The sequence below is a fragment of the Streptomyces sp. NPDC033136 genome (assembly GCF_055578235.1).
The window spans coordinates 509222-566892 of record NZ_JBVIPD010000002.1 but is presented as its reverse complement, the minus strand read 5'-3'; the positions used below and the strand labels follow the sequence as shown (position 1 = coordinate 566892).

Sequence of the window (57671 nt, the reverse complement as noted above, 5' to 3'; positions counted from 1 at the left end):
GGCGAGATCGCGGACGGGGCGGAAGGCTTCGGAGGCCAGCAGCAGCACCAGATACGTGCCGGTCGCCGTGGTGGATCCGGTGACGGCCGACCAGCACGCCAGGAGCGCGGCGGCGGCGGTGCCGCCCTGGATGGCGAGGTCGGTGATGCCGGTGTCGACCAGGGACACCCGCAGTTTCGCGACGGTCGCCCGGTGCAGCGCCGCGGACCGCTCCTCCAGGCGTGCGCGGGTGCGCCCGACCGCGCCGGCGGCGCGCAGGGCGGGCATGCCCTGGAGCGCCTCCAGGTAGTCGGCGCCCAGTCCTTCGTAGGTGTCCCAGTGCTCCTTGCCGCGGGCGGCGAGGAGCCGGTCCCAGGCGCGCGGCCCGGCCAGGGCGAGGAGCAGGGCGGGGACGAGGCCGAGCAGGGCCCACGGTTCGACCACGGCCAGGGCGGCCAGGACGAGGGGCGGCACGGTGAAGGTGATCAGGAGCTGTGGCAGGTAGCGGGAGACGTAGGCGTCGACGCCCTCCACCCCGTCGACGAGGGTGGTGCGGACGGCTCCGGCGCGTGCGGTGGTCAGGTGAGCGGGCCCCAGCCGGCCCAGGTGGGCCAGGAGTTCGTCCCGCAGGGCGACCCTGACCCGGGCTCCGGCACGAGTGGCGGTGCGTCGCTGCCACAGGGTGAGACCGGCGCGGGCGGCGACGACGGCGAGCACGGCGGCCAGCAGCCACGGGAGCCGGCCGGTGTCTCCGCGGGCCAGGCCGGCGAGGGCGAGTGCCAGCAGTGCGGCCTGCGCCAGGTGGGTGAGGGTGACGGCACCCTGCAGGAGGGTGGCCGTGAGCAGGGGGCGCCGGGCGCGCCGGGCGGCGCGGCGCAGCTCGGGGTGGACGATCACGTGGTGTTCTCCTCGTCGGCGTGACGGGTGCCGAGGGCCAGAGCGTGGACGACCCAGTCCCGGTCCGGCGCGGCTCCGAGGGCGGCGCCGAGGTCCGCCTGCTGCCAGGAGCCGACGGGCCGGGCCGCCAGCCCGTGGCGTCGGGCGGTGACCTGGGCCAGGTGGACGGCGAAGCCGGCCCGCAGATGGGCGCGGCGGATGTGCGCGGCGTCGGCGTCCGTGGGGCAGCCGTGGGCGAGCAGGACGGCGCCCGCGTCCGCGATCCACGCCTGGCCCGCGGCCCAGGCGGCGAGCGTCTGACGGGCCTCCCCTGCCGCGCACCGCCGCAGGGTCGTGCCGTCGGGTGCCAGTTCCATGAGGCCGGGTCGGGGCGGGCCGACCGCGGCGCACCAGCGCAACAGGTCGCCGTTGCCGGCCCGTTCGGCGGTGGCCAGGACTGCCCGCAGTGCGTCGTGGGAGGGGGTGCCCGGCAACGGCGGTGGGGTACTGCGGCGGGCCAGTAGTTCGGCCGGGGTGGGCGTACCCCCGGACGGTTCCGGGGCGTGGGGGCTGTCTGCCGGGTGCATCGGGCTCCGCCCGTCGGGCGGCGGGATGCGCACGACGACCAAAGGATTCTCGGTGAGTCCGTCCAGTCGTGCCTCGGGCTCGCCCGCGCCCAGTGCGCGGGCCGCCAGGAACAGCGCCGCGGCGGCGTGCCCGGTGTCCAGCAACAGAAGGGGCCAGGCTCGGTGGCCGTAGTGGGAGGCCGTGCGCCGTGCGGTGACGGAGAGTTCGGCCGTCACGCCTGGCGGCGTGTCGTCGGAAGGCAGACCAACGCGGTGGACGCGGTGGCGCAGCGGGTCGTAGCCGTAGCGGCCGGGCGGCAGGGAGCAGCCGGCGCCCACGACCAGTTCGGCGTCCACCGGGTGCAGCGCACCCGCGGAGGGCGCGGGCCTGAGGCGTCCGGAGGCGTCCGAGGCCGCCAGGGACAGACGCAGCAGGGTCTGCAGATCGAGGTCCGCCGGGCCTGCCTCCGGAATCGGAATCGGCGGCCCCGGCCAAGGCCGGACGGCTGTTCCGGCGGGCGTGTCGGGGCCGGGACGCTCCGGGGAGCGGGCGCGGGCGAGGGCGGCGACGAGTTCCACAGGGCGGCCCTCGCGGAGGTCTTCCACGGCGGCCCTCACATGTGCGGCGGAGGCGCCAGCGTGAAGTCCTCCGGCGCGCTCGGCGCGGTCGTGCGCCATCCGCGCGCGACGGCGGCCTCGGCGAGGCGCGGGCAGCCGAAGTAGCCGAAGGCGGCGGGGGCGTTGGGCAGGAGTCCGGAGACGAGGACCCGGGCGACGCGCAGCGATGTCTCGGCCACGTCCTCGGTGGTGAGGTCGAAGGTCATGACACGGTGACCGCCTGCGCGCAGCGTGCTCTCCAGCCGCTCCCGGCTGCCGGGCTCGACCGCGTCGACGGACACGGTCCCGAGCGCGGGCGCGGTGAAGCGCCGGGCCTCGGCCGACATTCGTTCGTCCAGCCACACCTGCACGTGCGCACCCAGGTCCCGCACGTACTCGAACTGCTCGCCGCACACATCGAGATAGCGGCCGTCGGCCCGGTGCTCCAGGTACAGCCCGCGCGCCAGCAGCCCGGCCTCGACGGCCTGGAACACCCAGCCGTCGGAGTCGGTCAGGCCCTGGGTGAAGACCCAGGTGTGGACGGCTTCCAGGACGGCCTTGCGGGCGGCCTCGGCCGGGTCGTACTTACAGGCGAACCCGGCGGCGTACAGGCCGAGGCGCGGGTCGTGCACGAGCGCGGCCATGCAGGGGGCGAACTCCGAGCGCATCTCCACGATGTGGACGTCGAGCGCGGAGCCGGCGATGTCGTCGGCGAGGCCGGGCACGCTCACCGGGTCGATGCCCCGGGTCGGGCCGTCCAGATGCCACCACAGCTCCAGTGCGTCGCGTTCGACGATCTCCAGCAGACCGCGTTCGACGGCGTCGTCGAGGCCCTGTCCGGTGGCGATGCCCGCGTAGTTGAGGTGATGGGTGCGGGGCAGCTCACGCAACTGGCCCTGGCGCCAGTTGAGGTGGGTGAGCGCGACGGGCGCCCAGACCTCCGCCGTCCGTCCGCCGGGCAGCTGCTCGGTTCCGCGCGTCCACAGGGCCGGGGTCTGGGAGGTGAGGGGTCGGTAGGGGAACTTCTCGCGGGCGTACTGCCAGTCGGCGTACGTGGGCAGGTCGCCGGGGCCGTAGAGCCGCAGGCCCTTCTCGGTCAGTTCGGCGGCGGTGGCGCGCACGGGGGCGTCGGGGTGGCCGGGGGGCGGCACGCGGTTGCCGCAGTACCGCTCTATCCCCTCGGCAATCGCGGCGACGCGCGCTTGCTCGGGGTCGCCGAAGGTGGTGCCGAGGGAGACGCGGTCGGCGGGCCACAACCCGTGTCTGCGGGCGTCGGATATCTCGGCCGTGAGCGCGGTGTAGCGGGGTGGGGCGCCCGTGGGGTGTTCGACGGGCTTGACCTTGCGGACGATGCCGCAGACGGGGTCGACGAGTGCTTCCAGCGGCAGCGTCGTCATCTCAGGATCTCCTCGGCGGGGTCGACGGGGCTGGGGCGGGACGGGAGCACGGGCAGTCTCAGCACCACGCTGTCCGCATCGACCTCCCGTCGGGAGGCGTGCAGCCGGCCGGCCGTCACGGGGTCTTCCCCGGTGTGGGGGTTGCGGGCGTGGGCCGGGAAATGGTGCCCGGCGATCTCCAGGCGCAGCCGGGTGCCGGCCCGCAACCGACGCGCGACCCGGCCGAGGCCGACGGTGAACTCGGCCTCACTACCGGCCGGTTCGGCATGCCGGACGACGCCGACGGCGAGCCGCTCGGCGTTCCCTTCCGGCGTGAGCGCGACGAGCCGGGCGGCCCAGTCGGCGGACGGGCTGTGGGCCGTGGCCCGCAGGTGCACGCTCACGGGGCCGACCACGTCGAGCGGACGCGGCAGCGGCGGCGTGAGCAGCAGGCAGCGGTCGGGCGGGCCGTCGGTGGGGACGGTCAGGTCGTCGGAACGGACCGGCCTGCCGGGGTCGGCGGTGAAGACGGAGCCGTGCAACAGTCGCGTGCGTGGTGTGCGCGGTTCGCCCTCGGTGCGGGCGGGCAGCCACAGGTCGCCGCCGCCCAGCCCCTGGGCGCCATGGTGGCCGGGGGCGAGTTCGCCGGTCAGGGCGCGGCGGGCCCAGCGCACGTACAGCTCGCCGAGGTTCAGCCGGTGGGCCGGGCCGGAGTCGGGACCGGGCGCGGTGACGAGACCGTGCCTCCAGGGGCCAAGCAGCATCCGGGCCGAGGGTCCGCCCCAGGAATGCCACAGCGCGACGGTGTCCGCCGTGAAGTGGTCATGGTGGCCGCCCACCGCGAGCAGGGGCACGGCGGCGTGCGCCGCCCGCGATACCAGACGGCCGCGGTCGCGGTGTCGCCACAGGCCCGCCCAGGAGGGCAGGCCGCGGCCCAGCCGCTCGGGGAGGGCGGTCAGCGGCAGGTGGGTGAGCATTCCCGGGTCAGTGGAGAGGGCCTTGTCCAGCGCGCTCTCGTCGGAGTCCCGCCGGTCACCGTGGGCGGCCCACCATCCGGCGCGGGACAGCAGCCGCTCCACTCCGGACGCCTCGCGCGCGGTCTCCGCGGGCCCGAGGGCGGGCACGGCCGCGATGACGGCGTCGGGCCGGGCGTCCTCGGGCACGTCGAGGGCGAGGACGAGGGCGCAGTGGGCGGCGTAGGAGGCGCCAGCGGCCGCCAGCCGTCCGTCGCTCCACGGCTGCCGCCGGATCCAGCGGACGGTCGCCGCTCCGTCGGCGGTCTCGTCCGCGTACGGGTGCCACTCCCCCGGCGACGCGAACCGGCCCCGCACGTCCTGGACGACGGCGGCGAACCCGCGGCGGGCCCAGCCGCGCGCCTCGGCCCTGTACCGGGTCCGGTCGTAAGGGGTGCGCACCAGGACGGCCGGAAAGGGGCCGTCGCCGGCCGGGAGTCGGACGTCCGTGGCGAGTTCCCCCACAACCGTACTGAACGCCGTCATCCGTCCTTCTTCGGCATCGGTGCGACGACGGGCACCGGGAGGACGGGGTGCTCGATGACGGTCAGCGTGCGCAGGTCCACCCGTCGGAGGCGGCGCCGCGCCGGGAGGCCGGCCGCGGCGGGGGCGTCGGCGGCCCACCGGCTGAGATCGTCCGCGAGCAGTGCCGTGAGCAGCGTTGCGGCGGGCACGGCGAGCCGGACCGGTGCACCGGAGGTACGCGGTCCGCTCCAGTACGCGGCCAGTTCGCGGTGAGCGGGCGTGGCGGCGAGCCGACGGGACCGGACGTGCGCCGAGGTGACGTCTCCAGGAGCGGCGGCCACCGGCTCGACATACGCCTGCCAGCCCTCGCGGTGGCAGCGCAGCCACGCGACGCCGTGCTCGGGCAAACGGTCGGCGGCGTCCCACAACCCGTCCGGCACGGGCCCGTCCAGGCACCACACGACCGCGGAGGGGTTTCCGTCGAGCAGGTCCTCGATACCCACCGGTGACCTGTCGGAGGCGGTCACGGCCGAAGTCGTGCGCGGCCGCGCGCCCAGGGCGGCCAGTTGCACGGCGAGCGGTTCGGTCAGCACCGGGTCGCCGAGGATCCGGATGTCACGGCGAGCGGCGGACCATGGCGAGTGCCGCGGCCCATCCGCCAGATAGCCGGCCGCCTCGAACGCCCGCACCACGCGCTCCAGTCCCCCGTCCACCGGGGCTGCGGCCCCGCCCGTGAGAAGGGAGAGCAGGGCGTCCTCGTCCGCGTCCGCTGTCCTGACGCTGAAGAACTCCCCTTCGGGGGTACGGACGGCGAGCCCTCGCCCGGGCACGGCGACGACCTCGGCACCGGGGACTAGTCGGCTGCGGGACACGGCGTTCCTCCTGTCGGGGGGACCTGGGACGGGCGTGGGCCCGCCCGGAAGGCATCGGGCGGGCCCACGGTCGAGGGCGGTGAGGCCCTTGCTTACTCCTCGGTGTCCTCGAAGGGGTTCTCGACGAGCGCGTTGGAGTGGGAGGCCGAGTCGTGAGCCAGCTGACCCGGGTCGGCGATCGGCGCGAAGACCTGCTCGTTGTCCATGAACTCTCCTTCATCAGCAGGGAGATACGGCGTTCGGGTGAGCGCCCGACCACAATCTAATGAATCTGATTTTCATATTCTAGAGCGAGGAGGGGGTGATCTGGGTAACACACCGGCCAGCCTCCCTCGGGGTCCCGGCCGACCCGGCCGGCCACCTTCAGCACGTCCGCCAGCAACCCCCGTGTCACGACCTCCTCCGGTGTTCCGTCGGCCACCACACGGCCGTCGCGCAGGGCTACGATGCGTTCGGCGAACCGGGCCGCGTGGGCCAGGTCGTGCAGCACCATCACCACGGTGAGCCCGCGTTCCTCGCGCAGGCGCACCACGGTCTGCAGCACGTCGAGCTGGTGGTGCAGATCCAGGTAGGTGGTCGGCTCGTCGAGGAGCAGGACGCGTGTGTCCTGGGCGAGCGCCATCGCGAGCCGCACTCGCTGCCGCTCGCCGCCGGACAGCGCGTCGACGTCGCGGTCGGCCCACTCCTCCACCCCCACGTCGCGCAGCGCCCGGTGCACGACGGGGTCGTCGCCCTCGCGCAGCATCCCCAGCGGGCCGCGTGCCGCGTACCGCCCCTGACGGACGAGGTGACTCACCGTCATGCCCGGGACGGCCGGAGCCGACTGGTGCAACAGCGCCACTCTCCGGGCCGTGGCGCGCCTCGAGAGCCGGGCGAGGTCGTCCCCACCGAGCCGAACGCTCCCCTCATCCGGTTGCAGCAGCCCGGCGGCCAGCCGCAGCAGGGTCGACTTGCCGCAGCCGTTCAGGCCGATGAGGGCGGTCAGTTCGCCCGGCCGGACGGTCAGGTCGACGCCCCGCAGCACGGGTCGTCCGGGGTAGCCGAAGTGGACCCCCTCGACGTGGATCCCCACGGACTCGGTCATGCTCTGTCCTCAATTCGACGTCAGAACGTACGGCTCGGCGTGCGGCGCACGACGACCAGCAGCAACGCGGCGCCGAGGCACGCGGTGAGCGCCCCGACCGGCAGCGTGAGCCGTCCCGAGTCGAGCACCGCCGCCACCAGCCGTGAGGACAGCTGCGCGGCCGCGTCCGCCCCGCACACCACGACCGCGCCCGTCAAGGCGGCGCCGGGAAGGCTCCGGCGCAGGTCCGCGCCGAAGACGGCCACGGCCAGATGCGGGACGAGCAACCCGATGAAGCCCAGCGCCCCGACGGCTGCCACCGCGCCCGCGGTCAGGGCCACCGCGCACAGCAGGGCCAGGGTCCGGGCCCGGCGGGCGGCCAAGCCGGCGGCCAGGGCGATGTCGTCACCACAGCGCAGCAGGGTCAACGGCCCGGCCAGCAGCCAGGCCGCGACCCCCCAGACGAGCGCCCAGGGCCACAGCAGGTGCCAGTGCTCCCACACCCGGCCCTCCGTGGTGCCCACCAGCCACTGCACCACGCTGCCGAGTTCACCCGGCTCCACCAGCAGCACCATGGCGGTGAGCCCGCCGAGCACCGCCGATACCAGCACCCCGTGCACGGCGGTCTGCGCGGGATCACCGCGCCCGCGGCCGGCGAGCAGCCACAGGAGCGCCGCTCCGGCGCATCCACCCGTGCACGCGGCGAGGACCACGGCCAGGGGCGAATCCCACCCGGCGAGTCCCAGGGCAGTCGCGGTGACGGCACCGAGCACCGCGCCCGGGGTCACGCCCGTCACCTCCGGCCCGGCCAGGGGATTACGCAGGGCGGACTGCAGGACCAGCCCTGCCACGGCCAGGCAGGCGCCCGCGCCGAGGGCCACCAGCAACCTCGGCAGGCGCAGTTGGAACAGGATGTGGCGTTCCGTCGCGTCACCGCCCCCGTTGAGGACGTCCCAGACCACACCGGGGGACATGCCGCGCCCGGCCACCACTTCCACTCCGGCGCAGACGACGGCCAGTGCCGCGAGCGCCGTGAAACGCCGGGTCACCGTACGTCCTCCGTACTGGTTGTCCTGAGAGGTGGCGAGGAGGTATCGCCGGGCCCGCCGCACCCGGGGTCGTCCCGGCGAAGGTGATGCGATGCCCTGGCGTGAAGGACTTCGTCCGCAGGACCGGAAGCCGTCTTCCGCGGTCCGGGCAGCGGTTCGCGCGCCGCGGCCGGAGCGGCCGGCCCCCGCCGGACTCCCCTACCGCGGCCACCCGACCGCATCAGCGCGACCCCGGCCGGCACCCCCAGCAGGGCCGTCCAGGCGCCGGCCGGTGTCTCCACGGGCGCCAGCGCCAGCCGGGCCGGGACATCGGCGACCACCACGACGACGGCACCCCAGGCGGCGGACCACGGAAGCCAGCGCACCGCCCCCGCCGCGGGGGCGAACCAGCGGGCCAGGTGTGGGGCGAGGAACCCCACCCACGCGACGGGCCCGCACACGGCCGTCACCGGGGCGATCAGCACCACGGCGATGGCCAGCGCGGCCAGCCGGGCGCGCTGAGCTCGCACACCGAGCGCCTCCGCGTCCTCGTCACCCAGCCGCAGCACCGACAGCACCGGTGCGCACAGCACCAGAGCGGGCACCGCGACGAGCAGCCACGGCCACAGGCCCGTCACGTCGTCCCACGTCCGGGCGGAGAGGGAGCCGAGCAGGTAGCGGTAGATCAGCTGGAGGTCGAGCTGGTCGGCCATGACCATCAGGACGAGCAGCGCGGCCTGCAGCGCGGCCGCCACCGCGGCGCCGGTCAGCAGCACCGCGGACGGACTGCGGCCGATCCCGGCGACCAGCAGCGTGAGCCCGCCGCCGAGCGCGGCCCCGCCGATGGCCAGCAGCGGCTGGACGGCGGCGGGCAGCGAGAGGGTCAGCACCAGCGGCGCGGCCACCCCCAGCGCGGCCCCGGACGACACGCCCAGCATCTCCGGCACCGCCAGGGGATTGCGCAGCGCCTCCTGGAGCACCAGCCCGGCCGCCCCCAGACAGGCTCCGGCGACCAACGCCAGCAGCAGGCGGGGCACGCGGAGTTCGGTCACGACGATCCCGGCGAGGGTGGTGTCCCCGTCCATCACCGCGGCGACCAGCCGGTGCGGGGGGACGTAGGGGGTGCCGAGACTGAGCGCGCAGACCGAGGAGACGGCCAGCAGCACGACCACCAGAAGCGGTTGCCACCTCCGCGCACCGCGCACCGGCCGCTCTCCGCCCGCCGCGGCGCGATCGGCCGCGGCGGGCACCGGGAGGGACTTCCTCACCGCAGTGCGGCCGTGGCCTCGTCGAGGACGATGCCCAGCGAGCGGGTGCCGCGCCCCTTGGCCCACACCTCTGAGTTCACCTCGTGGACCTCACCGTTCTTCACGGCCGGGATCTTGCCCCAGAGCGGGTTCTCGGCCAGCTTCTCCGACAGCTTGCCGTCTGCGTCGCCGAAGCTCAGCGTCTCGACGAACAGCACGTCGACGTCCTGGGCGAGGATCTCTTCGAGGCTGTAACTGCCTTCCACACCGCGGGACTTCCACGGGTAGTCGGCGATCTTGGGGAACAGGCTGGCGGCCACGTCACCTTCCGGCGTCGCGACGCCGAAGTTCTCATCGCTGCCATAGATGATGAGCGCGGTCTTCTCGCTCGGGGCCTTCTCGGCCTCGGCGAGCTTCGCCCGGAAGGTCTTCTCCGCCTTCTCCCCCTGGGCGGTACGGCCGGTGAGCGCGGCGACATCGCGCAGGTAGCCCACGCTGTCCTGCCACGTCTCGGGCTGCATGGCCCAGAACGTGGTGGCTCCCTTGAGCGCCGGGGCTAGCTTGCCGTGGGTGTCCCCGAGGCCGATCACGAGATCGGGCTTGTGGGAGAGGATCGCTTCCACCTCGGGGGCGATGAATCCGCCGGGGATGACGTCGACCTCCTTGGCCTTCTCCTCCCCCAGGAAGTCCGGGTGGGCGAGCAACGCGCTGTTGGTGGCCGTCGGCACGATGCCCAGTTCCGTCAGGATGTCGTCGCACAGGGCGAAGAGGCAGACGATCCGCTCGGGCTCCTTCTTCAAGGAGACCTTGACGCCGTTGGTGTCGATCAACTCCGTCGACGCCTTGATGGGTTCGACGGTCACCTCCGTCTTCGCCGCGGGCTTGGCCTTGTCGCTCACGGGTTCTTCGGAGGACGAGCCGCAGCCGACCAGGACGGAACCCACCGCCGCTGCGACGATCCAACTGCGACCAAATCTCGACGATGAGCGCAGCATCGATGCCCTCGCTTCTTTTCAGGTACCGGGAACGCACCGAAGATACATGATAATCGTTTTCACCAGACCGGTTTCTGGAGGACTCATGCCTGCTGCCACACCCGTCCTGCTCGTCTCCGACCATGTGGCCGGAGCCGTACACCTGCTGACCGTGCCGGACGGCGCCGCAGTAGGACGCCTCACCGGCCGTCATCTCTCCGAGCACGCCGGGTTCCTGGCACTCCCGGGAGGGCGGGTGGCCTGCGTCGACGACCGTCGCGGGGAACTGCTGGTGCTCGATCCCTTCGCCGAGAAGCTCGTGGAGCGTGCGATCTCGGTCGCAGTGCCGGCCGAGCACCTCGCCTGCGACCCGTCCGGCCACCGACTGGCCGTCACCACCGGCCTCGGCAAGAACAGCGAACCGTGGACGGACCTGCTGACGGTCCTCGACCTGGCCACCGGGGAAGCCGCGCGGGTACGCACGCGCGTCGGCGAACCGGGCGTGACGGTCCTGGGCGAAGGCGACCCGCTGGTCGTACTGCGGCACCGGGAGCCCGGTGCGCTGGCGGTTCACCGGTTCATGGATCTCCTCGCGGCTCCACCCGGCTGCCCTCCGGTCACACCTCACGCGCTCCTGCCGCTGCCGGACGACGGACACGGGGACGCACAAGCACCCGGCTCGGAGCGCGTGTTCGCAGCCACGAGCGAAGGAGTGCACCGGGCCCGGAGGAAGGGCGACGCGCTCGCCGCCGAGGCGATCATTCCCTGGGGATCGCCGGCCCGGGGCTGGTACCTCCGGCTCGACACCCGCCGACAGGCGCTGTGGACCACGCTGCGCGGCGGCGACCCGGACCCGCTGCGATGGCCGGACTGGACCAACCAGGCATGGCACCACGATCTGACAACCGGCCGCACAGTACTCACGGACCTCGGTCCCGGGCTCGTCTTCCGGCTGGCCCTCGCCCGGCGCCACACCGCCTTCACCCGTGTCCACCCCGACGGCGACGAACTGATCCTTGTCGGCGCCGACGACGTAGTGCGCCGCTGTCCCCTGCCGGCCATGGACGGCGCTCCGCGTCGCGGTGGCACCCCTTGGGAAGGCGTCCAACGCCGAGCGGTGGCCGCCTCACCGGGCTCCGACTGGATCGCCGTCACCCGGGGCGGCCACGGCGAGGTGCACATCATCGACGCGGAGACAGGCCACGAGGCGACCCGTCCGCGGCTGACCACACCTCTGCATCACGGCGGCCACATGACACTGCGCGTCCGGAACGACGGTGCCGACGGCGATCCCGTGGGGCGGTGACGGCCTGTGCGGGCCGGCACACTCCAGGCGGCGGGAAACGGCCGCCGCCCGCGGGGGCGTTGCCCGTTGCCCGGTACCGCGCCACACGTACGTCCGTACGCCGCTTCTCCTGTCGTGGCCGGCTGCCGAGTCCGGTCCCGCGGAGCGGGTGGTAGCGGTGTGCCCTCGCCGCCGCGGCGCGAAGGCCACGGCCGCGAAGGGACGTGGCGGAGTCAGTGTCCTGCGACGACGCCCGACAGCTCGTTGGTGCTCTCCGGCAGGGTGACAGAGGTGATCTTCTTCCCCTTCTCCAGGTCGATCGCGTAAAGCACCTTCTTACTGGGCTCGGAGACGTACGCGACGTGCCCGCGGACGAACAAGGTGGGCCGGGGCTGCTGCCAGTCCAGCGGCTCCTGCCACTTGCCCACGGCGGGGATCTTCTTCTCGATCTTGCCGGTGTTCTGGTCGATGACGTGGAGGGCGCCGTCGGTGCCGAGGACCAGGGCCTCGCCGTGCGGGCCGCGGGCCAGCGAACGGAAGGAGTAGCTGACACCCAGGTCGACCAGACGCAGCTTCTTCTCGTCGGTGTCGATGAGCGAGATGCGGGTGGGCCGCTCCAGCTCGGCCTCGGGGTCGGTCTTGTAGTCGCCCAGGAGGATCGGCGAGGCGTCGCTGCCGGCCTGGTTGCCGATGCGGCCGTAGTCGTCGGGGGCGTCGATCTTGGTGAACTTGCCGTCCTTGTAGATCAGGATGCCGTCCTCGCAGCCGATGCCGATGGCCTCGTTCTTGGCGGCGGCCTCGCCGTGGACACCGGGGCAGCCCTCGTTGCGCGCGACCTCCTTGTTGTTCCTGTCCAGCACCAGCGCGCCGGTTCGCTTCTCCTCGGTACCCAGGGTGCTCACGAGTGTGCCGTCGGCCAGTTCGATGGCGACACCGTGGTGCGGCTCGGCAGAGGTGTAGGTGCGCCCTTCCGGCTTCTTGCCACTGCTCAGGGCGGTGGGGTCGAAGACGTTGACCTCTCCGGTGCCGTCGGTGAAGAGCACGGTCCTTCCGGCGTGACGTACAACGTGACCGGGCTTGGCGCCCTTGTACTCGATGTCGGTGAGGGCCTGGTCGGTGGCGTCCAGGACACGGAATCCGCTGTCGGTGGAGACGACGACGTGGTCCTCGTCACCCGCGGGGTTGACCCGGTTGAAGCCGGGCAGGTCGATGGTCTTGGCGAGCTTCAGGCTCTCGCCGTCGAGGATGTACAGGCCGCCGTCGAAGGTGGCGACCAGCGGATCCTTGACGGCCACCGCGGGTTTGGCGCTCGCGGTTCCGTCGGACGTGGTATCGGTGGAGGAAGAGCCCTCTCCGCCGCAGGCGGTCAGAACCGAGGAGACCGCCAATGCCAGTGCAGTGCCCGTGAGGGCTCTGCCGCGTATCGACTTGTTCATCAGCATGTTCCTTTCTGCACCGCACGGTGGCGGTATGAGGGGTGTGGCGTGTGGCGCCCGATGACCGGTGTGCCGGGAGGCTCGAAGGGTCAGTCGCCTGTCAGGCCGGTGACCATGGCGGTGGTGTTGGCGTGCATCATCCGCAGGTAGGTGTCGGCGCCCTCGCCCTTCGCCGTCAGGGACTCCGAAGCCGACATCCGGCGATCTCCTCCGCACCGGCGATCGACCGCCCGCCTTCGTACCGCAGCGCGGAGCAGTCGGCGACACCCTCCCGCTCACCGTTCGGCAAACCGTGGAGATGGGGCGCTGGGGCGAGCGCGGGCCGTGGCGCAGGCTGACCGCACGAGACCACACGACCGTGGACGCGGCGCTCGACCGGCTCGGCATCGGCGACCTCGCCTCACGTCAACTGGGCGAACTGTCGGGCGGGCAGCGTCAACGTGCGCTCATCGCCCAGGGTCTGGCACAGGAGTCGGACCTGCTGCTCCTCGACGAGCCGACCACCGGCCTGGACCCGGAGGCGAGGGAGCGGATCGGGGCGCTGCTGACGGCGCTCGTCGCCGACGGCGTGACGGTCGTCCAGGCAACGCACGACCTGGAGGTCGCGCGCGCGGCGGACATCTGCCTCCTGCTCCAGGACGGCCGCCTCGTCGGGCAGGGACGTCCGGACCAGGTCCTGACCACGTCGGCGCTGGCCCAGGTCTGGCAAGCGCTCTGAGGAGCACAGCACAGCAACCGCGAAGGCCCTGCCAAGATGGCCACCCGGCGCCTGGGAGGGGCCGAGGTGTTCGCCTGGTGCAGCATGCCCGGCCCTGAGCGACCGCCTGCCCGGCAGGCGCCACGCAGCGCGAACCGATCTGCGTTCACAGGCAGTCGGATGGGCTGTCGAGGAGTTCCCCCAGAGCGCGAAGCAGGAGCGCGGCCTGCGACCGCCAGGTCCGCCGCGATCCGGGCGGCACCGCCACATGCCCTCGGTCATGGCCGTCCACGCCCGCCTGACCATGAACTGCCCGTGCACGGGAACCTCGTGCAGCCCTCTCCACCTTCCGGACCGGAACCAGGCATTGCTTCAGACCCCCACCACGGCGGTCGCCAGGTCATCAACCCGGGACGCCTCCGCGTCCGATGCTGACCGTTTGCTGACCCGCGGTGGAGGAAGAAGCGAGCACCTTCACAGCGCGGCCACCGGGCCGCGCTGTGAAGCGGACGGTCACGGCGCCCTCGGCTACGCGTCCCCCACCACGACGATGTCCAGGGTCCTGGGCCCGTGCACGCCCTCGACACGGTCCAGTTCGATGTCGCTGGTGGCCGAGGGGCCCGAGATCAGTGTCAGCGGGCGGCAGGGATCGAGCAGGCGCAGCGCGTCAGGCACGTCGGGAGCGATCTGGTCCGCCCGGACCACGCAGATGTGCTGGTCAGGAAGCAGGGTCAGGACCCGCCGCCCCTGACCCGGCCCGTGGTCGAGGGCCACGGTCCCGGTGACGGCGATGGCGGCGGCGACGGTGGTGACCACGGCGTCCGCCGCGTCGAGCCGTCCGACGGTCAGCGGCGGGACGTCCGTCAGCAGGGACCAGGGTCCCTCCGGGACCAGGTCCTCGGGAAACCCGGGCGGCATCACCAGGGACCGTGCTCCGGTGCGGGCCAGCGCGCGACCGACCGCCGCTGCGGCGTCGGCCGGCTGCACCCGGACCACCGTGGCGCGGTACTCGGCGGCACGCTCGGCGAACAGCCCGAGGACGTCCGGTCCAGCGTGGCCGGCACGGCGACCCTGCGAAGGCGCGTCGTCGGGAGCCTCGGAATCCGGCACGCCGGACAGCGCTCCCTTGACCGCGCTCAGGACGGTCTCGCGGCCGTTCATCGTCATCCCTTCCTCTCCGCCGTCGTACGGCTGTCTGCGCTCGCGGGTGGTCGCGTACGGCGCCACCAGGCGCGCAGCGACTCACGGGCCGGCGCCGGCGTGTCCCGGGTGCCGGACCAGCGGGCGAACGGACCGGGCAGGGCGCCGAGCCGGCCGTCACGGGCCACCAGCCGGGCTCCCACGGCGGCCAGCCGCTGTACGGCGGCCAGCCTCCGCGGTGAGCCCAGGACGGCGCCCGCGGCCTTCATGGCGAGTGCCTCGGTTGTGGGGAGCAGCCGGTCCCGGCGTTTGGCCTCCACGGCCTCGGCGCGCAGATGGACCAGCACCTCGGGAATGTTGATCTTCACGGGGCAGGCGTCGTAACAGGCGCCGCACAGCGTCGAGGCGAAGGGCAGCGAGGCCGCGTTCTCGACGCCGACGAACTGCGGGGTCAGGACGGCGCCGATCGGCCCGGGATAGACCGAACCGTAGGCATGGCCCCCCGTGCGCTCGTACACCGGGCAGACGTTGAGGCACGCCGAGCAGCGGATGCAGGCGAGGGCCTGGCGGCCCACCTCGTCGGCGAGGGTGGCGGTGCGGCCGTTGTCGAGCAGCACCAGGTGGAAGTTCCGGGGACCGTCGCCTTCGGTGACGCCGGTCCACAGCGAGGTGTACGGGTTCATCCGCTCGCCGGTGGACGAGCGGGGCAGGAGCTGGAGGAACACGTCCAGGTCGGCGAAGGACGGCAGGACCTTCTCGATTCCCATGACGGTGATCAGGGTCTCGGGCAGGGTCAGGCACATCCGCCCGTTGCCCTCCGACTCCACGACCGCCACCGTTCCGGTGTCGGCGGCCGCGAAGTTGGCGCCGGAGACGGCGACCTTGGCCCGCAGGAACTTCTCCCGCAGGTGGAGCCGGGCCGCCTCGGCGAGGTGGCGGGGCTCGTCGGTGAGGTCCTCGGGGGCGGGCCTGCCCCACTCCCCCATCTCCCGGCGGAAGATCTCCCGGATCTCGGAGCGGCCCCGGTGGATGGCGGGCACGAGGATGTGCGACGGGCGGTCGCCGCCCAACTGCACGATGAGTTCCGCGAGATCGGTCTCGTAGGCACGGATGCCCGCGTCCGCGAGCGCCTCGTTGAGTCCGATCTCCTGAGTCGCCATCGACTTGACCTTGACGACCTCGTCCTCGCCGGTCGCCTTCACCAGACAGGTGACGATGCGGTTGGCCTCGGCGGCGTCCGCCGCCCAGTGAACCACTCCCCCCGCGGCGGTCACCGCCTTCTCCAGACGCAGGAGATGATGGTCGAGGTGGCGCAGGGTCTGCCGTTTGATCGTCGCGGCCGTCTCCCGCAGTTCCTCCCAGTCCTCCAGTTCGGCGGCGGCCTCCAGCCGTTTGTCCCGGATGGTGCCGGTCGCGCGGCGCAGGTTCGCCCGCAGCCGGGTGTCGGCGAGCGCGGTGCGCGCCGCTTCGGGGAAGGCCGGGGCACCCAGCCATACGACGTTGTCGGCGCCGCTCACCACACCTCTCCTTCCGTGGAGGCCAGGATCTCGGCCAGGTGCATCGTGCCGACGCCGGTACGGAGCCGGGACAGGCCGCCGCCGATGTGGGTGAGGCAGGAGTTGTCGCCCGCGCTCAGGATCTCGGCGCCGGTGTCCTGCACATGGCGCATCTTGTCGGCCAGCATCGCGTTGGAGACCTCCGCGTTCTTCAGCGCGAAGGTGCCGCCGAAGCCGCAGCAGGACTCGGCGGCGGGCAGTTCGACGAGATCGATGCCCTTCACTGCGCGCAGCAGTTTCAGCGGCCGGTCGCCGACCCGCAGCATGCGCAGCGAGTGGCAGGTCGGGTGGTAGGTGACGCGGTGCGGGAAGTACGCGCCGACATCGGTGACGCCGAGAACGTCGACGAGCAGTTCCGACAGCTCGTACACCGTCGGGACCACGTGCTCGACCGCCTCGGCGAGCGCGGCGTCGCCGTACTGTGCGGCCACCACACGGTGGTGGTCGCGCACCATGCCCGCGCAGGACCCGGAGGGGGCGACGACGGCGTCGTAGCCTGCGAAGACCTCGGCGAAGCGGCGCACCATGGGCAGCGTCTCGGGACGGTAGCCGGTGTTGAAGTGCATCTGACCGCAGCAAGTCTGGCCCTGCGGGAACTCCACCGTGTGGCCGAGGCGCTCCAGCAGTTCGGTCACAGCCCGACCGGTGCGGGGGAACATCATGTCGTTGAAGCAGGTGATGAAGAGGGCTATGCGCATGGGGTGTCCTGGGGCGAGGCCGGCCGTGCGGTGACGCGCAGGTCGTAGGTCCGCATGGCCGTTCCGGTGAAGACGTCGTGACGCTCGGTGGGGCCGAGCCCGGCCGTCAGCTCCCGTGCGACGGCGATCACCTCGGCGTACGTGGCGGCGAGCCGGCAGACGGGCCAGTCGGAGCCGAACATCAGCCGGGCGGGGCCGAAGGCGTCGAGCACGGTGTCGGCGTACGGCGTGAGGGCCGCGATGGTCCACGAGTTCCAGTCGGCTTCGGTGACCATGCCGGAGAGTTTGCAGACGGTGTTGGGGAGGGCGGCGAGGCGCCGGATCTGCTGCGCCCAGGGGGCGAGTTCGCCGGACGCCACGGGCGGCTTGCCGAGATGGTCGAGGACGAAGGTGAGGTCTGGCAGGCGCTCCACGGCCTCGACGGCCGCCGCGAGTTGGTGGGGCTTCACCACCAGGTCGTAGACGAGTCCCGCCTCGGCGACGGCGGACAGACCGCGCAGGACCTCGGGGCGTACGAGCCAGCGCGGATCCGGCTCGCCCTGCACCTGGTGGCGGATGCCCACCAGGTACTCCCCTCCCGGGCCCGCCCGCAGCCCCGCGAGGCTCTCCGCGATGTCGGGGGCGATCAGGTCGGTCCAGCCGACGACCCCGGCGACCAGGTCGCTGTCGGCGGCCAGGGCCAGGAACTCCGGGGTCTCCTCCGGCACGGTGATCGTCTGCACCAGCACGGTGGCCGTGACACCGGCCGCGCGGGCCTCCGGCGCCAGATCGGCGAGTGTGAAGTCGCGTCGCAAAGGGGCGAGTTCGTCTCCGCTGATCCAGTCCTGGTCACGGACGGACAGGTCCCACACATGGTGGTGGGCGTCCACGATGCCGGGCACGGTTTCCGCTGCGGTCACAGTTCCCACACCACCGGCAGTGAGGCATCCGCGCCCTGCGCGGAGTAGTCGTGGACGACGTCGAGAAGTTCGGCCATCCGGGCCTGCCAGGCGATGTTGACAGGCAACTTGTCCAGTTCGGCGATCATCGCCTGGTAGTCCTCGACCTCCAGCACATGGAACAGGTCCGTGCCACTGCGCCAGATCGTCCATTCCCGCACCCCCGCGGCGCGGATGGCGGCGGTGAGTTCCTCGGGCACCTCCCGGTGCGCGGCCTCGTACTCCTCGATCCGGTCGGCGCGGACCTTGGTGTGCAGGGCGACCCTCATGACGGCTCCTTCGACGGCATGGCTTCCCCGGTCGACGCGGCTCCCCCGGTCGGTGCGGGGACGGGGGTGTCCGGGTCCAGCAGGCCCTCGGCGCGCAGTTCCTCCCACAGGGCGTCCGGAATCGGGCGCCGCAGCTGCTCCACCGTGTCGCGTACCTCCTGAGGGGTGCGCGCGCCGGTCAGGACGCTGTTGACCGCGGAGTGGCCGAACGGGAAGCGCAGCGCGGCGGCCCGCAGCGGCACGCCATGGCGTTCGCAGGCCGCGAGCAGCCGCAGCGCACGATCGAGGACCAGCTGCGGAGCGGGTGCGTAGTCGTACGTGGCGCCGGGCCGGGGGGCCGTCAGCAGCCCGGAGTTGAACACCCCGCCGATGACCACGCTCCGCCCGCGGGCGGCCGCCTCCGGGAGCAGTTCGGTGAGCCCGTCCTGGTCCAGGAGGGTGTAGCGGCCGGCCAGCAGCACCACGTCGATGTCGGTCTCGCGCAGGAACCGGGCGGGCAGCGCGGGCTGGTTCATCCCGACGCCGATCGCCCCGACCACGCCTTCGGCGCGCAGCCGCTCCAGCGCCGGGTACGCCTCGCGAAGCGCCTGGTCGGCGTGGTCGTCGGGGTCGTGGAGCAGGGCGATGTCGATCCGGTCGAGGCCGAGGCGTTCCAGACTGGCCTCCAGGGAGCGCAGCACTCCGTCGGCGCTGAAGTCCCAGACCCGGCGGTGGGTGGCCGGGACGGCGAAGCCATGGGCGCGGTCGTCGCCGGCGCTGCCGTCCGGGTCCGGTACGAGAAGCCGGCCCACCTTGGTGGAGAGGGTGTAGGTGTCGCGGGGGCGGTCGCGCAGCGCGGCGCCGAGCCGCCGTTCCGACAGGCCGAGACCGTAGTGGGGCGCGGTGTCGAAGGTGCGGACGCCGGCGTCCCAGGCCGCGTCCACCGTGGCGTGGGCGGCCTCGCCGGTGACCGGGTGGAAGAGGTTTCCGAGGGCGGCACAGCCCAGTGCCAGTTCCGAGACCGGTACGGCGCCGCCGCCCAGCGTGGTGGTCCTCACGACCGGTCCACCGGGCGCAGTCGCAGTCCCTGCATGCCGCCGTCCACCGCGAGCGCGGTGCCGGTGACGGACGCCGCGGCCGGACTCGCCAGGTAGACGATGGCGGCGGCGACCTCGTCGGCGGTGACCAGGCGTCCGATGGGCTGGCGGGCGTTGAGGGCGGCGCGCTCCGCCTCGGGATCGTCGGCCGCGTCCAGCAGCCGGGCCACCCAGGGGGTGTCGGCGGTGCCGGGGTTGACGCAGTTGACGCGGATGCCCTCGCGGACGTGGTCGGCGGCCATGGCCAGGGTCAGCGACAGCACGGCGCCCTTGCTGGCGGAGTACAGGGCGCGCTGCGGCAGTCCGGCGGTGGCCGCGATGGAGCAGGTGTTGACGACGGACGCAGTGCCCGGACGGGCAGTGGCAGCGCGGCGCAGGTGGGGCAGGGCGGCACGGGTGGTGCGGACGATGCCGAGGACGTTGACGTCCAGGACCCGGTGCCACTGCTCGTCGGAGTTGTCCTCGACGGTGCCCGCCGCGCCGATGCCCGCGTTGTTGACCAGGATGTCGATGCCGCCGAGCCGATCGGCCGCCGTGCCCACGGCGGCGCGCACGGAGGCGTCGTCGCTGACGTCGGCCTGGAGGCCGAGCAGCGGTTCGCTGACGCCGCCCGGATCGAGGTCGAGCACGGCGACCGCCGCGCCCTGGGCCGCCAGTGCGCTGGCCGTGGCGAGCCCGATGCCGGACGCGCCCCCGGTGACGACGGCTTTGAGCCCTGACAGACCGCTCATGCCACGCCCTCCGGTCCAGCGAGGTCGGCGGCCCAGAAGGCGCCGTCCGGGTAACGGTATTCGGCAAGGGACTCGGGGTGCATGGTGGCGGAGAAGCCCGGGGTCAGCGGCGCCGTGTAGTGACCGTCGCGCATCACCACGGGCGCGGTGAAGTGCTCATGGAGGTGGTCGACGAACTCGATGACGCGATTCTCGGTCGTGCCGGACAGCGCCAGGTAGTCGAACATCGACAGGTGCTGCACCAGCTCGCACAGGCCCACTCCGCCGGCGTGCGGGCAGACCGGCACCCCGAACTTCGCGGCGAGCAGCAGAATCGCGAGGTTCTCGTTGACCCCTCCGACCCGGGCCGCGTCGATCTGGAGCACGTCGATGGCGTCGGCCTGGAGGAGTTGCTTGAAGATGATGCGGTTCTGCACGTGTTCGCCGGTGGCGACCTTCACGGGGGCGACGCCCCGGCGGACGGCGGCGTGGCCCAGGACGTCGTCGGGGCTGGTGGGCTCCTCGATCCAGTACGGGTCGAACTCGGCGAGCGCGTTGGTCCACTCGACCGCCTCCCCGACGTTCCAGCGCTGGTTGGCGTCGACGGCGATGCGGATCTCCTCGCCGACGGCGGCGCGGGCGGTGCGCATGCGGCGGATGTCGTCGGCGAGGTCGGCGCCTACCTTGAGCTTGATCTGGGTGAAGCCGTCGGCGACGGCCTGCTTGGCCAGCCGGGTCAGCTTCTCGTCGGAATAGCCGAGCCAGCCCGGAGAGGTGGTGTAGCCGGGGTAGCCGCGCTTCAGCAGGACGCTCTCCCGCTCCGCGAGCCCGGTGCGGCCCTCGCGCAGCAGTTGGAGGGCGTCCTCGGGAGTGAGTGCGTCGGCGATGTAGCGGAAGTCGACCTGGGAGACCAGCCACTCGGGGTCGGCGTGGGCGAGCAGTCGCCACAGGGGCTGCCCGGCGCGCTTGGCGGCCAGGTCCCACACGGCGTTGACGACCGCGCCGATGGCCATGTGCATCACGCCCTTCTCGGGGCCCAGCCAGCGCAGCTGGCTGTCTCCGATCAGGTCACGGCTGATCGAGCCCGGGTCGGCGCACAACTCCGCCACGGAGCGGCCCACGAGGTGGGGCCGCAGGGCGCCGATCGCGGCGACCTGGACGTCGTTGCCGCGTCCGATGGTAAAGGTGAAGCCGTGGCCCTCGTGCCCGTCGACCGCGTCCGTGCGCAGCACGACGTAGGCGGCGGAGTAGTCGGGGTCCGGGTTCATCGCGTCGGAGCCGTCCAGTTCCCGCGAGGTGGGGAAGCGGATGTCGTAGGTGTCGACGGCGGTGATCCGGGCGGAGGTCGTAGTCAAGGTGGTCCTGCCTTTCACGCTTGGGTGAAGGTCTGGCGCTGGCTGCCGAGGCCGTCGACGGAAAGCTCGACGGTGTCGCCGGGGCGCAGGAAGGGAGTGCCGGGAAGCCCTAGAGCCACGCCCGCGGGAGTACCGGTGTTGATCACGTCACCCGGTTCCAGGACCATGTACTGGCTCAGGTACGACACGATGTGGTCGACCGGGAAGATCATGTCTCCGGTGTGGCCGTCCTGCCGCTTCACCCCGTTGACGCTGAGGTGCAGGCCCAGGTCCTGCGGGTCGCCGACCTCGTCGGCGGTGACCAGCCACGGGCCGAGCGGGTTGAAGGTCTCGCAGGACTTGCCCAGGTCCCACTGCGGGGAGTACTCCAGCTGGAACTCGCGCTCCGAGACGTCATGGCTGATCGCATAGCCGGCGATCACGGCCCGTGCGGCCTCGGGTCCGCCGAGGTAGCGGGCCCGCCGTCCGATGACGACCGCCAGCTCGACCTCCCAGTCGGTCTTGACCGAGCCTCGGGGGATCAGCACCTCGTCGTACGGGCCGACGACCGTGCCCGGGTCCTTCATGAAGACCACCGGGCGGGGTGGGATCGCGGCGCCGGTCTCGGCGGCGTGGTCGCGGTAGTTCAGCCCGACGCAGATGATCTTGCCGGGACGGGCGAGGGGGGCGCCGATCCGCAGGCCGTCGGTGTCGAGCTCGGGCAGTCCGCCCGCCATCACGGCCGCTCCTGCCCGGTCCACTCCCCCGGAGGCGAGGAAGTCGCCGTCGATGTCCCGGGTCACCGAGGAGAGGTCCAGCAGCCGGCCGTCGTCGGTGCGGACCGCGGGTCGCTCCTCGCCGGGGGCGCCGACTCGTAGCAGTTTCACAGGGGCTCCCTTGCCGTGCGGGGTCTTGTCTGAGTGTGGGTCGCCGTAGGGCTGAGCCGCCTGCAGTGTGCCGGGCCGGGCCTGCCCTGACGGGCTCCGCTCATCCACCTCTGTAATCATCGGATGTATGGCGGCACAGTGACCCTAGATGCGGACATTGCGTCTGGCAACGGATTCCTCGGATGTATTTTCTCGACGTTGCCAGCCAGGCCCGCACAAAGGCAGATTCGCCATGGTCGTCCCAGGCCACGAGGTCGACACGCGAGCCGCCATCCGATGAATCCGAGGTGAGCCGCAAGGTCATCTCCACTGGTGAGAGCGACACCGACAGGCACACGACGGACCACTCAGGGGGATACGGGTTCTCCGGGCACCCACCCCGGCCCCGCTTCCGCCGGCCCAGGTGGCTCCGTTGTCGAATCGTGAGCTTCCGCAGCGCCCCGCCCGTCACTCACAAGATCGAAACTGTGCAGGTCGCGAAGGGTGTCGGTGGGAAGCGGCCCGGCCGGAACAGTGTCTTCGCCCCCTACGGCGTGATGTCCCGCACATCTGTGGCGGCGAACCCTTGTCAACGTCGGCAACGTCGTCGTACCGTCCTCGACGTCCGGTATACATCGGAGGAATGGTTGCACGGTCCTGTGCGCCCATTCGGCTCGCATCCGTGTGGTCGCTCCGCCTCCGCATCTCCCGGTCCCCGGCTGACCCTCACACCACCCCTCAGGGCATGATCCGCGCACCTCCACGCCGGATCGGCAACTGCCCGTCCGGCGGCCTCGCCCCTCCCCCGCAGGCAGGTACGCCCTCCCCACCGTCGCCCTGCGGCCCCCGTGCCCCTGGCTAAGGAGAGAACACGGTCATGAACCTCGCTCGCACCCGCTCCACCGCCGCAGCCGCCACCGCTGTTCTCGCGGTGCTGGCACTCGCCACCGCGTGCAACCGCGAAAGCACCGACTCGGCCGCCTCCGGCGGTGACAAGCCCGCCATCGGGATCGACCTGCCGCGCTCCGACTCCGACTTCTGGAACTCATACGCGCAGTACATCGAGAAGGGCGTCAAGTCCGACGGCATCAAAGCGCTGCCGATCAGCAACTCGCAGAACGACGTCACCAAGCTCGTCGCCAACATGCAGGTGTTCCAGAACACCGGGGCCAAGGCCGTGGTCATGGCTCCGCAGGACACCGGGGCCGTCGCCTCCACCCTCGACACCCTCGCGTCGAAGAAGATCCCGGTGGTCAGCGTCGACACCCGGCCCGACAAGGGCGACGTCTACATGGTCGTGCGCGCCGACAACCGGGCGTACGGCACCAAGGCCTGTGAGTTCCTCGGGCAGCAGCTCGGTGGCAAGGGCAAGGTCGCCGAGCTGCAGGGCGCCCTGGACTCCATCAACGGGCGCGACCGCTCCGAGGCGTTCGCGGAGTGCATGAAGGAGAAGTTCCCGAAGATCAAGGTGTTCGAGCTGCCCACCGACTGGAAGGGGGACGTGGCCTCGGCCAAGCTGCAGTCGCTGCTCGCCCAGCACCCGGATCTGAACGGCATCTACATGCAGGCGGGCGGCGTCTTCCTGCAGCCGACCCTGGCGCTGCTGGAGCAGAAGGGCCTGCTCAAACCGGCCGGCCAGAAGGGGCACATCTCGATCATCTCCAACGACGGCATCCCCCAGGAGTTCGAGGCCATCCGCAAGGGCCAGATCGACGCCACCGTCTCCCAGCCCGCCGACCTCTACGCCAAGTACGCGCTGTACTACGCCAAGGCCGCGGCCGAGGGCAAGACCTTCGAGGCCGGCAAGACCGACCACGACTCCACCATCATCAAGCTGCCCAACGGCCTCGAAGACCAGCTGCCCGCTCCTCTGGTCACCAAGGACAACGTCGACGACAAGACCCTGTGGGGCAACAACGTCGGCGGATGACCGGCGCTCCCTGCCCGCCGCGTCGGGGGACGCACAGCCTCCCGCCCCCCCGACGCGGGCAGTCTCCCGCACCCCTCGGCTCCAGCCTCCGCACACGAAGGACGGTATCCACCATGGCGGACACCGCGACCGCCCCGGCGACCGGCCCCGGCACTCCGGCCCCTGTGGCCGAGGCGACCGGTATCAGCAAACGATTCGGCGCGACCGTCGCACTGCGTGACGCCCGTATCACCGTCGCCCCCGGCGAGGCGCACGCCCTGGTCGGACGCAACGGCGCCGGCAAGTCGACGCTCGTGTCCACCCTCACCGGCCTCCAGCAACCCGACACCGGCACCCTGCGCTTCTCCGGCGAGCCGGCGCCCGCCTTCGGCGACATCGACGCCTGGCGCTCCCGCGTGGCCTGTGTCTATCAACACTCCACCGTCATCGGTGACCTCACCGTCGCCGAGAACCTCTTCCTGAACCGGCAGAGTGCCGGCGCGGTGCAGCCCATCCGCTGGAAGCAACTGCGTCGGCGTGCCGAGGAACTGCTCGGCGAGTACGGCGTGGCCGTCGACGCGACCGCGCGGGCCAAGGACCTCACCGTCGAGCAACGGCAGTTCGTCGAGATCGCGCGGGCTCTGTCGTTCGGCGCACGCTTCATCATCCTCGACGAGCCGACCGCGAAACTCGACGCCCGCGGCATCAACCGCCTCTTCGACAAGCTCCGCGACCTCCAACGGCAAGGCGTCGCCTTCCTCTTCATCTCGCACCACCTGCAAGAGGTGTACGACCTCTGCACCACCGTCACCGTCTACCGTGACGCGGCCCACATCCTGACCGCGCCCGTCGCCGAACTCGGTCACCAGGCACTGGTGGAGGCCATGACCGGCGAGGCGGCCTCCACGATCACCACTGCCGGGGGGTCTCCGGTCGTGCGGGAAGACGCCCCGGAACTGCTGGCGATCGACGGCCTGACCCTGCCCGGCGTCTGCGAGGACATTTCCCTCTCGGTCCGCTCCGGCGAGGTCGTCGGGCTCGCCGGCGCCACCGCCAGCGGCAATGTGCAGGTGGGTGAGACGATCGCCGGTCTGCACCGCGCCAAGGAAGGCCGTGTCACGGTGGGCGGCAGGACCGTGCGCACCGGCAGCGTGCCGTCCGCGCTCACCGTCGGAGTCGGTCTGGTCCCCGAGGACCGCCACCTCCAAGGGCTGGTGAACAACCGCAGCGTGGCGGAGAACGCGACGCTCACCGTCACCGATCAGCTCGGTCCGTTCGGCACGGTGCTGCCCGCCCGCACCAAGGCGTTCGCCGGACGCATGATCCGGGACCTCGACATCAAGACGCCGGGAGCCGCCACCCCGGTCTCCGCGCTCTCGGGCGGCAACCAGCAGAAGGTCGTCGTCGCCCGGGCCCTGGCCACCGATCCGCACGTCCTGGTGGCCATCCGCCCCACCAACGGAGTGGACGTCAAGTCCAAGGAGTTCCTCCTGGGCCGCATCCGGCAGGTCGCGGACGGCGGCAAGGCCGCCCTGATCGTCTCCGACGAACTGGACGACCTGAAGGTCTGTGACCGGGTCGTCGTCATGTTCCACGGGCGCGTGGTCGCCGAGTTCGACCGCGGCTGGAAGGACGAGGTCGTCGTCGCCGCCATCGAGGGCGTCAGCGGCGGCACGGCTCCCGCCACCGCGTCCCCCGCATCCGCCGTACCCGCCTCAACCGGCGCAGACGAGCACGGAAGGTAGTCATGTCCGTCACCACAGATCTCACCGACCCCGCAGTGAGCAAGGCCGAGCCGGCCACCGCGGACGCCACGCACCGCCGGGTCGACTTCGGGCGCTTCCGTGACCTCTCCCTGGTCCCGGCCATCCTCGTCCTCGGCCTGATCGGGTTCATCGTCTCGCCGGCCTTCCTGACCGCCGACAACCTCATCGGTGTGGCCCAGCAGTCCACCGAGCTCAGCCTGCTGGTCCTGGCCACCGCGCTGATCCTGATCTGCGGCCGGATGGACCTGTCCCTGGAGTCCACCATCGGCGTGGCGCCCGTCATCGCCGTGTGGCTGGTCCTGCCGACCAGCGGAGCCCGGTTCACGGGTCTCGGGCTGTTCCCCGAGTGGACGGCCGTGCCGCTCTGTCTGCTGGTGGGCGTGGTGATCGGGGCCCTCAACGGCTTCCTGATCCTGAAGCTGCGCCTCAACGGCTTCATCGTCACCCTCGGCATGCTGACCATGCTGCGTGGCCTCCAGGTCGCCCTCTCCGAGGGCCAGTCCATCGTGGAAATGCCGTCTTCCTTCACCTACCTGGGCAAGTCGTCGTGGCTGGGTGTCCCGGCCGCGATCTGGATCTGCGTGGTGCTCTTCGCCATCGGCGGCAGCGCGCTGGCCTGGCTGCGCCACGGCCGGGCGCTCTACGCGATCGGCGGCAACCCGGAGGCGGCCCGTACCGCCGGCATCCGCGTCGACCGCATCGTGTGGATCGTCCTCATCCTCGGCAGCGTCCTCGCCGCGTTCGCCGGCATCCTCTACAGCGGCCACTACGGCTCCATCTCCGCCACCCAGGGCAGCGGCTGGATCTTCCAGGTCTTCGCCGCGACCGTCATCGGCGGAGTCAGCCTCAACGGCGGCAAGGGCTCGATCTTCGGCGCGCTCACCGGTGTGCTGACGCTGCAACTCGTCGTGAACGTCATGACGTTGGCGGGTGTACCAGCGCTGTGGAACCAGTTCCTCAACGGAGCCATCATCATCGTCGCACTGATCATCTCCCGCTTCGCCTCCGGCGAGAAGCAGGAATAGCCACGTACCGCCGGGCCCCGAGCCGGGCCCGGCGGAGCCGCCGGCCGGCGCGTCCCCTACTCAGAGAGGCACCGTCGTGGCACTGACGGACGAGGCGATCGACAAGATCAAGGCGATGATCCTCGCCGGCGAACTCGCGCCCGGCTCCAAGCTCCCCAAGGAGGAGATCCTCGCCGGACAACTCGGCCTGTCCCGGAACTCCCTGCGCGAGGCGGTCCGGGCTCTGACGGCCATGCGCATCCTGATCACCCGGCAGGGCGACGGCACGTACGTCTCCAGTCTGGAGCCCCATCTCCTTTTGGAGAGCCTCTCCTTCGCCGCCGATGTCTCCCAGGGCCACACGGCTCTGCAGTTGCTCCAGGTACGACGACTGCTCGAACCGCAGGTGACGGGGCTGGCCGCCGCACTGCTGAAGCCGGAGGACCTCAAGGAACTGCGCACCATCCTCAAGCGGTCCCGGACCGCCGCCACTGTGGAGGAGTTCGTCGCCCACGACATCGCCTTCCACCTCAGGATCGTCGAAGCCGTCGGCAACCCCGTACTGTCGATGCTGCTGCAAGTGCTCTCCACCCGCACCCAACGTGTCCGCATCGTCCGCGGCAGCCAAACCCGTCGCGCCCTGGACAGTGCCCACCAGGACCACGAGCAGATCCTCAGCGCACTCCAGTCACGCGACGCCCTGCTCGCCGCCTCCGCGGCGACCGTCCACATCGCGACGGTGGAGCAGTGGCTGGCCACCAGTCTGACCGATGACCCGACCGGAGCGATCGACGACTGACTTCGCGCTCCCCTCCGCCTCCCGCCGCCGTCAGGCCGGTTGGCCGCACGCGCGGCTTCCAGATCGGACCGGGCCTCCTCCAACGCGGAGGTCACTTCGGCGTTTTGCTGCTCCAGCCTCGTGATCTTCCGCTGGAGCTCGTCGATGTCCGCTGGGGCTCCGAGCCCTGACTCCTGCCATGCCTGAGTTCCCAACGCTTGCGACGGCCGCTTTTCCAACTGCTGAATGCGGGCGGTCAGGCGGGTCTTGCGGGCCTGGGCGTTGGCGAGGTCGGTCTGGAGCGAGGCCCGGCTCACCGGCGATCCGCCGGCTGGGTCCTGTGCTGCCGGTTCGAGTTCGGCGGCACGGACGGTTTCGAGCAGGTCGCGGTGACGGTAGAGGAAGCTGCGGTCTGCTCCGGCTTGCCGGGCGATGACCGAGACGCTGATCGCGGTCCCGACCCGGGGCCGGGAGAGGCGGTGGTGCGCGTCCAGGCCTGCGGGGTGTGCCACACCGACCTCCCCTACACGCAGGGCGGGATCAGCGACGACTTCCCCTTCCTGCTCGGGCATGAGGCTGCCGGGGTGGTGGAGTCGGTCGGGGGGCCAGTGTGCGGACCGGTCACGGTGGCAGCGCCACCATCGGGGCCAAAGCGCCGCACCTCACCGCACTCCATGCCTGCTCTGCAGGTCAAGGGCGGTGCCCTCGGCGTACAACCAATCACATGTTCGATCAGCAGTCGTCAAGGTGTCTCCGGACTCACCCTCGTTGCGAAGGGCCGCAGACTTGCCCCGTCGGCAGCCCGCCCCCTTGCCCGGACGGAGAAGCGGCGACGCACTCACGGCAGCAGCGCTCCGTCGGCGAACCCGAGGACGGCCTGCCCGGCGAGGCCCAGGGCCAGGGAAAGAGTCGCTGCGGTGTAGGCGGTGGCGGCGGCCCAGCGGCCCAGGACGGTGTGTGTGGTGACGGGTGCGCGGTCGGTGGAAGTGAACAGAGGGGCGAGCCAGCGCAGGTAGTAGAAGAGGGAGGCGACCGTGTTGGCGACGGCGAGAGCCGCCAGCCAGGCGTATCCGCCGTCGATGGTGGCGCTGAAGATCTCCAGCTTGCCGAGGAAGACGCCGGTGGGCGGGGTGCCGACCAGACCGAGAAGGCAGACGAGGAGGACGGCGGCCAGGCCGGGGCGGCGGCGGGCGAGGCCTCGGTAGTCGTCGAGGGTGCGGGCGTGGGGCAGTTCGGTGACGACGGCGAAGGCGCCGAGGTTGGTGACGGTGTAGGCGGCCAGGTAGAACAGCAGGCTTCTCTGGGCCAGGTCGGTGCGGGTGGCGACGGCGAGGGCCATGAGGAGGTAGCCGACCTGGCTGATGGTGGAGTAGGCGAGCAGGCGTTTGACCGAGGTCTGGAAGAAGGCCGCGAGGTTCCCCAGGGTCATGGTGACGGCGGCGAGGATCGCCAGCAGCAGCGGCCAGTTGACGTCGCTGCCGGGCAGCGCCTGGTGGAGCAGGCGGTAGCCGGCGATGAGGCCGCCGATCTTCGGGATCGTGGTGACGTAGGCGGCGACCGGTGTGAGGGCGCCGTCGGTGACGTCGGGCACCCAGAAATGGGCGGGCGCAGCGCCGGACTTGAAGAGCAGGCCGGCGAGTACGCCGATGAGTCCGACGGCGACGAGGCTGTAAGGGGCGGTGGGCAGGACGGCGTTCAGTTCGCGGTAGAGGGTGGCGTGGCCGGCGGCGTAGAGGACGGCGGTGCCGGCGAGCATGGTGGTGCCGAGCAGGGCACCCATCAGGTAGTACTTCAGTGCGGCTTCCGTGCCTGGGGCGTCCTTGGCGAAGCCTGCGAGCGCGTAGGCGGGAATGCTCGCGAGCAGGTAGGCGGCGAACAGCATCAGCAGGTCGTTCGCGCCGATCAGGGTGAGGGTGCCGGCCCCGGTCATCAGCAGGAGCACCCAGTACTCGGTCTCGCGTTTGTGACCGCGCACGTGCTCCACGGACATGCCGATGACGAGAAGCAGGGCAGCGAGGACGACGAGCCGGCCGATATCGGTCGCGGTGTCGACGGCGAAAGCGTGCGAGAAGACGGTCTGTGCGCGGTCGGCGGCCATGGTGACCGCGGTGGCCACCAGACCGGCCACGCATGCGGCGGCCGCCAGAACGGCAATGGCCCACTGACGGCGGCGGGGCAGCCAGGAGCCCGCGAGCAGGCCGACGACGGCGGCACCGAGCAGGGCGATCTCTGGGGCGAGGGCGGTGAGGTTGTCGTTCACCGCGCCACCAGTCCGGTCAGGGTGCGGCCGGCCGGTTCGATGACGTCCAGGAGCCAGCGGGGTACGACACCGATGACCAGCGCGAGAGCGAGCAGGGCGACGGTGGGCAGTGCCTCGTGGCGGTGCAGGTCCGCCACGCCACCGGAATTGATGGATCGCGGCAGACGGGGAACGCCGAGGAACATCCGCCGCAGCGCGGTCAGGAACAGCGCCGCGGTGATGAGGATGCCGGTCACGGCGATGGCCGTGGCGGCGGGCCGGGAAGCGAGGGAACCGGTGAAGATCTGGAACTCGGCGATGAAACCGGAGAAGCCGGGAATGCCGAGGCTCGCGAACGCGGCGACGGCGGTGACCGCCGCGAAGCGCGGGGTGTGCGCGGCCAGACCGGAGTAGGCGTCCATCGCGTTCGTCCCGCCGCGGTCGTACAGCACGCCGGTGAGCAGGAACAGAGCTCCGGTGATGAGGCCGTGACTGACCATCTGGGTGACCGCGCCGGTCACCGCGAGGGAGCGGGCCTGGGCATCGGTGCCGGCCAGGGTTCCGGCGGCGCCGACGGCGAGGACGATGTAGCCCATGTGGTTCACGGAGGTGTAGGCGATCATGCGTTTGAAGTCGGTCTGTGCCAGGGCGACCAGGGCGCCGTACACCACCGACACGACACCGACGACCACGATGACCAGAGCGTAGTGGCGCCAACTGCCGGGCAGCAGGGGCATGGCGATACGGACGAACCCGTAGGTCCCCATCTTCAGCAGGACCCCGGCCAGGATCGCCGAGCCGGCGGCCGGGGCCTCGGTGTGGGCGGGCGGCAGCCAGGTGTGGAACGGCACGGTCGGCGTCTTGACCGCCAGGCCGACGCCGATCGCCAGGAGCACCAGGCCGGCGTACAGACCGCTTCCGGCCAGGGGACTGGTGCGGGTGAGGTCGACGATGTCGAAGGTGTGCGGGTCGGCCGCCAGGTACAGGCCGATGAATCCGAGCAGCAGGGCGAGGGAGCCGACGAAGGTGTAGAGGAAGAACTTCAGCGCCGCCGCCCGGGCGCGTTCACCGTGCCCCCACCCGGCGATGACGAAGAACATGCCGACGATCGACAGGTCGAAGAAGACGAAGAACAGGATCAGGTCGAGGGCGACGAACAGGCCGACGCAGACGGTCTGCAGGAACAGGAACAGGCAGACGTGGGAACGCACCCGCCTCGACTCGCGCAGCGAGTACACGGCGACAGCGAGGAACAGCAGACAGGTCAGCGCGACCAGAGGCAGCGACAGGCCGTCGACACCCACGTGGTAGCCGACCCCGGCACTGGGGATCCAGCGCGCTCGCTGCTCGTACTGCATCCCGCCGCCGGTGTCCAGGCCCGCCCACAGCGCGACGACCAGGGCGAGGTCCGCGGCGGCGGTGGCGATCCAGGTCCAGAGGTACACCCGGTCGGGGAGGGCGCGCGGCAGGAGCATCAGCGCCGCGCACACCAGCAGCGGCAGGAAGGTGACGACACTCAGCACAGGGGTTACCTCACCAACAGGATGATCAGGGCAAGCACGGCGAAGCCGACGGCGGCCTGGGCGTAGTACTGGTGGAGCAGTCCGGTCTGCGGGCGACGCGCCCATCGGCCCAGGCTCCGGGCGCCCGAGGCGACGGCGCGGACGGCGGAGTCGATGCCGTCGTCGTCCAGACGGCCGGCGAGCCGGGCGGCGGCGAGACCTCCGCGAGCGGTCCGGCGCACGGCGCCGTCGACGGCATCGTCGTCCAGGCGGCGGGCGAACCGGGCCGCCGCAAGGCCGCCGCGCGCCGTCTGCCGCACGGCACCGTCGACGACACGGTCGTCGAAGACGGCCAGCGCCCGCGCCAGGCCCAGCACGGGACGCACCACGACGGCCTGCGCGGCCCGCTCCAGGTACAGCCAGCCCTGTGCCCAGCGCGCGGCGCCGCCGGGCACGGGCGCCGGGTGGGAGGCCCCCCACCACGCCAGGCCCGTGGCAGCGAGCGCGACTCCGGCGGACAGGCCCAGCTCCCACGGCTCGGGGGACGGCTCCCCCGCGCCACCCACCAGACGCTTCAGCCAGGTCGCGGGGCCGGGCAGGGCCAACACGCCCAGGACGGCCGCGGCGAGGGTGAGGGCGAGCAGGGGCGGGGGCGTGGTGGACGCGGTGCGCCGGGTGCCGTGCCGCTCGGTGTCGTATCCGGCCACCGGATCCTCGGGGAGGGGGCGGGTGACGTACCAGACGGCCTTGACGCTGTAGACGGCCGCCACGGCCGACGCCGCCAGTCCGACGGCGTAGAGCCCGGATCCCTCCACCCGGGCGACGGCGAGGACCTCGTCCTTGGCCGCCCACAGCGACAGCGGTGGCAGACCGGCCAGGGTGAGCGCACCGACGGTGAAAGCCACACCCACCAGCCGGTAGGAGCGGGCCGCGCCACGCAGAGCGGGCAGCCGTTTGGTGCCCAGCGCCGTCAGCCAGGCGCCGGCGGCGAGGAACAAGCCCGACTTGGTGGCGGCGTGCGCGACCAACTGGGTGGTACCGGCAGCCACTCCGCCGCTGCCGGCGGCCAGCACCATGAAGCCGATCTGTGCGGACGTGGACGCGGCGAGCAGTTGCTTCAGATCGGTCTGCGCCACGGCGACCACCCCCAGGGCCAGGGCGGTGAGGGCGCCGGTCCAGGCGACCAGCGGACCGGCCCAGCCCGTGGTGGCCAGCAGCGGGTGCAGGCGCAGCAACAGGTAGGCGCCGGCGGCGACCATCGTCGCCGAGTGCAACAGCGCCGAGACAGGGCTCGGGCCCTGCATGGCCCGCGACAGCCAGAAGGAGAAAGGCAGTTGGGCGGACTTGCCCAGGGCGGCGACGACGGCACCCGCGGTGATCAGGTGCAGCCACGGCGAATCGGCGGACGACAGGGCGTCCAGGCTCAGTGAGCCGATCCCGGCGGCCAGGGCGGCACCGGCGGCCAGATAGAGGCCGAGGTCGGCGGTGCGGGTGGTGAGGAACGCGACATCGGCGGCCTCCGCCCGTTCGGACTGCCGCCACCAGTAGCCGATCAGAGCCCAGCTGGTGGCGCCCATCACCTCCCAGGCCATCAGCAGCAGCGGCAGTGTGGTCGCCGTGACGGTGACGAGCATCGCGCCGGCGAAGACCAGCATCAGCCCGAAGAAACGGCCCCGGTTCTCGTCGGCGGTGAACTCACCCGCGGCGAAGACGAGGACGGCCGTGGTGACACCGGTGACGGTGACCACCATCACCGCGGACAGACCGTCCACCGCGAGCCCGGCCCTCATCCCGGCGAACAGCGGCGCGCTCGCCGCCGGCCGGCTCACCGCGGCGGCGACGGCCACGCCCAGCGTCGCCACGGCCACCGCCACACCGAGGACGGGGACCGTGCGCCGCCAGCGGGGTCCCACCAGAGCGAGCATCCCTCCCCCGCCCAGGGGAAGGGCGATGAGCAGCCAGGCCAAGCCGTTCATCCCTTCAGCTCTTCGGCCATGTCGGTCATGTCGACCTGGCGGGCGCGGTAGATGGCGGTCGTGACGGCGAAGCCCATGGCCATCTCCACGGCCATGGCCACCACGGCTGCCAGGATCACCACCTGGCCACTCGCGGAGGCCGGTGCGAGGAAGTGCCAGAAGTCGGCGGCGGCGACGATGATCCCGCCGATCATCAGCTCGATGCCCATCATGATCATGACGATGGACTGCTGGGAGAGCGCGCCGAACAGGCCGGTGCAGAACAGTCCCGCGGCGAGGACCAGGAGAAGTTCGAACGTCATCGGCCCATTCCCCCACCGGCCGGGTCCTTCGCGGGGCGCTGATCCAGATCGTCGCCGAAGCGGTCGTAACGGCCTCGCCCGGTGGCCAGCACAGTGGCACCGACCATCGTGGCCAGCAGCACGAATCCGAGAGTGACCATGGTCAGCATCTGCTCCTCCATCAGGGACATGCCGACCTGGAAAGTGGTGTCCGCCGGCCGGGCGCCCGTCCGCTCGGGCCAGGACACCAGAAAGATCCCGGCGACCAGGGCGGCGAAGACGGTACCGCTGATGACCAGCGCACCGCGCTTGTTGTGGAGCATCGACATCGGCATCAGACCAGCCGGGTTCATCATGTAGGCGATCATGAACACGGCCATGATCACCATCTCCATGACCATCATCAGCACGATGACCACGCCCAGGTACGGCAGGCCCAGCACGGTCACCACGCCACCCACGCAGACCAGGGAGGCCAGCAGCGCGAAGGTGACCCGGGCCATGGAGTTCAACGTGAACACCAGGACGCCGAAGACCAGGGCGAGGATCCCCAGCACCGAGAGCAGCACCGTGCCCATGGTGCCCATGGGCACCTTCCTTTCCTAGAGGTTGACCAGTGCCGGTACCAGGGCCTGGACGACGGCCAGCGGGATGAGCACCACCCAGGCCGGCTCCATGTACCGGTCGGCGCGGACCACCGGCAGGCGCCGCAGCACGTACACGAGCAGCCCCAGCACCAGCAGCGTCTTGACCAGCGACCAGGCCCAGTCCGGCAGCCCCGGTCCGGCGCCGCCGCCCAGGAACAGCGGTACCGCCATCGCCGCCCCGGCCGCCAGCCACAACCACCGCCCGGCCTGCAGCAGCAGCCGGTCCACCCCGGACGCCTCCCCCAGCACACCGCCGGCCACGTCACGGCCGGCCGGGTAGGCGAAGGGACCCAGGAAACTGAAGGCGAGCACACCGGCCAGGTAGAGGACGAAGGCGAACGGCATCCACACCGCGAACCACAGGTCGTGCTGGGCGCCGGCGATGTCCGTGACCCGCAGCGACTGGGCAGCGGTGGCGGCCGAGATCAGCGCGAACATCAGCGGAAGCTCGTACGCCAGTCCCTGTGCGAGGAAGCGGTAGCCCCCCACCAGGGAGAAGGCGGCGTTGGGTCCCCAGCCGGCCAGCCACAGCCCGGCCCAGGTCAGCACCTCCATGGCGTTGAACCACACCACCCCGACCGGCAGGTCGGCGACGACGTGGTTGCCGAACGGGATTCCCAGCGTCGACAGCACCGCGGCCACCGGCACCGTGACCACCCCCAACCGCCAGAGCAACCGGTCCGGCGCGGGCAACCGCCGTGGCTGCGACAGCAGCGCACGCGGCACGGCGAGAAGCGGCCGCAGCACGGTGCCGGGGGTGACCGGACGGCCCGCGCCGCGGGCGTCCAGCGCCGCGTCGCCGACCCTCGCCATCACCGCGAAACCGAGCAGCATCGCGGGAGCGGCCAGCACCGTCCACCACGCCCCCGCCTCAACCACGGGCCACCTCCGCCGGACGGACGGCCAGTTCGTCCGGATCCGGATCGAGACTGGCGACGACGAGACGGGCGGCGCCCAGCTCGGCGCCCACCAGCAGGCCGGGGAGCACTCCCCTCAGGGCGGCCGACGGCGGGCGCTCCGCGGCCCACCGGCCGCGCGGGCTCTCCTCCCCCACAGGATCGAGCGGAGCCGTGTCGTCCAACTGCCGCACGTCGTGCACGACGTCGGTGAGCCATTGCCGGTAACGGGCCGGCACGTCCCCGCCCGCCCGGGCGGCCGGTCCGCTCACGCCCGCGGCCCGGGCGTCGGCCGCGCTCAGCGGGCCGACACCGCGCGTCAGCCGGTACAGGGTCCATGACCGTCCGACCCGCCGGGCGTAGCGCTCCACGCGTGGCAGGAGCACCCGGACAGGCGCCTCCGCCAGCAGGTCGTCCCGCAGGCGCCGCGCGGTCACCGCCTCGGCGGGCCAGCCCGCCACCGACAGCAGTCGGCCCAGGCTGTCCAGATGTGCCGCCGCCCGCCGCCGGGCGGCGGCACCCCTGGTCACCGGCTCGCCTGCCGCAGCCCGCAGCCACGGTCGAGCCCAGAAGGGGGCAACCGACCCGTCGGCGAGTGGCTCCTCCAGGTCGACCTGCTGGATGACGTCACCCTGCAGCACTGCACGGAGGGTCAGTCCCGTGGGCCAGTCGGCCAGAAACGGCCCCAGCGGCACATGCAGACGGTCCAGTGTCAAGCCGTCGCGATCCTCACCCCGCTCGGCCATCGGCAGGCCGCCCGGCATCTCCATCTCCCCGTTCCCGTGACCGTGGCCGCCGCCGTGACCCGCGTGTTCGTCGTGGCCGCTCCGGTCCGCTCTCTGGTCCGTATGGCGGTCGTCACCGTGCTCCGGCCTGTCGTGGGGGGCTTCGTGGCCGGCGTGGTCGTCGTCGGGGCCTTCGTGGTTCGCGTCGGTGCTCTCCCGGCCCCCTCCTCGGCCACCGTCCCCGGAGCCGCTTCCACCGTGCCCGCCTTCGCTGTCGTCCCCTCCGTGGCCGGCTTCACCGTTTTTCCCGCCTTCCGCTCCCGTGGCGCCGGGCCGCCCGGGGCCGGGATGCCGGTGTTCACGGGCGGTCCGGAGGGCTTCGGCGCGCTGACGGCCGGGTGAACCCAGCCGAGCGCAGGCGGCGTCAAGCATCGACGGCACGTCGTCGGCCTCGGTCGCTCGCACGCGTGCACGCGGCCACGGCATGTCCTGCCACAGCCGCTCCAGCACCGGGTGCAGCAGCGAGCAGTCAGGGCCCGCGACGACCATCAGGTCGGCCCCCGCAGGGGTCGTGGCCAGCGGCCAGTCCCGCATGCGCAACTGGCTCTCGGCGGCCAGCCGCACCGGGGTACCGCCCGGAGTGGTCACCAGCAACACGCGCGGCCGGGTCGCGGCCGCCCGCAACAGGAGGGCTGTCAGGTCCATCGAAACACCCCCTCACGCCACGCGTAGACGACGCCGACGAGCAGGATCGCGAGGAAGACGAACATCTCGATCACCGCACTGGCACCCATCACGGAGATCACCCGCGTCCACGGGTACATGAAGACCATCTCCATGTCGAAGGCCAGGAAGAGCATGGTCACCGTGTACCAGCGCACGTGAAAACGGCTGACCGCGTGCTCGACGGGCTCCAGCCCCGACCCGAACGGCATGACGGGCGACGAGACGCGCGAGATCCGCAGGGCCCACGCGGCCCCGTACACACCGGCGACGGCCAGCGCAGCCACACCCAGCAGGGACAACGCAGCCGTGAAACCGCTCACCGCGACTCACCGCTCACCACGGAGTCCGGGGCGGAAGGAGCCGCGCGCCCCGCCCGACTGCCGCTGTGCACGTCCGTCCTCGCCTCTCCGTCCGTGGCATGTCGCGCCGCTCCCTTTCCCGCATCGACGCGTCGCGCGTACCCCTGGGAGGCGCGATGAACCGAAGCGCGGGTGCGACCGGAGCCCGGACCGCTTCGGCACATTCGAGGCGGTGGCCCATGTGGTCGTCCCCATCCGGCATCTGCCAAAGCATCACCGCCACGGTGTTCGATGGCGATGCACCACGCTGGAGGGCCGGTGCCCCGGCACCGCAAGGAGTAAGGGGTTCTTCGTCCCGCCGTCGACGAGGCACCCGGAATGTCATCGCCGCCGCGTCCGGTGTCACGCGTCCAGGGCGGCAACCGCCGCGTGCACGTTCGCCGTGGACAGGTCCCGCAGCCCCCGGGAAAAGGTCCACCGACACGGCGGCGGCCACCAGGAAGAACTCCGGAGCCGGATTGCGTGACGCATCTGCGGTCAGCTGCCGCCCGGTGTTCGAGGGCTCACACTGCCCCTTCTGCGACCTTCCTGATGACCGATCATGGCGGCATCGAACGCGCCATGCCCTCGATTCCGATCACAAGCGGGATGAGGGGGGTGTCGAGTGCCGGGTTCTCCTCGACACCCCCCCTCGACCGATCGCAGAGTTTTCCGGGCCTGGCTATAGGTGGTGCCCTGCTCCGATCGCCTGAGCTGGGCCACCCGCTGGTGGGCTCAGGCGCGTTGGCGCGTGAAGCGCTGGTTGGCGTTGCCGGTGTAGGTCCATTGGGAAACGCGGGCTCCGTCGGCGGTGGAGTACTCCCAGACGTCCATGGCCAGGCCGCTGGCCCGGTTGACCAGGCTGACCGTGCCGTCGCCGTGGTCGACGGTCCTCCACTGCTGGCCGGCGGCGCCGGTGTCGGGCTGCTGGGTGATGTCGGCGCCGCCTTCGTTGCCTGCGGCCTGGAGCACCAGGCCCGAGTGGCGGGCCTTGATACGGACGTGGCCGTCGCCGGCGTCCAGGAACTCGAACTGCTGGTTGAGTCCGCTGCCGACCCTGTACTGGATGAGTCTCGTCCCGGCCGCGGTGGATGCCTCGCTGATGTCGGCGGCCTTGCCGCTGTGCTGGGCGACCAGGCGGTAGTAGGCCGGGCCGCCAGGGGTGTCGCCCAGCTGGGCTTCCCACCTGGTGTTGGACCCGGACGCGTCAGCGGGGAGGCGGTCGCGTGCGGCGGTGTCGCCGTACATGGTCCAGCGGGCCCAGTCGACGACGGTCCTCGGGAAGCGCTGGTCGCTCCAGAAGCTGGTGTGGCTGCCGCCGACGAAGGTGAGGAACGCCTTGGGCCAGGTCATCTCGCTGTACGCCTGCCGGGCCGAGGAGTACGACGTGGTCGAGTCCCGGTCGCCGTGGACGAAGAGGACCTTGGCGTTGACGGAGGAGGACGGGTTGCCCATGTCCACGCAGGACTGGGGGTTGGCTGAGACGATCCGGCTGTCGGGCCAGGAGGTCAGCAGACCGTGGGTGACCATGCCGCCCAGGGAGTGGCCCGAGACGCCGACGCCGATGCCGGTGTTGATGTGCCCGGCCAGCGGTCCGCTCGCGTTGAGCGCGAGGGTGTTGGTGAGGATCTGCGAGACGTCCTTGGAGGTGTTGCCGTTGTTGACGTCGTTGAAGTTGTGGTTGAAGTGCGGGGCGGGGACGATGAAGCCCGCCGAGGCCAGGGCCCGGATGATGAACAGGGAGTTCTGCGGGCTGCTCCCGTAGCCGTGGGTCATGTTGTAGACGGGGAAGACGCCGCCTGCGACGGGGGCGTTGGTCACTGGGTTGCCGCCGGGGGTGCCGGTTGCGGGGTAGTAGACGTAGGTGGTGCACGGGCGGCTGCCGCGGGTCCAGTTGTACCGGCGCACGCCGACCGCGAACGGCGTGGTCGGCGCCGTGTCCAGCGGCCCGACGGCGGCCGGTGCCTGTCCCGCGGTGAGCAGGGACAGGCCCACGCCCGTCGCTCCGGCCGCGCTCAGGCTGAGGAATGTCCGTCGTCGCATCAGATGACTCCTGGTGTGAGATAAGCGAATGGTTGGTCGGCCGATATGGGGGCCGGCGTCCAGGTCTTCGGCGGCCGGGACTGACGGAAGCCGTTCCGGCTCCACCTGCGGCGCATCGGAAGGGTGAGGACTCCCGTGCCTTTCGGCGCAGGTGTTCGGTGGGAGACGATGTGGGTCTTGTCCTCACCCTGTTCGGCTTCACGTTCGTCGTTGGTCCGGGGACTCCGGGGACCTCCAGGCCAGCCGAAGGCTGTCCCGGCCGACCTGGAGGTGCTGTTCCTCCCCCGTGTTCCGGCAGGGTGCCGTCAGCGCACGTAAATGTTGGGCTGCGGCGGGCGGGTCATGCCGGCGCCGAGGAAGTAGCTGGGGTGGGGCGGCTGGTTGTAGGCGGTGTTCTGCCAGGCCAGGGCGGTGCGGTACTGGGCGTCGTGGGCCAGGGTGTGCAGTTTGGTGGTCGTGGGGGTGGACGTGGCGTAGATGCGCAGGGCGTTGTTACCGGAGTGGCGCCAGATGACTTCCTCGCGCCAGTCGCCGAAGAGGTCGCCCGAGAGCACCGGGGTGGACTTGGTGCCGTTGCTGGAGGCCACACCGCTGCCGGTGAGCAGCCGGGTGTCGCCGCCGGTGCCGTACTTGTCGATCTGGGTGCCGTTCAGCAGTTCGCGCACCGGGTCGGCGTCCCACCAGGCGAGGAAGTTCGCCGAGGACGGGTTGCGGCCGACGTTGCCGCCGGAGGCGTTGCGCAGGTTGCCCATGTTCGGTCCGGAGCCCCAGAACTCGGCGCCCGCGTTGCCGGCGTATATGTCACCGGCCACGCCGCGGCCCGGTCCCTCGGAGCCACTGGTGGGGGTGCGGTGGATGACCTGTCCTGTGCGGGCGTCGTGCAGGTCGGAGCCGGGCTGGTTGCCCGACTCGTGGATGGTGAAGACCTCCAGGCCGGTGCGGCCCGGCACGAAGTCGCCGACGTGCAGGGCGTCGCCGTGGCCGAAGCCCGTGGCATACATCAGGCGGCCGTTGTCGTCGATGGTCGCGGAGCCGTAGACGATCTCCTGGCGGCCGTCGGCGTCGACGTCGGCGACGGACAGCTGGTGGTTGCCCTGGCCGTACGCGGCGCCGTTGCCCGAGGCGTTGGAGTCGAACGTCCAGCGCTTGACGAGCTGCCCGTTGCGGAAGTCCCAGGCGGCGATGACCGCGCGGGTGTAGTAGCCACGGGCCATGATCAGGGACGGGCGCTGTCCGTCGAGGTAGGCGGTGCCGGCCAGGAAGCGGTCCGCGCGGTTGCCGTAGTTGTCGCCCCAGGAGGAGACGTTGCCGCGTGGCGGGTCGTAGGTGACGGTGGACATCGCGGCGCCGGTCAGACCGTTGAACATGGTCAGGTACTCGGGCCCGGCCAGGATGTAGCCGCTGGAGTTGCGGTGGTCGGCGCCCGCGTTGCCGATGACCGTGCCCCGGCCGTCGCGCGTGGCGTCCGCCGTCTTCATGGCCACCTCGGCCCGGCCGTCGCCGTCGTAGTCGTAGACCTGGAACTGGGTGTAGTGCGCCCCGGCCCGGATGTTGCGGCCGAGATCGATGCGCCACAGCCGCTGGCCGCCAAGCCGGTAGGCGTCGATGTAGACGTTGCCGGTCACGCCGGACTGTGAGTTGTCCTTCGCGTTGTTCGGGTCCCACTTGACGATCAGCTCGTACTGCCCGTCGCCGTCCACGTCGCCGGGGCTCGCCTCCACCGGCGTGTACCCCGAGCCGGGCGAAGACAGCGGCACGTCGAGGTAGTTGCCGCCGGTGAAGCGCAGCGAGGACTCCGATGCCGGCTGCTCCGTGCCGTCCACGACCGCGCGCACGGTGTACGAGGCATCCGACGCTGCTCCGTTGTCCAGGTAGTTGGTGGAGTTGGTGACCGGCGAGCCGTTCACCTTGGTGCCGTTGCGGTACACGTTGAACGCCGTGTCGTAGCTCTCGGTGCCCAGCAGCCGCCAGGAGACCAGATTGCCCGAGCCCGAACGCACGGAGACCAGGCCCCGGTTCAGGTCCTCCATCTGCAGGGCCTCACCGACCGGCGGATCGGGATCCGGCTCGCTGCCGCCGCCGACCTTCACCAGCCGCCACTGCTGATTGAAACCGTCGTTGTCGTCGTACTGGGAGATCCGGGCACCGTCGTCCGTCGACCGCTCCCAGACGTCCAGAGCCTTGCCGCTGTTGCGGTTGATCAGCTGCACATACTGGCTGTCGACGTCGACCACGCCGAACTGCTGGTTGACGGCGTTGTTGTCCGTCCACTGCAGTACGTTCGCGCCGTTGGCCGTGGACCACCCCTCGACGTCGAGCACCTTGCCACTGTGCCGGGCCGTGATCCGGTAGTACCCGTTGCCCGAATCGACGAACTTGAACTGCTGGCTGGCGGCGGTTCCAGGGGTTCGCTGGACGACCTTGGCGCCGTCGGCGGTGGAGCCTTCCGAGACGTCGATGGCCTTGCCGCTGTGGCGTGAGACCAGTTGGTAGTAGGCGGACGTGTCGATCACGGCCGCGCTCGCGCCGGCCGCGGGCAGGACGACCAGCGAGACGGCGGCCAGTAACGCCGCCAGCAAGAACGTGACCGGCCCGCGTGTTCTTCGCAGACTTCGGACGGACATGTGCGGCTCCTTCACGTGGGCCGGGAAGGGCTGTGGGGCCCCGGCACAATGAATGAAACGATTCACCTCTGCCGTGCACGAGCGAGGGTCTGATTCCGGGAAGGTGGGAGCGCTCCCACAGAGGCTAGAAGGGGCCTGCGGGAGCGGCAAGACCTGTGCACGGACTGAATGTGACAATCTGTTGGATCAAGCGGAATCCCCGAGACAGAGCCACGATGGGCCCTCCCTGTGTGCGACCGACGCACGTCGGCGCATCGGTTGCTCCGACCCTGGAAGTAGGGGCAATCGCGGCCTCATCAGCACTTTCTCCAAGCTGCCGCGAGACGCCGGAGCTGACGGAACCTGGTGCGTTGCCGCATGTCGGGCGTCCTGACGCCTCCTCAAGAGTCAACAGATCCGGAAAAACCTCAACGTGTCCTACCTCGACAGCCTCTGCGCCCGCCCCGCCCGCGATGTCGCAGGTCAAGGGCAGCCATCCCGCCGCGGCAGCCAGCAGCGTTCCGACCGGTCCTGGGCAGTCTCCCGCCGGCTCCCGCCACTTCCCGCCGTCTCCCGCTCGCGGCGCCCGATCCGGGACACCCAGCGGCTCGTCGAACACATGACCAGGACCCCAGGTGACCAACTTCAGTCCATCGGGAGACAGTTCGCGTCACACACGGCACGCTTTCAGACTCTCTTCGGTGTTGGAACGCAAAGCTGACCCTGCACACGATTTTGCAGGGTTATTGTGCTTCTTGGTCGATCATTGACCAACCGTTGGCATTCCCTGGAGACTGTGAACCGCCTGGAGGGAGGCTCCGAGGTGCGACGTCCCGGACCGCGCCGTCGATTCTCGCCGCCCTCCTGCTCGGTCTCCGGACTTGCGCACCCACCGCGCCCACCGCGCCCTCCGCGCCCACCGCACCCTTCGCATCCGCGCATACAACACGTCACGCCCTGGCCAATGATCAGGCTGGAGTCCAGCCTTCCGGGACGGCGTCACGCGACGAGAGCGTCACCTGCCAGGACGCCGGGCACCACGGGGACCCGACCAGCCCCCTGCGCACCCGCGACCGGTACCGCACCGCCGCAGCCTCCGCACCCGACCGCCCGCTCCCGAGGCAGGGACTCGAAGCCGGGCCAGCCGGGGCAACACCCCCGCACCGCGCACCTCCGCACGTCGAGGTGTCCTCAACAGCCCCCTCCCCGGCGGGACTTCAGGGTTCCGCCGCCGAGCAGCAGAGCAGTCCCCCACCTGTCCTGTAAGCCCGACGCGCCCCACGGCGCGCCAGGAGGAGTCGCCACCCATGCAGCCCCTCATCGACAACGCCCGCATGTTCGGACAGCGCCCTGAGGAGTTCGCCCGCCTCGCCGACGGCCAGACGCCAGAGGTCCTGTTCATCACCTGCGCCGACTCCCGGGTCGTTCCGGTCCTGATCACCGGCGCCCGACCCGGCCAGCTCTTCGAGTTGCGCACGGCGGGCAACGTGGTCCCGCCCTACGCCTCCGAGCACCCCTCCGGCGAGGCGGCCACCATCGAGTACGCCGTGCAGGTGCTCGGCGTCCGGCACATCGTGGTCTGCGGCCACTCCCATTGCGGCGCCGTCGGCGCGCTGGTGCGCGGCGACGACCTGAACGCCGTACCCGCCGTGCGCGACTGGCTCACACACGCCGCCGACGCACCCACGTGCTCCGACCCCGGCGACCCGACGGTCGCCGAGGCCGTGCAGAACCACGTCCTGACCCAGCTGCTGCGGCTGCGCTCCTACCCCCTCATCGAGCAGCGCCTGCGGGCGGACCAACTCCGGCTGCATGGCTGGTACTACGAGGTGCACACCGGGGCCGTGCGCGAACACCGCGCGGAGTCCGACACGTTCGAGGCGCTGTGAAGGGGCTGACTGTGATGTCGAGGTTCCCTTACCTGCGGCAGGACTTCGCCGCCTCCATCGTCGTCTTCCTGGTCGCCGTGCCGCTGTGCGTCGGTGTGGCGGTCGCCTCCGGCGTCCCCGCGGAGCTGGGCCTCGTCACCGGCATCGTGGGCGGCCTGGTCACCGGCTTCCTGCCGGGCAGCAGTCTGCAGGTGTCCGGTCCGGCCGCGGGCCTGACCGTACTGGTCTTCGAAGCGGTCACCGAGTTCGGAGTGGCCTCGCTCGGCGTGATCGTGCTGCTGGCCGGACTGCTGCAGCTCGCCATGGGCTTCCTCAGGATAGGCCGCTGGTTCCGGGCGATCTCCGTCTCGGTCGTCGAGGGCATGCTCTGCGGCATCGGCCTGGTGATCATCGCCGGGCAGATCTACGCGGCGGCAGGTCTGAAAGCCCCGGAGACCGGCATCGGCAAGATCGCCGGGCTGCCCGGGGCGCTCGCCGACGCCCTCGGCAGCTCCAAGGCCCTCGCCTCGCTCGCCATCGGCGCGGGCACGATCGCCGTCATCCTACTGTGGAAGAAGATGCCGAAGAGGGCGCAGGTGGTGCCCGGCGCCCTCGCCGCGGTACTGCTGGCCATCGTCGCCTCGCTCGCCTTCAGCCTGCCGGTCGCCACCGTCGAGGTGGAGGGTCTGCTCGGCGTCATCCAGCCGCCCGGCGCCGAGGCGTTCGGTGAGCTCGCCGGCCCGGCGATCTGGGGCACGATCATCGCCTTCGCACTGATCGCCTCCGCCGAGTCGCTGTTCAGCGCGGCCGCGGTGGACCGGCTGCACGACGGTCCGCGCACCCAGTACGACAAGGAGATGATCGCTCAGGGTGCAGGCAACACGCTGTGCGGTGTGCTCGGCGCGCTGCCGATGACCGCGGTGATCGTGCGCAGCTCCGCCAACGTCGAAGCGGGTGCGAAGACCAAGGCGTCGCGGGTGCTGCACGGCGTGTGGCTGCTGCTGTTCGCGGCCGCGCTGCCCTCCGCGCTGGCGCTGATCCCGCTGCCCGCGCTCGCCGGCATCTTGGTGCACGCGGGCTGGAAGCTGATCCCGTTCCGCGAGATCGCCGGGCTGTGGCGGGGCCACCGGGGCGAGGCGCTGATCCTGGTGGTCACGGCTGTGTCGATCGTCGCGGTGAACATGTTCGAGGGCGTGCTCATCGGTCTGGCCCTGGCGGTGATCAAGACCGCCTGGGAGGCGTCGCACCTGAAGACAGAGGTCATAGACAAGGGCGCCGGGCCGATCCAGGTGCACCTGTCGGGCAACGCGACGTTCCTGCGGCTGCCGAAGATACTCGACAGTCTGGAGGGCCTTCCGCAGGACCGGCCGATCGAGGTGGACCTGTCCGGGTTGCACCACCTCGACCACGCCTGCCGCACAGCCCTGGAGAACTGGGCCCAGCGGCACAGCGCCCCCGACACCGAACCGGTGAAGGTCACTGCGGCGGAACCGGTGCGGGCGCCGACGCCGTAAGAGCCGCCGGCAGCGCCTCGTCGTCGCCCGGGCGACGGCGGACGGGCGGGCGCTGTGGTGCCGCGACAGCTACCGGTGCGGCAGGGGAACGCGGTTCCGGCACCGTCGGACCCCACGCGCGGCCCGCGGCACGGCGTTCATCAGCCGGTGCCGGATGTGTGTCAGCGCTCCCGGGAGTGGCTGGGCTCAGGCTCCTTCAGGTACTCGGGGCAGTCAGGGGTGTGGCAGGGGCCCGGGCCCCACACGGGCACGAAGACTCCCAGGGTCTTGTGCCGTCTCTTGACGGTCATCCGCAGAGGCCGCTTGCAGGCCGGGCACACAACCGTCCCCTGAGGCCCGGTCTCATGCTCGCGTTTACTCATTCTTTAACCATAGTTTGTCCGGTCGTAGAAGGAGACGCGTCGTCCGCTCAGCCGTCATCCCGGCGATCAGAGCGCGCCTGCGGGCCGTCACGCTCGCCCCGCTCCCGCTCCGGGCCCGGAGAGCTGACGGGGCCGGGGGCCCTGGCAGCAGTGTCCGACCGTGGGGGTGCTGCCTCCGGGGGTGCGGGGACCGACGGGGGCGGGACGGGCCTGCGCAGGCTGAGGACGACGGATGCGGCCAGCACGACGACGATGACCGCGAGACTGACCAGTGAGGGGATCTCGGGGACGCTGGGGCTGATCGTCTTGTGGGCCGCCTGGAGGACCAGCTTGACGCCGATGAAACCGAGGATGACCGCCAGGCCCATGTTCAGGTAGTGGAAGCGGTCCAGCAGGCCCGAAAGCAGGAAGTACAGGGCCCGCAGACCCAGAATGGCGAATGCGTTGCTGGTATAGACGATGAAGAGGTCGTCGCTGACGGCGAGCACAGCGGGGACGCTGTCGACAGCGAAGACCAGGTCGGCGGCCTCGATCGCGGCGACCACCGCAAGCAGCGGGGTGGCCACGCGCTTGCCGGCCTCCCTGACGAAGAACTTCATGCCCGCGTACTCGTCCCGAACCGGGACGACCCTGCGGAGCATCCGCAGGGCGATGCTCTTGCCGGGGTCAAAGCCCTCCTCCTCGCCCTTCAGGAGCTTGTAGGTGCTGTAGAAGAGCACCGCCGCGAAGACGAAGAGCACCGCGGTGAAGCGGCTGACCACGGCGACGCCCAGGGTCAGGAAGATGCCGCGGAAGACGAGAGCGCCCATGACGCCGAAGAAGAGGACACGGTGCTGGTAGGCACGGGGCACCCTGAAGTAGGCGAAGATCACGGCGAAGACGAAGAGGTTGTCCACCGACAGGCTCTTCTCCAGCAGCCACGCGGTGGTGTACTCGGTGCCGGCCGTCGTACCCAGGACAAGGAAGACGACCGCGCCGAAGACCAGAGCGAGCCCCACCCACACGGCGCTCCAGGCGGCAGCCTCCCTGAAGCCGATGACGTGTTCCGTGCGGTGGGCCAGCAGATCCACCGCCAGCGACACCACCACCGTCGCGGCGAACACCACCCACAACCAGAGCGGGACCTCCAGCACACCGGCCACCCTCTCCACGGCCCACACCGCCGCAGGCCCTCATACAGGAGTCTCCGGCATCTCACCGCGCCGGGCGACCCCAGCCATCGACGGAAGCCAGGCCCTGCCGCGTGAGGCTGTGGCAGACCATCCCAGGGCGGACGCGCCCCGAGCGGATACACACGTGGCGGGCGGGACTCGATGCGCTGCAGCGGGCAGGAGTATGCGGTGACGCTTTCGGACGTGATCTATCTGTGCCTCGGTGTCGGGGCGCTCGGCGCGGCTGTTCTGCCCCGGGTGGTCTCCAGACGGCCGTTCTCCATGCCCATGATCTTTCTGGCCGCAGGCGTCCTCATCCAGGTCCTGCCGTTGCCCGTACCGGCAGTGGACCCCGTACGCGACCGCCTGTGGGTCGAGCACACCACCGAGGTGTGTGTGATCGTGTCCCTGATGGGCGCCGGGCTCTCCATCGACCGGCCCTTCGGCCGTCGCCGGTGGTCCAGCACCTGGCGGTTGCTGGGCATCACCATGCCGCTGACGGTGGTGGCCGTCGCATCACTGGCCTGGGGACTGCTGGACTGGCCGCCCGCCGTCGCCCTGCTGCTGGGTGCGGTGCTCGCCCCCACCGATCCCGTGCTGGCCGGGGAGGTACGGGTGGGCGAGCCGCTCGGCAGCGAGCATGACGAGGACGACGCGCGGTTCGCACTCACCAGCGAGGCCGGGTTGAACGACGGACTCGCCTTCCCTTTCGTCTACGCGGCCGTCGCACTCGCCGCGGCGGCGGGCGCCGGGTGGTCCGCGGACTGGATCGGCCGTTGGGCGCTGACCGACGGGCTGGGCAGGTGCGCCGTAGGGCTGGCCGTGGGCGGGGCTGTCGGCTGGTTGCTGGGGCGGATGTTCTTCCGTGCCAGGACGCCTGCGCTGCGGCTGTCCGAGCACATGGAGGGCTTCGTGGCGCTGGGAGCCACCTTCTTGTCCTACGGGATCGCCGAGGTGCTCCACGGCTATGGCTTCCTGTCCGTGTTCGTCACCGCGTGCGTCATCCGTGCCGCCGAGCGCAGTCACGGCTACCACAAGGTGTTGCACGAGTTCACCGAGCAGATCGAGCGGTTGCTCACCGCCCTTCTCCTGTTCCTGCTCGGCGGGTACCTCGCCGCCGGTGCCCTGTCCGCCCTGACCCTGACCGGGGCGGCCGTCGGGGTCCTGGTGCTGCTGGTCGTCCGGCCTCTCACCGGATGGCTGGCCCAGGTGAAGAGCCCAACGGAGCGGCCGGAGCGCGTGGTCGTATCGCTGTTCGGTATCCGAGGGATCGGCTCACTCTTCTACCTGTCCTATGCGCTGGGGCAGAACTCCTTCAGCGGACTGGAGCGCGAGCTGTGGGCCGTGGTGGCCTTCACCGTGGTGACCTCGGTGATGCTGCACGGGGCGATGGCGACCCCCGCCGTCAACCGTCTGGAACGCGGAAACCGCCATGCGGAGTCCGGCGGCCGTGCATAGGCTCTCGGGTCCGTGAATGCCCCTGGCTGACGGGCAACCCCAGCCCCTTCGCAAGCGGGGCCGATCGTCAGGTACACATTGCCCGCACCATGCCGAGGAAGACCGTGGGGGGCCGCCGCTCGGCGATCGTGCGCGGACAGAGCCCGACCCTCCCGGTGGAGAGCGCCCACCGGGACGGAGCCGGCCCCCTGATCAGGTGAACGGGACGGTGAGGACCGAGCCCGTGCCCACCTGGAGGGTGGACGGGCCGTTGCCCAGGGCGCTCCATACCTCCACGCGGACGGTGCCGCCGGTCAGGTCGCCCAGGGTGCCCGAGGCGGAGTGCAGACCCTGCCGGGCTGCGGAGTACTCCTCCCAGCCGGGAATCGGGTCGGTGGCGAAGTAGCGGAACGTCTCGACGCGGTCGAAGATGCCGTCACCGGTCAGGTCGTAGGACACCCGGGCCTGCTGGGCGTGTCCGACGGAGTCACCCGCGTCCACCTTGAACGTGAAGGCCGTGCCGGAGCCCGGCTTCAGGGCGCCCCTGACGTTCCTCACCTCGTAGACGAGCGGGTTCTTCGGTGTGCCGTCGTTGTTCGTGCCGCCGGCGGACGGGATCGTCTCGGAGGAGCCCGTCGCGGCCGCCTCGGTGGCGAGGGTGCCGCCCGGGCGCAGGTGGAAGGTGTCGCCCGTGACGTACGGCGGAGGGGCGTCGCCGGTGGTGGTGGCGGTCACGGTGCCACTGGCAGGACCGACCTGGTCGGCGGTGTCGCGGGCCTTGACGCTGTAGGTGTACGCGGTGCCGGGGGTCAGTCCGGTGTCGGTGTGCGTGGTCCCGGTGACCGTGGCGACCTTCGTGCCGCCGCGGAGGAGGTCGTAGTTCTTGACGCCCTTGTCGTCGGTCGCGGCGCCCCAGGTCAACTTGACGGAGGTGTCGGTGACGCCGGTCACGGCCGGGGTGCCGGGTGCGGTGGGCTTCTCGTCGGCCGGGGGCGGTTCCTCACCGCCGCCCGCGGCGCCGCAGAGCGTCCCGAGCCGGGTGTCGTCGCCCGCTCCGGACGCGCTCGACTTCGCCGGGACGTTCAGCACGGCACCGTCGGAGAAGAGCACCGAGCACTCCTCGGCCCCGTAGTTGTGGGCCGCGTACGTCCTGGTGCCGTGCTTGCCGAAGGCGACGGCCGTCGGCGTGGTGGCCGTGACGGTCATGTCCGGCGCACCGATGGAGTTCATCGTGCCGACCCAGTGGTAGGTGTGGGCCTTGGTCTCGCCCGCCTCGGGAACGTAGCCTGCGTTCCCCTGGTTCCAGGCCTCCATGGCCGTGGCCGGGTCGTACAGCGCCTGGACCTGCCAGAAGATGTCCCGCCACTCGACGGCCGGGCCGCCGTTCTCCCTCTCCATCTCGGCCACGCTGCGGCGGAGCATGTCCTTCTCCCTGGCCAGGTGCAGCGAACCGCCGGTCACGGGAAGGAAGTTGATGCCGTGGATCTCCTCGGGGTTGGCGGTCCACCAGGTGGCGTAGGCGCCGCCGCTGCTCCAGACCATGCCGACGGCGTCGTGGGTGAAGTCCTCGGGGTAGACCTCCTGGTCGGCGTCGAACCAGTACTGCGCGATCGCCTCCGACTCGGTCGTCATCATGTAGACGCCCTGGTCGCGCAGCGCCTTGTCACCCACGGCCGAACCCCACATGATCAGGCCCGCGCTGAGGTTGACCGACTCCGAGGACGACTCCTGGTTGTTGCCCGCGGCGAAGGCCTCGTGGCCGGCGGCCCAGCTGTGGCCGGCGTAGACGTCGAAGCCGCGCAGGAACGGGTACGTGGTGTCGTCCCTGGCCGGGTTGGCGGCGTCCTTGATGAGTTCCCCGACCATGCCGCCCCACTCGGAGCCGGCGGCCCACTCGGGGTCGTACTGCGCCACGATCGCCGCGGCCAGCACGTAGTACGAGTAGTGGAAGTGGTGGTCGTTCAGCTCCTGATCGCTGCCGTACGAGGCGGGGTAGCCGATGAGGGTGCGCCAGTCCTTGTCGTAGGAGAACTCCGACGGGCCGCCGACGGTGAACCACTCCTCCATGCGGCCCTTGATGAGCTGGAGGAGCTTGTCGCGGTCGGCCGTCTCGCCGAGTTGGTCGGCGATCGGCACGAGTTGGGCGAGCTTGCCCAGGGCCTTGCCGGTCCAGTAGGTGTCGGTGGCGCCGCTGAACGGATCCCCCTGTGTCAGCACGTCGTTGATGTAGGTCCTGAGCTTCGCCTTGTCGACGCCCGGGGCGCTCGGCAGCCCGGGCAGGACGCCGTTCACCTGCTGCGTGGTGGTGAACGAGGTGCCCTCGCGGACCTTCATCTCGCCGCGCGACGAGACGTAGCGGTAGTCGGTCAGCGGGTCGGAGGTGTGCAGCCACTGGTGGCGGTAGAGCGCCTGAAGGGTGCCGGTCTCCTCCCCCTCCTTCGCCTCGGTGGTCAGCGTGTAGATCGCCCGTACCTCCCCGTCACCCTCCCGGTAGTCCCAGTCGACCTCGGAGCCGGTCACGAAGCTGAAGGCGTACTTCGCGTAGTCGGCGAGCGCCTCCTTGCCGGGGAGGACCGCCAGGGAGAAGTAGTCCTCGGCGCCGAGGCCGGCGCGGATCTCGGTGCCGGTGACGGTCCAGTCGCTGCCGCTCGGGGCGAACAGCGCGTAGTGGTGGCCGGAGATGGTGACGCCGAGGACGTTGCCCTGGTCGGCGAAGACGGTCGGCGGGGCCGTGGCGCTGATCCGTGCCGCGCCGCCGGTGCCTTCCGCGTAGACGTACGGCAGGCCGTGGCCGATGGTCGCCCGCAGGGTGCGCGCACCGTCGTTCCAGTACGGAGTGACGGTCCAGTCGCTCCACCCGTCCGCCTTGGCGTCGGGTGAGTCGAGGCCCGTGAGGCCGAGGGTCAGGTCGGCCTTGTGCGGGAACTCGTACTGGCGGCCACCGCCGACGATCTGATGGGTGGTCGGGTAACCGACCTCCAGTCCGCCGGGGACCGCCTTGTAGGTGAGGGGGTGTCCGTACATGTTCTCCGACCAGGGGTTGCCGGCGAACCGCTGGAAGATCAGCGAGGACCACCAGTCGTTGGTCGGCGCGGGCCTGTCCGCCATGGCGGGCGTGACCTTGGGCTTGACCGGCCGGCCGCCGTTGTCGGACGGGCCCTGTGTCCCGGCCGGACGAACGTCGCTGTAGCTTCCCTTGCCGACCTCGATGGTGGCGGCGGAGGCGACACCGCTGCCTGCGGTGGCCGCCAGGCCCGTGGCGGCCAGGGCGGCCGCGGACAGAAGCGCCAGACGTCTACGGAATCTCATGCGCGACCCTTCTGAGAGCGCTCTCAAGACGCTCAACGTAGGCTCGCGGTAGAGGGCGGTCAATACGTGAAGCAGTGATCCGTTCGAAGGGGCGGCTGGGGCCGGGTGCGGGCGGGCGGGCGCCGATGGCGCTCCGGTGACCGTACGGCCGGGCGGGGGGTGCCAGGGTGCTCAGTCGCGGCGTGGTGCCGGTTCGTCCGCGGTGATGACGAGCGCCGCCTGGTCGTCCTCCACATCCCTGCCGCCCGCGAAGCCGCGGACGTCCTCGGCCACGGTCCGGACGATCCCGGCCGCGGTGGACCGCGGCGGTGCCGCGGCGAGGGCCTTGGTCAGACGAGTCTCTCCGTACTGCTCGGCACCGGCGGCACGGCACTCGGTGATGCCGTCGGTGTACAGGAGGAGACTCGCACCGGGGCGGAGCGTGAAACGGCGAGCCCTGAGTCCGGGCGGGATGCCGACGCCGAGCAGCCCGCCGGACGCCTCCACCGTGCTCACCCCGTGCTGGACGTCCAGCAGCAGCGGCGGCGTGTGGCCGGCGCGGACGAGGCGGACGGCGAGGCCGTCGGCGACCGGTTCCAGGTGGCCGTAGACGAGGGTCACGAAACCGTTGTCCCAGTGGGCGTCGCGGTCGTGCAGCGCCTTGTCGACTGCCTGGACGACGTCGACGGGGTCGTCGAGCAGTGCCGCGACGGCACGGGCGGTGTGCCGGACCAGGGCGGTCGTGGTGGCGGCTCTCGCCCCGCGCCCGCAGACATCGCCCAGGATGAACGCCCAACTGCCGTCGTCGCGGGGGAAGACGTCGTAGAAGTCACCGCCTATGTCCAGTCCCTCGCCGGCCGGGTGGTAGAAGGCGGCGAGCTGGGCGCCGGGGATGTCGGGCAGGCCGGGCAGCAACAGGCCGGCCTGCAGGTCACGGGCGAGGGTGGCGCGCTGCGCGTACTGACGTGCGCTGTGGGCGGCCGAGGCGGCGCGGCGGGCGAGCTCCTCCGCCAGGGCGACCCGATGGCCGTCGAAGGAGTGCCCCTGGGCGGACATCAGGGTGAGGGCGCCGAAGGGCCGTCCGCGGTTCACGAGGGGCACGCAGACGTAACCGGTGGCGCCGAGGTCGGGGCCGGTCGGGGCGCGGCGTGCCACTTCGGTCACACCCGAGGCCAGGACGCGCGCGACGGCGTCGTGGCCCGGCGCGCGGGAGAGGAGCAGGCCGCGGGCGGAGTCGGCCGGGGCCACGGCCGCCACCCGCCGCGTGCGGCCGCCCTCCAGGACGTCGACGGCTGCCAGGGGTGCCAGTGCCGGGGCGGACAGGGAGGCCAGGCGCTCCAGGATCTGCGTCTCGTCCAGCCCGTCGGCCAGGGCGGTGCTCGCGGCCAGCAGGAAGCCGAGGTCGTCCCGGGCGGCCTTCTCCCTCGCGAGCGCCCGCTGCCGGGCGCGTTCGGCGTGGTGACGTTCGACGGCGAGGGCGGCGGTGTCGGCGAAGGCACGCGCCAGGGCGAGATCGGCGTCCTGGGGCGCTCTCGGTGTGCGGTGGTACACGGCGAACGTGCCCAGCAGCCGGCCGTCACGGGCGAGGATCGGTGTCGACCAGCAGGCGGCCAGTCCCGCCCGTGCGGCCAGATCGCGGAAGTCGTCCCACAGGGGGTCGGTGGCGATGTCGCTGACGGCCACGTGGCGGCGGCGGTGTGCGGCGGTGCCGCAGGAGCCGATGCCCTCGCCGGTGGGGATGCCGTCGATGGCCCGGTTGTAGAAGTCGGGCAGGCTCGGGGCCGCACCGTGGCGCAGGTGGCGGCCGTCCTCGTCGGCCAGCAGGACCGAGACGAGCACCTCGCGGGACAGTTCCTCGATCGCCCGGCACATGCCGTCCAGGACGTCCGGAAGCGGTGCCTGGCGGGCGATCTGCTCGAGCAGGGCGCGCTGCTCGGCGGCGAGCCGCCGGGCGTGCTCGACCTGGGTCGTCTCCACGCCGATCATCCGTACGCCGAGGATGGTGCCGTCGGCGTCGCGGCGTGCTTCGTAGGTGAAGTCGAAGTACGCCTCGCGGGCGGACTCGCCGACGCCGAGAACGACGCGGGCGGCGCGGCCGACGTGACGCTCCCCCGACCGGTACACGCGGTCCAGGAGTGCGATGAATCCCTGAGCGGTCAGTTCGGGCATGAGCTCCACCAGGGGGACACCGGTGCGTTCCCGGCGTCCGTCGCCGATCGCCGCGAAGAAGGCGGGGTTCGCCGCCTCCAGCACGTGCGCGGGGCCCGCCATCGACGCGAACAGCGCCGTGGACGTGCCGAGCAGCAGCGACAGGTCCTCGTCGGTCCCGCGCGCCGCGTCCCGGCCATGTGCCTCGAGTGTCAACCCTCGCTCACCCCAGTCGTCGTCCCGCCCCTCGCCGACCGCCGCCCCGGAGGAGAGGCAGGCCCGCGCGGAGCGCGTGGCATCGGTCCATGCCCCGCCCGGTGTCGCATGTCCCGGAAGGGCCTGATGCAAGCCTGCCGGAGGGGTCGGCGGGCTCGCGGAGGCGTAGCCGGGACCGGCCCCCGTGCCGCGTGCACCAGCCGATTCGGACCGGTCCGGGAGATAATGCCCGGAGAATCACAGTACGTGAGAAAAGGGCGGGTCGACCACCACGTCGGGGGAACGTCCGGGAGAGCAGGGCGGCGGCCTCGGACACGATCAGCACATGGCCCCCGCCCCGGCCGCCGCCGGGGCCCGCCGGCCGGTCCTCCGTGCCGGGTGACGGCGCGCGGAGGTGAGAGGGTCAGGACGTGCGCGCGCCGGGCTTCCGGGCAGCGGCAGGGGCTGGGGAGGGCGATGCCGGCCCGGTCGTCTCGCCCGTGGCGAGCGGTGTGGACTGGCAGGTCTACGACATCAAGCCGGTCTCGCGGCGTCGGCCCTCGCCGTGGCGCTCGACGCCGAGGGGCTGGTGACGCTCACCGACGTCGAGGGGCTGTACGACGACGTCCTGACCAGGACGCGGGCGTTGCGCCGTGGGTCCAGGGACTGAGCCCAGGGCCACGGCGCGCGGTGCGCGGTCGTGGGCGTGAAGCCGTAGCGGAGGAACAGTGCGCCGTCGCCGGTGGTCGCCGTGAACAGGGCGTCGAGGGACTGGGTGCGGGCGGTGGTCAGTACCGCGCGCAGCAGCCCGGCCCCCGCTCCGCCGCCCTGCCGGCGCACCGCCACGCAGAAGTTGTAGACGACGCCCGCGGGTCCGCGGCCCTCCCCCGGCGTGTCCGGGTGCGTGCGCAGGCCCACGCAGCCGTCGAGGGTGCCGTCGGGGGCCTCCAGCACCAGGAAGTCGGCCGCGTGGGCGGCGTAGAGGGAGACGGGGCGTTCGCGCAGCGCGCCCGAGCGGACGAAGGGCCGGGACAGGGCGGCGAGAGCGGCGGCCTCGTCCCGGCGTGCGGTTCGCACGGAGTGCGTCGGCGCGGGATGGGCGTGCGTCGGCGCGGCAGGGCGCGGCGTAGCCGTGAACAAGGGGTTCCTTCCTCGGTTGCCGGACCGGAGATCACCGAAGATCACCGGAGATCAGGCGCGTGGACGCCCCGGACGGCCGTCGACGTACGTCTCGATCACCTCGATGTCGCCGATGCGCGAGGTGCCGACGCGCCGGGGGTCGTCGCCGAGGACGACCAGGTCGGCGCGTTTGCCCGGGGTGAGGCTGCCCAGGCTGTCCTCCCAGTGGCAGGCGCGGGCGCCCGCGGCAGTGTACGCGTGGAGGGCCTCGTCGACGGTGACGCCCTCGTCCGGGCCGATGAGCTGTCCCGAGGCGGAGGCGCGTTCGACCATGAACTGGACGGCCCGCAGGGGCGATCCGTCGGCGACGGGCCGGTCGGAGCTGCCCACCAGCGGGATGCCGTGGTCCAGGAACGCCCTGCCCCTGTACATCCAGGGCGCGCGTTCCTCACCCATGATCGAGGCGTAGTCGTCGCCGAAGTACCTCAGGAAGGCGGGCTGGACCACCGCGCTGAGGCCGAGGCGCGCCAAGCGCGGGAGCTGGTCGGGCCGGATCAGCCCGGCGTGTTCGATGCGGTGGCGGGCCTCGGGGCGGGGCCGCAGGCGCTGGGCACGTTCGAGGGCGTCCAGGGCCACGTCGGCCGCGCGGTCGCCGATCGCGTGCACGGCGAGCTGCCAGCCGGCGAGGTGGCCGTCCACGATCAGGTCGGTGAGGACGTCCGGGTCGTCCTGCAACTGCCCGGCGTGGTCGAGCCCTTCGTAGGGGCGGGTCAGTGCGGCCGTACGGGCCATCATGCCGCCGTCGGTGTAGATCTTCAGCGCGCCGACGGAGAGCCGGTCGTCGCCGAACCCGGTGCGCAGGCCGAGGTCGAGGGCCCGGGGGATGCCGTCGGTCTCGTGGGCGGAGACCGGCCGCAGCCGGTCCGCGGACACCATGAGCTGTACCCGCAGTGGCAACAGGCCTTTGTCCCGCGCTAGTTGGTAGGCGCCGAGCTCGACGGGGCTGTGTCCGAAGAGGGTGCCGCCGATGCCCGCCTCGGCGCAGGCGGTGACGCCCTCGGCCCGGCAGGTGCTGGCCGCGCGGCCGACGGCCTCGGCCAGGTCCTGCTGGGAGTGGGGCAGGCGCAGGGCACGGGCGGCGCCCATGGCCTGCTCGGCGAGGAAGCCGTTCTCGTGCGGGGTGTCCGCGGGGAGCAGGTCCAGGACGGCGGTGTTGACGGCGCAGCCGTGCCCGGAGTCGTGCAGCAGGTAGAGCCTGCGGCCGTCGCCGACCCGGTCGAGGTCGGCGGCGGTCAGATGGCGGCCCAGGGCCCGCTGGTCGTAGCCGGCGATGCTCACCCAGTCGCCGGGCGCGCGGGTGCGGGCGACGGCCTCGGCCACGATCGCGAGCACGTCGTCGATCCGGGTGAGGCCCGCGATGCTCGGGGTGTTCTGCTTGAGCCCCGTCCAGGCCAGGTGCACATGGGCGTCGATGAACCCGGGCAGCACCGTGGCGCCCTGCAGGTCGGTCACCTCGCGGGCGGGCAGGGCGGTCACGGCCTCGTCGAGGCCCACGATCCGGCCCCGCCAGATGCCCAGGTCATGCGCGACCGGGTGGTCCGGATCCATGGTGAGGAAGCGGGCGTTGGTCAGCCTGGTGCACAGCATCGGCCGGGGTCAGGCGTCCTGGGACATGGCGAGGGGCCGGGGACGCAGGTCCGTCCAGTGGGTCTCGACGTACTCCAGGCAGGCCTCGCGGGTGTTCTCGGCGAAGGCGACCGTCCATCCCCCGGGCACCTCGGCGAAGGAGGGCCAGAGGGAGTGCTGGCCCTCGTCGTTCACCAGGACCAGGAAACGGCCTTCGTTGTCGTCGAAGGGGTTGGTGCTCATGTGCGGTGCCTCCTCGAAGGGCCAGCATTAGGTTAGGCTCGCCTAATTGACGGAGCTTAGCCTTTGCCCCTTCCCTCTCACAAGGAGACGCTCATGCGCGTGGCCGCGGTCGACAGGGAGGACGCCTTCGCCGCGTTCGGACTGCCCGGCAGGCCTGGCAGCGACGCGTTCTGGGCCGCCGCGGGCGCCCCGGCGGTCGTGCCGGACGGCGACGGCGGCTGGGTGACGCTGTTCCTGTGGCGTGGATCCGTGCCGGTGAGCATCGCGTTCGAGAGCTGGTCGGATCCGGTCTCCTTGCGCCGGTGGGCCGACTCGGACTGCTGGTACGCCGAGGTGCGGATGCCCGCCCGGCTGCGGGTGACGTACTGGTTCCTGGCGGGGGACACGGCGTACGCCGACCCCCTCAACCCGGCCGGTGCGGGCGGTGACCGGTCGATCGTCGCGACGCCGGACGCCCCGGAACAGCCGCACTGGCCCGTCCTCGGGGCCGACGCGGTGCTGCCGCTGCCGCCCGCGCGGATCCGCTGGGTGAGTGGGCGGCTGGGCGGGCGGCGTACGGTGCGGGTCCATCCGGCGGGGGGTGGCGGGCCGGTGGTGCTGCTGCTCGACGGGGACGACTGGCTGTACCTGCATCCGGCCGTGACCGCGTTCGATGCGGCCGTGGCCGCGGGTGAGATGCCGCCCGTCACGCTCGTCTTCGTGCCGGCCAAGGACCGGGAGGCGGAGTTCGCGGGCCGGCCGGAGCTGTGGGAGGCGGTCCGGGACGAGTTGCTGCCGCTGGTGTCGGAGTTGGGCCTGCCGGCCGACGTGGAGCGGCTGGTGGTCGCCGGGCAGAGTCTCGGGGGGCTGAGCGCGGTGTACGCGGCGCTGGAGTTTCCCGAGCTGGTGTCGCGGGTCGCCTGTCAGTCGGGGTCGTTCTGGTGGACGCCGGATGCGGTGGGGTGGGCCGATCCGCTGGGGGGCCCGGTCGGCGGCGTCCTCGCCGACCGGCTGCGGGAGGGTCGCGATCTGTCGGGGCTGCGGGTGGCGTTCGATGTCGGGGAGCACGAGACGCGGATGCTGCCGCACTGCGCCCTGGTGGAGACCTTGGCCGAGCGGGCCGGTGCGAGGGTGCGGGTGTCCCGGTCCGCGTCGGGGCATGACCGGGCCGGGTGGCGGCATGCGCTGCTCAGGGATGTGGCGTGGGCGCTGCGCGACTAGCGCCGTCGCCGGCCGCGGGGGTGTGG

At 71.6% G+C, this 57671-nt stretch carries 44 protein-coding genes and 4 pseudogenes (1 of these 48 cut by a window edge); 11 read left to right on the top strand and 37 right to left on the bottom strand.

The features are described 5' to 3' along the window. From ACZ5TL_RS05655 to ACZ5TL_RS05610, 10 genes are all read right to left on the bottom strand, one after another. Window positions 1-876, bottom strand: the 5' portion of a protein-coding gene (locus ACZ5TL_RS05655; RefSeq protein WP_468587967.1) for an ABC transporter ATP-binding protein/permease. The gene continues 864 nt to the left of window position 1, outside the view; the window shows 876 of its 1740 coding nt (coding positions 1-876); it begins with the start codon at window positions 874-876; its stop codon lies beyond the left edge, outside the window. Further along, entirely contained in the window at window positions 873-2027 is a 1155-nt protein-coding gene (locus ACZ5TL_RS05650; protein WP_468587965.1) for a nitroreductase family protein, read from the bottom strand. Before ACZ5TL_RS05650 ends, ACZ5TL_RS05655 begins: the two co-directional genes overlap by 4 nt. A gap of 8 nt (window positions 2028-2035) precedes the next feature. Beyond that, window positions 2036-3415, bottom strand: a complete 1380-nt coding sequence (locus ACZ5TL_RS05645; protein ID WP_468587963.1) for a YcaO-like family protein — start codon at window positions 3413-3415, stop codon at window positions 2036-2038. Continuing rightward, window positions 3412-4893: a CocE/NonD family hydrolase gene (locus ACZ5TL_RS05640; RefSeq protein WP_468587961.1), complete on the bottom strand. Its 1482-nt coding sequence runs from the start codon at window positions 4891-4893 to the stop codon at window positions 3412-3414. The genes ACZ5TL_RS05645 and ACZ5TL_RS05640 overlap by 4 nt, the downstream gene beginning before the upstream one ends. Beyond that, window positions 4890-5744, bottom strand: a complete 855-nt coding sequence (locus tag ACZ5TL_RS05635; protein WP_468587959.1) for a hypothetical protein — start codon at window positions 5742-5744, stop codon at window positions 4890-4892. Before ACZ5TL_RS05635 ends, ACZ5TL_RS05640 begins: the two co-directional genes overlap by 4 nt. Before the next feature lie 92 nt (window positions 5745-5836). Beyond that, window positions 5837-5950 (bottom strand): streptamidine family RiPP, encoded by a 114-nt coding sequence (gene amiA, locus ACZ5TL_RS05630; RefSeq protein ID WP_241270818.1) that lies wholly within the window; start codon window positions 5948-5950, stop codon window positions 5837-5839. Window positions 5951-6006: 56 nt separating this feature from the next. Then, the gene (locus tag ACZ5TL_RS05625) at window positions 6007-6828 is read right to left on the bottom strand and encodes an ABC transporter ATP-binding protein (protein WP_468587957.1); all 822 of its coding nucleotides are present in this window, start codon (window positions 6826-6828) and stop codon (window positions 6007-6009) included. 20 nt (window positions 6829-6848) lie between these two features. Beyond that, complete coding sequence (locus ACZ5TL_RS05620) at window positions 6849-7856, bottom strand: FecCD family ABC transporter permease (protein ID WP_468587955.1); 1008 nt, start codon at window positions 7854-7856, stop codon at window positions 6849-6851. Further along, window positions 7853-8995: a FecCD family ABC transporter permease gene (locus ACZ5TL_RS05615; RefSeq protein ID WP_468588029.1), complete on the bottom strand. Its 1143-nt coding sequence runs from the start codon at window positions 8993-8995 to the stop codon at window positions 7853-7855. The genes ACZ5TL_RS05620 and ACZ5TL_RS05615 overlap by 4 nt, the downstream gene beginning before the upstream one ends. A gap of 104 nt (window positions 8996-9099) precedes the next feature. Next, complete coding sequence (locus ACZ5TL_RS05610; protein WP_468587953.1) at window positions 9100-10077, bottom strand: ABC transporter substrate-binding protein; 978 nt, start codon at window positions 10075-10077, stop codon at window positions 9100-9102. Window positions 10078-10162: 85 nt separating this feature from the next. Between ACZ5TL_RS05610 and ACZ5TL_RS05605 the strand changes: the two genes are divergently transcribed. Beyond that, window positions 10163-11362 (top strand): hypothetical protein, encoded by a 1200-nt coding sequence (locus tag ACZ5TL_RS05605; protein WP_468587951.1) that lies wholly within the window; start codon window positions 10163-10165, stop codon window positions 11360-11362. Window positions 11363-11574: 212 nt separating this feature from the next. On the opposite strand, the gene aztD is transcribed toward ACZ5TL_RS05605, so the two are convergent. Both aztD and ACZ5TL_RS05595 read right to left on the bottom strand, forming a co-directional pair. Further along, the gene (gene aztD, locus ACZ5TL_RS05600) at window positions 11575-12777 is read right to left on the bottom strand and encodes a zinc metallochaperone AztD (protein WP_468587949.1); all 1203 of its coding nucleotides are present in this window, start codon (window positions 12775-12777) and stop codon (window positions 11575-11577) included. 89 nt (window positions 12778-12866) lie between these two features. Beyond that, window positions 12867-12965, bottom strand: a pseudogene (locus ACZ5TL_RS05595) (zinc ABC transporter substrate-binding protein); the annotation flags it as partial. Between ACZ5TL_RS05595 and ACZ5TL_RS05590 the strand changes: the two are divergent. Continuing rightward, window positions 12953-13495 (top strand): annotated as a pseudogene (locus ACZ5TL_RS05590) (ATP-binding cassette domain-containing protein); the annotation flags it as partial. The pseudogenes ACZ5TL_RS05595 and ACZ5TL_RS05590 overlap by 13 nt on opposite strands. Before the next feature lie 507 nt (window positions 13496-14002). On the opposite strand, the gene ACZ5TL_RS05585 reads toward ACZ5TL_RS05590, so the two are convergent. From ACZ5TL_RS05585 to ACZ5TL_RS05545, 9 genes are read right to left on the bottom strand one after another with little or no spacing between them, the layout of a single operon-like run. Next, window positions 14003-14641 carry a LutC/YkgG family protein gene (locus ACZ5TL_RS05585; RefSeq protein WP_468587947.1) on the bottom strand — a complete coding sequence of 213 codons (639 nt, stop codon included), beginning with the start codon at window positions 14639-14641 and terminating at the stop codon, window positions 14003-14005. Continuing rightward, window positions 14638-16131, bottom strand: a complete 1494-nt coding sequence (locus ACZ5TL_RS05580; protein WP_468587945.1) for a LutB/LldF family L-lactate oxidation iron-sulfur protein — start codon at window positions 16129-16131, stop codon at window positions 14638-14640. Before ACZ5TL_RS05580 ends, ACZ5TL_RS05585 begins: the two co-directional genes overlap by 4 nt. Beyond that, window positions 16128-16868 carry a (Fe-S)-binding protein gene (locus ACZ5TL_RS05575; protein WP_468587943.1) on the bottom strand — a complete coding sequence of 247 codons (741 nt, stop codon included), beginning with the start codon at window positions 16866-16868 and terminating at the stop codon, window positions 16128-16130. The genes ACZ5TL_RS05580 and ACZ5TL_RS05575 overlap by 4 nt, the downstream gene beginning before the upstream one ends. Continuing rightward, window positions 16859-17767, bottom strand: a complete 909-nt coding sequence (locus ACZ5TL_RS05570) for an amidohydrolase family protein (protein WP_468587941.1) — start codon at window positions 17765-17767, stop codon at window positions 16859-16861. Before ACZ5TL_RS05570 ends, ACZ5TL_RS05575 begins: the two co-directional genes overlap by 10 nt. Continuing rightward, window positions 17764-18075, bottom strand: coding sequence for an L-rhamnose mutarotase (locus ACZ5TL_RS05565; RefSeq protein WP_468587939.1), 312 nt, complete (start codon window positions 18073-18075; stop codon window positions 17764-17766). The genes ACZ5TL_RS05570 and ACZ5TL_RS05565 overlap by 4 nt, the downstream gene beginning before the upstream one ends. Further along, window positions 18072-19112, bottom strand: a complete 1041-nt coding sequence (locus ACZ5TL_RS05560; RefSeq protein ID WP_468587937.1) for an aldo/keto reductase — start codon at window positions 19110-19112, stop codon at window positions 18072-18074. Before ACZ5TL_RS05560 ends, ACZ5TL_RS05565 begins: the two co-directional genes overlap by 4 nt. Then, window positions 19109-19882 (bottom strand): SDR family NAD(P)-dependent oxidoreductase, encoded by a 774-nt coding sequence (locus ACZ5TL_RS05555; protein ID WP_468587935.1) that lies wholly within the window; start codon window positions 19880-19882, stop codon window positions 19109-19111. Before ACZ5TL_RS05555 ends, ACZ5TL_RS05560 begins: the two co-directional genes overlap by 4 nt. Then, complete coding sequence (locus tag ACZ5TL_RS05550; RefSeq protein ID WP_468587933.1) at window positions 19879-21216, bottom strand: L-fuconate dehydratase; 1338 nt, start codon at window positions 21214-21216, stop codon at window positions 19879-19881. The genes ACZ5TL_RS05555 and ACZ5TL_RS05550 overlap by 4 nt, the downstream gene beginning before the upstream one ends. Window positions 21217-21230: 14 nt before the next feature. Next, the gene (locus tag ACZ5TL_RS05545; RefSeq protein ID WP_468587931.1) at window positions 21231-22082 is read right to left on the bottom strand and encodes a fumarylacetoacetate hydrolase family protein; all 852 of its coding nucleotides are present in this window, start codon (window positions 22080-22082) and stop codon (window positions 21231-21233) included. A gap of 856 nt (window positions 22083-22938) precedes the next feature. Between ACZ5TL_RS05545 and ACZ5TL_RS05540 the strand changes: the two genes are divergently transcribed. The 5 genes and pseudogenes from ACZ5TL_RS05540 to ACZ5TL_RS05520 form a co-directional block, all read left to right on the top strand. Beyond that, a complete protein-coding gene (locus ACZ5TL_RS05540) occupies window positions 22939-23991 on the top strand; it encodes a sugar ABC transporter substrate-binding protein (RefSeq protein WP_468587929.1) in 1053 nt (350 codons plus the stop codon). 113 nt (window positions 23992-24104) lie between these two features. Then, window positions 24105-25715, top strand: a complete 1611-nt coding sequence (locus ACZ5TL_RS05535) for a sugar ABC transporter ATP-binding protein (RefSeq protein WP_468587927.1) — start codon at window positions 24105-24107, stop codon at window positions 25713-25715. Window positions 25716-25717: 2 nt separating this feature from the next. Then, entirely contained in the window at window positions 25718-26761 is a 1044-nt protein-coding gene (locus ACZ5TL_RS05530) for an ABC transporter permease (protein ID WP_468587925.1), read from the top strand. A gap of 76 nt (window positions 26762-26837) precedes the next feature. Further along, window positions 26838-27539 (top strand): FadR/GntR family transcriptional regulator, encoded by a 702-nt coding sequence (locus ACZ5TL_RS05525; RefSeq protein WP_468587923.1) that lies wholly within the window; start codon window positions 26838-26840, stop codon window positions 27537-27539. 401 nt (window positions 27540-27940) lie between these two features. Further along, window positions 27941-28129 (top strand): annotated as a pseudogene (locus ACZ5TL_RS05520) (alcohol dehydrogenase catalytic domain-containing protein); the annotation flags it as partial. Between the two features lie 227 nt (window positions 28130-28356). On the opposite strand, the gene ACZ5TL_RS05515 reads toward ACZ5TL_RS05520, so the two are convergent. The 10 genes from ACZ5TL_RS05515 to ACZ5TL_RS05470 form a co-directional block, all read right to left on the bottom strand. Continuing rightward, the gene (locus ACZ5TL_RS05515) at window positions 28357-29778 is read right to left on the bottom strand and encodes an NADH-quinone oxidoreductase subunit N (RefSeq protein ID WP_468587921.1); all 1422 of its coding nucleotides are present in this window, start codon (window positions 29776-29778) and stop codon (window positions 28357-28359) included. Beyond that, complete coding sequence (locus tag ACZ5TL_RS05510; RefSeq protein WP_468587919.1) at window positions 29775-31280, bottom strand: complex I subunit 4 family protein; 1506 nt, start codon at window positions 31278-31280, stop codon at window positions 29775-29777. The genes ACZ5TL_RS05515 and ACZ5TL_RS05510 overlap by 4 nt, the downstream gene beginning before the upstream one ends. Window positions 31281-31285: 5 nt before the next feature. Continuing rightward, window positions 31286-33235: an NADH-quinone oxidoreductase subunit 5 family protein gene (locus ACZ5TL_RS05505; RefSeq protein WP_468587917.1), complete on the bottom strand. Its 1950-nt coding sequence runs from the start codon at window positions 33233-33235 to the stop codon at window positions 31286-31288. Further along, entirely contained in the window at window positions 33232-33537 is a 306-nt protein-coding gene (locus tag ACZ5TL_RS05500) for an NADH-quinone oxidoreductase subunit NuoK (protein ID WP_468587915.1), read from the bottom strand. Before ACZ5TL_RS05500 ends, ACZ5TL_RS05505 begins: the two co-directional genes overlap by 4 nt. Continuing rightward, a complete protein-coding gene (locus ACZ5TL_RS05495; protein ID WP_468587913.1) occupies window positions 33534-34103 on the bottom strand; it encodes an NADH-quinone oxidoreductase subunit J family protein in 570 nt (189 codons plus the stop codon). The genes ACZ5TL_RS05500 and ACZ5TL_RS05495 overlap by 4 nt, the downstream gene beginning before the upstream one ends. 15 nt (window positions 34104-34118) lie before the next feature. Beyond that, on the bottom strand, window positions 34119-35042 hold the full coding sequence (locus ACZ5TL_RS05490) for an NADH-quinone oxidoreductase subunit H (protein WP_468587911.1): 924 nt from the start codon (window positions 35040-35042) through the stop codon (window positions 34119-34121). Beyond that, on the bottom strand, window positions 35035-36489 hold the full coding sequence (locus ACZ5TL_RS05485; RefSeq protein ID WP_468587909.1) for a hypothetical protein: 1455 nt from the start codon (window positions 36487-36489) through the stop codon (window positions 35035-35037). The genes ACZ5TL_RS05490 and ACZ5TL_RS05485 overlap by 8 nt, the downstream gene beginning before the upstream one ends. Continuing rightward, the gene (locus tag ACZ5TL_RS05480; RefSeq protein ID WP_468587907.1) at window positions 36480-36830 is read right to left on the bottom strand and encodes an NADH-quinone oxidoreductase subunit A; all 351 of its coding nucleotides are present in this window, start codon (window positions 36828-36830) and stop codon (window positions 36480-36482) included. The genes ACZ5TL_RS05485 and ACZ5TL_RS05480 overlap by 10 nt, the downstream gene beginning before the upstream one ends. Before the next feature lie 753 nt (window positions 36831-37583). Then, window positions 37584-38891 (bottom strand): RICIN domain-containing protein, encoded by a 1308-nt coding sequence (locus ACZ5TL_RS05475; RefSeq protein ID WP_468587905.1) that lies wholly within the window; start codon window positions 38889-38891, stop codon window positions 37584-37586. A 305-nt stretch (window positions 38892-39196) separates the two neighbouring features. Continuing rightward, entirely contained in the window at window positions 39197-41515 is a 2319-nt protein-coding gene (locus tag ACZ5TL_RS05470; protein WP_468587903.1) for a rhamnogalacturonan lyase family protein, read from the bottom strand. A 1286-nt stretch (window positions 41516-42801) separates the two neighbouring features. Between ACZ5TL_RS05470 and ACZ5TL_RS05465 the strand changes: the two genes are divergently transcribed. Both ACZ5TL_RS05465 and ACZ5TL_RS05460 read left to right on the top strand, forming a co-directional pair. After that, a complete protein-coding gene (locus ACZ5TL_RS05465) occupies window positions 42802-43383 on the top strand; it encodes a carbonic anhydrase (RefSeq protein WP_468587901.1) in 582 nt (193 codons plus the stop codon). Between the two features lie 14 nt (window positions 43384-43397). Continuing rightward, window positions 43398-44876, top strand: coding sequence for a SulP family inorganic anion transporter (locus ACZ5TL_RS05460; protein ID WP_468587899.1), 1479 nt, complete (start codon window positions 43398-43400; stop codon window positions 44874-44876). A gap of 409 nt (window positions 44877-45285) precedes the next feature. On the opposite strand, the gene ACZ5TL_RS05455 is transcribed toward ACZ5TL_RS05460, so the two are convergent. Further along, window positions 45286-46371, bottom strand: coding sequence for a TerC family protein (locus ACZ5TL_RS05455; protein WP_468588027.1), 1086 nt, complete (start codon window positions 46369-46371; stop codon window positions 45286-45288). 207 nt (window positions 46372-46578) lie between these two features. On the opposite strand from ACZ5TL_RS05455, the gene ACZ5TL_RS05450 reads away from it, so the two are divergent. Beyond that, entirely contained in the window at window positions 46579-47847 is a 1269-nt protein-coding gene (locus ACZ5TL_RS05450) for a cation:proton antiporter (protein ID WP_468587897.1), read from the top strand. 192 nt (window positions 47848-48039) lie between these two features. On the opposite strand, the gene ACZ5TL_RS05445 is transcribed toward ACZ5TL_RS05450, so the two are convergent. The 5 genes and pseudogenes from ACZ5TL_RS05445 to ACZ5TL_RS05425 form a co-directional block, all read right to left on the bottom strand. After that, window positions 48040-51135 (bottom strand): glycosyl hydrolase, encoded by a 3096-nt coding sequence (locus tag ACZ5TL_RS05445; RefSeq protein ID WP_468587895.1) that lies wholly within the window; start codon window positions 51133-51135, stop codon window positions 48040-48042. Window positions 51136-51306: 171 nt separating this feature from the next. After that, complete coding sequence (locus ACZ5TL_RS05440; RefSeq protein ID WP_468587893.1) at window positions 51307-53478, bottom strand: SpoIIE family protein phosphatase; 2172 nt, start codon at window positions 53476-53478, stop codon at window positions 51307-51309. A gap of 603 nt (window positions 53479-54081) precedes the next feature. Beyond that, window positions 54082-54597, bottom strand: a pseudogene (locus ACZ5TL_RS05435) (GNAT family N-acetyltransferase); the annotation flags it as partial. Between the two features lie 51 nt (window positions 54598-54648). After that, entirely contained in the window at window positions 54649-56223 is a 1575-nt protein-coding gene (locus ACZ5TL_RS05430) for an amidohydrolase (RefSeq protein WP_468587891.1), read from the bottom strand. A gap of 9 nt (window positions 56224-56232) precedes the next feature. Next, on the bottom strand, window positions 56233-56445 hold the full coding sequence (locus ACZ5TL_RS05425; RefSeq protein ID WP_468587889.1) for an MbtH family protein: 213 nt from the start codon (window positions 56443-56445) through the stop codon (window positions 56233-56235). A gap of 93 nt (window positions 56446-56538) precedes the next feature. Here ACZ5TL_RS05425 and ACZ5TL_RS05420 point away from each other — a divergent pair, with 93 nt between their 5' ends. Then, window positions 56539-57645 (top strand): alpha/beta hydrolase-fold protein, encoded by a 1107-nt coding sequence (locus ACZ5TL_RS05420; protein ID WP_468587887.1) that lies wholly within the window; start codon window positions 56539-56541, stop codon window positions 57643-57645. The last annotated feature ends 26 nt before the right edge of the window (window positions 57646-57671 follow it).

What these genes read in the sequence shown, in the direction of transcription:
- ACZ5TL_RS05465 (WP_468587901.1), top strand. Translation starts at nt 42,802, where the DNA reads ATGCAGCCCCTCATCGACAACGCCCGCATGTTCGGACAGCGCCCTGAG.
- amiA (WP_241270818.1), bottom strand. Translation starts at nt 5,950, where the DNA reads ATGGACAACGAGCAGGTCTTCGCGCCGATCGCCGACCCGGGTCAGCTG.
- ACZ5TL_RS05555 (WP_468587935.1), bottom strand. Translation starts at nt 19,882, where the DNA reads ATGAGCGGTCTGTCAGGGCTCAAAGCCGTCGTCACCGGGGGCGCGTCC.
- ACZ5TL_RS05610 (WP_468587953.1), bottom strand. Translation starts at nt 10,077, where the DNA reads ATGCTGCGCTCATCGTCGAGATTTGGTCGCAGTTGGATCGTCGCAGCG.
- ACZ5TL_RS05495 (WP_468587913.1), bottom strand. Translation starts at nt 34,103, where the DNA reads ATGGGCACCATGGGCACGGTGCTGCTCTCGGTGCTGGGGATCCTCGCC.
- ACZ5TL_RS05625 (WP_468587957.1), bottom strand. Translation starts at nt 6,828, where the DNA reads ATGACCGAGTCCGTGGGGATCCACGTCGAGGGGGTCCACTTCGGCTAC.
- ACZ5TL_RS05475 (WP_468587905.1), bottom strand. Translation starts at nt 38,891, where the DNA reads ATGCGACGACGGACATTCCTCAGCCTGAGCGCGGCCGGAGCGACGGGC.
- ACZ5TL_RS05420 (WP_468587887.1), top strand. Translation starts at nt 56,539, where the DNA reads ATGCGCGTGGCCGCGGTCGACAGGGAGGACGCCTTCGCCGCGTTCGGA.
- ACZ5TL_RS05430 (WP_468587891.1), bottom strand. Translation starts at nt 56,223, where the DNA reads ATGCTGTGCACCAGGCTGACCAACGCCCGCTTCCTCACCATGGATCCG.
- ACZ5TL_RS05485 (WP_468587909.1), bottom strand. Translation starts at nt 36,489, where the DNA reads ATGGACCTGACAGCCCTCCTGTTGCGGGCGGCCGCGACCCGGCCGCGC.
- ACZ5TL_RS05645 (WP_468587963.1), bottom strand. Translation starts at nt 3,415, where the DNA reads ATGACGACGCTGCCGCTGGAAGCACTCGTCGACCCCGTCTGCGGCATC.
- ACZ5TL_RS05505 (WP_468587917.1), bottom strand. Translation starts at nt 33,235, where the DNA reads ATGAACGGCTTGGCCTGGCTGCTCATCGCCCTTCCCCTGGGCGGGGGA.
- ACZ5TL_RS05445 (WP_468587895.1), bottom strand. Translation starts at nt 51,135, where the DNA reads ATGAGATTCCGTAGACGTCTGGCGCTTCTGTCCGCGGCCGCCCTGGCC.
- ACZ5TL_RS05460 (WP_468587899.1), top strand. Translation starts at nt 43,398, where the DNA reads ATGTCGAGGTTCCCTTACCTGCGGCAGGACTTCGCCGCCTCCATCGTC.
- ACZ5TL_RS05470 (WP_468587903.1), bottom strand. Translation starts at nt 41,515, where the DNA reads ATGTCCGTCCGAAGTCTGCGAAGAACACGCGGGCCGGTCACGTTCTTG.
- ACZ5TL_RS05605 (WP_468587951.1), top strand. Translation starts at nt 10,163, where the DNA reads ATGCCTGCTGCCACACCCGTCCTGCTCGTCTCCGACCATGTGGCCGGA.
- aztD (WP_468587949.1), bottom strand. Translation starts at nt 12,777, where the DNA reads ATGAACAAGTCGATACGCGGCAGAGCCCTCACGGGCACTGCACTGGCA.
- ACZ5TL_RS05500 (WP_468587915.1), bottom strand. Translation starts at nt 33,537, where the DNA reads ATGACGTTCGAACTTCTCCTGGTCCTCGCCGCGGGACTGTTCTGCACC.
- ACZ5TL_RS05425 (WP_468587889.1), bottom strand. Translation starts at nt 56,445, where the DNA reads ATGAGCACCAACCCCTTCGACGACAACGAAGGCCGTTTCCTGGTCCTG.
- ACZ5TL_RS05540 (WP_468587929.1), top strand. Translation starts at nt 22,939, where the DNA reads ATGAACCTCGCTCGCACCCGCTCCACCGCCGCAGCCGCCACCGCTGTT.
- ACZ5TL_RS05575 (WP_468587943.1), bottom strand. Translation starts at nt 16,868, where the DNA reads ATGCGCATAGCCCTCTTCATCACCTGCTTCAACGACATGATGTTCCCC.
- ACZ5TL_RS05565 (WP_468587939.1), bottom strand. Translation starts at nt 18,075, where the DNA reads ATGAGGGTCGCCCTGCACACCAAGGTCCGCGCCGACCGGATCGAGGAG.
- ACZ5TL_RS05585 (WP_468587947.1), bottom strand. Translation starts at nt 14,641, where the DNA reads ATGACGATGAACGGCCGCGAGACCGTCCTGAGCGCGGTCAAGGGAGCG.
- ACZ5TL_RS05530 (WP_468587925.1), top strand. Translation starts at nt 25,718, where the DNA reads ATGTCCGTCACCACAGATCTCACCGACCCCGCAGTGAGCAAGGCCGAG.
- ACZ5TL_RS05640 (WP_468587961.1), bottom strand. Translation starts at nt 4,893, where the DNA reads ATGACGGCGTTCAGTACGGTTGTGGGGGAACTCGCCACGGACGTCCGA.
- ACZ5TL_RS05535 (WP_468587927.1), top strand. Translation starts at nt 24,105, where the DNA reads ATGGCGGACACCGCGACCGCCCCGGCGACCGGCCCCGGCACTCCGGCC.